General features: G+C 53.5%; 63 protein-coding genes and 1 pseudogene (2 of these 64 only partly in view). 25 read left to right on the top strand and 39 right to left on the bottom strand.

Features of this window, described 5'->3' with window-relative positions; genetic code table 11:
* From J9260_RS05910 to mscL, 5 genes are all read right to left on the bottom strand, one after another.
* Positions 1 to 163 carry the 5' portion of a helix-turn-helix domain-containing protein gene (locus tag J9260_RS05910; RefSeq protein WP_210220097.1) on the bottom strand. Its footprint begins 173 nt before the window's first position, so only the first 163 of its 336 coding nucleotides appear in the window; its start codon is at positions 161 to 163; the stop codon falls past the left edge of the window.
* 119 nt (positions 164 to 282) lie between these two features.
* Positions 283 to 867, bottom strand: coding sequence for a hypothetical protein (locus J9260_RS05905; RefSeq protein ID WP_210220096.1), 585 nt, complete (start codon positions 865 to 867; stop codon positions 283 to 285).
* Positions 868 to 1015: 148 nt separating this feature from the next.
* Positions 1016 to 2269 (bottom strand): ATP-binding protein, encoded by a 1254-nt coding sequence (locus tag J9260_RS05900; protein WP_210220095.1) that lies wholly within the window; start codon positions 2267 to 2269, stop codon positions 1016 to 1018.
* Positions 2270 to 2363: 94 nt separating this feature from the next.
* Positions 2364 to 3542 carry a tyrosine-type recombinase/integrase gene (locus J9260_RS05895; protein ID WP_210220094.1) on the bottom strand — a complete coding sequence of 393 codons (1179 nt, stop codon included), beginning with the start codon at positions 3540 to 3542 and terminating at the stop codon, positions 2364 to 2366.
* A gap of 541 nt (positions 3543 to 4083) precedes the next feature.
* Positions 4084 to 4497, bottom strand: coding sequence for a large-conductance mechanosensitive channel protein MscL (mscL, locus tag J9260_RS05890; RefSeq protein WP_210220093.1), 414 nt, complete (start codon positions 4495 to 4497; stop codon positions 4084 to 4086).
* A 264-nt stretch (positions 4498 to 4761) separates the two neighbouring features.
* Here mscL and J9260_RS05885 point away from each other — a divergent pair, with 264 nt between their 5' ends.
* Entirely contained in the window at positions 4762 to 5193 is a 432-nt protein-coding gene (locus J9260_RS05885) for a hemerythrin domain-containing protein (RefSeq protein ID WP_210220092.1), read from the top strand.
* Between the two features lie 3 nt (positions 5194 to 5196).
* Here J9260_RS05885 and J9260_RS05880 read toward each other — a convergent pair whose 3' ends face one another.
* The 6 genes from J9260_RS05880 to J9260_RS05855 are packed head-to-tail and all read right to left on the bottom strand — an operon-like array spanning position 5197 to position 11715.
* Positions 5197 to 6504 carry a DUF58 domain-containing protein gene (locus J9260_RS05880; protein WP_210220091.1) on the bottom strand — a complete coding sequence of 436 codons (1308 nt, stop codon included), beginning with the start codon at positions 6502 to 6504 and terminating at the stop codon, positions 5197 to 5199.
* Positions 6501 to 7475: an AAA family ATPase gene (locus J9260_RS05875; protein ID WP_210220090.1), complete on the bottom strand. Its 975-nt coding sequence runs from the start codon at positions 7473 to 7475 to the stop codon at positions 6501 to 6503. Before J9260_RS05875 ends, J9260_RS05880 begins: the two co-directional genes overlap by 4 nt.
* Complete coding sequence (locus J9260_RS05870; protein WP_210220089.1) at positions 7472 to 8503, bottom strand: DUF4350 domain-containing protein; 1032 nt, start codon at positions 8501 to 8503, stop codon at positions 7472 to 7474. The genes J9260_RS05875 and J9260_RS05870 overlap by 4 nt, the downstream gene beginning before the upstream one ends.
* Positions 8500 to 10023 carry a hypothetical protein gene (locus J9260_RS05865; protein WP_210220088.1) on the bottom strand — a complete coding sequence of 508 codons (1524 nt, stop codon included), beginning with the start codon at positions 10021 to 10023 and terminating at the stop codon, positions 8500 to 8502. The genes J9260_RS05870 and J9260_RS05865 overlap by 4 nt, the downstream gene beginning before the upstream one ends.
* Positions 10013 to 11008 carry a stage II sporulation protein M gene (locus J9260_RS05860; protein WP_210220087.1) on the bottom strand — a complete coding sequence of 332 codons (996 nt, stop codon included), beginning with the start codon at positions 11006 to 11008 and terminating at the stop codon, positions 10013 to 10015. Before J9260_RS05860 ends, J9260_RS05865 begins: the two co-directional genes overlap by 11 nt.
* A complete protein-coding gene (locus tag J9260_RS05855; protein ID WP_246499659.1) occupies positions 11005 to 11715 on the bottom strand; it encodes an RDD family protein in 711 nt (236 codons plus the stop codon). Before J9260_RS05855 ends, J9260_RS05860 begins: the two co-directional genes overlap by 4 nt.
* Before the next feature lie 63 nt (positions 11716 to 11778).
* Between J9260_RS05855 and cydD the strand changes: the two genes are divergently transcribed.
* The 8 genes from cydD (at position 11779) to arfB (ending at position 20456) form a co-directional block, all read left to right on the top strand.
* Positions 11779 to 13572, top strand: coding sequence for a thiol reductant ABC exporter subunit CydD (cydD, locus tag J9260_RS05850; RefSeq protein WP_210220086.1), 1794 nt, complete (start codon positions 11779 to 11781; stop codon positions 13570 to 13572).
* The gene (gene cydC / locus J9260_RS05845) at positions 13569 to 15218 is read left to right on the top strand and encodes a thiol reductant ABC exporter subunit CydC (RefSeq protein WP_210220085.1); all 1650 of its coding nucleotides are present in this window, start codon (positions 13569 to 13571) and stop codon (positions 15216 to 15218) included. Before cydD ends, cydC begins: the two co-directional genes overlap by 4 nt.
* 50 nt (positions 15219 to 15268) lie before the next feature.
* On the top strand, positions 15269 to 16129 hold the full coding sequence (locus tag J9260_RS05840) for a D-hexose-6-phosphate mutarotase (protein WP_210220084.1): 861 nt from the start codon (positions 15269 to 15271) through the stop codon (positions 16127 to 16129).
* Positions 16130 to 16138: 9 nt separating this feature from the next.
* Positions 16139 to 17812 carry a thiamine pyrophosphate-binding protein gene (locus J9260_RS05835; RefSeq protein WP_210220083.1) on the top strand — a complete coding sequence of 558 codons (1674 nt, stop codon included), beginning with the start codon at positions 16139 to 16141 and terminating at the stop codon, positions 17810 to 17812.
* Positions 17813 to 17819: 7 nt separating this feature from the next.
* Complete coding sequence (locus J9260_RS05830; RefSeq protein WP_210220082.1) at positions 17820 to 19316, top strand: hypothetical protein; 1497 nt, start codon at positions 17820 to 17822, stop codon at positions 19314 to 19316.
* Between the two features lie 65 nt (positions 19317 to 19381).
* A complete protein-coding gene (locus J9260_RS05825; protein ID WP_210220081.1) occupies positions 19382 to 19639 on the top strand; it encodes an AbrB/MazE/SpoVT family DNA-binding domain-containing protein in 258 nt (85 codons plus the stop codon).
* Positions 19636 to 20031, top strand: coding sequence for a type II toxin-antitoxin system VapC family toxin (locus J9260_RS05820; RefSeq protein WP_210220080.1), 396 nt, complete (start codon positions 19636 to 19638; stop codon positions 20029 to 20031). Before J9260_RS05825 ends, J9260_RS05820 begins: the two co-directional genes overlap by 4 nt.
* Positions 20032 to 20063: 32 nt before the next feature.
* The gene (arfB, locus tag J9260_RS05815) at positions 20064 to 20456 is read left to right on the top strand and encodes an alternative ribosome rescue aminoacyl-tRNA hydrolase ArfB (RefSeq protein ID WP_246499657.1); all 393 of its coding nucleotides are present in this window, start codon (positions 20064 to 20066) and stop codon (positions 20454 to 20456) included.
* Here the strand turns inward: arfB and J9260_RS05810 are convergent.
* Positions 20453 to 21178 (bottom strand): hypothetical protein, encoded by a 726-nt coding sequence (locus J9260_RS05810; RefSeq protein WP_210220078.1) that lies wholly within the window; start codon positions 21176 to 21178, stop codon positions 20453 to 20455. The two genes, arfB and J9260_RS05810, sit on opposite strands and share 4 nt — an antisense overlap.
* A 231-nt stretch (positions 21179 to 21409) precedes the next feature.
* On the opposite strand from J9260_RS05810, the gene nifW reads away from it, so the two are divergent.
* The 6 genes from nifW to J9260_RS05780 all read left to right on the top strand — a co-directional run bounded on the left by nifW (position 21410) and on the right by J9260_RS05780 (position 25732).
* A complete protein-coding gene (nifW, locus tag J9260_RS05805) occupies positions 21410 to 21733 on the top strand; it encodes a nitrogenase-stabilizing/protective protein NifW (protein WP_210220077.1) in 324 nt (107 codons plus the stop codon).
* 4 nt (positions 21734 to 21737) lie between these two features.
* Positions 21738 to 22178 (top strand): nitrogen fixation protein NifZ, encoded by a 441-nt coding sequence (locus tag J9260_RS05800; protein ID WP_210220076.1) that lies wholly within the window; start codon positions 21738 to 21740, stop codon positions 22176 to 22178.
* The gene (nifM, locus tag J9260_RS05795; RefSeq protein ID WP_210220075.1) at positions 22171 to 23052 is read left to right on the top strand and encodes a nitrogen fixation protein NifM; all 882 of its coding nucleotides are present in this window, start codon (positions 22171 to 22173) and stop codon (positions 23050 to 23052) included. Before J9260_RS05800 ends, nifM begins: the two co-directional genes overlap by 8 nt.
* Positions 23049 to 24374 carry an ATP-dependent Clp protease ATP-binding subunit ClpX gene (gene clpX / locus J9260_RS05790; protein ID WP_210220074.1) on the top strand — a complete coding sequence of 442 codons (1326 nt, stop codon included), beginning with the start codon at positions 23049 to 23051 and terminating at the stop codon, positions 24372 to 24374. Before nifM ends, clpX begins: the two co-directional genes overlap by 4 nt.
* A 41-nt stretch (positions 24375 to 24415) precedes the next feature.
* Entirely contained in the window at positions 24416 to 25441 is a 1026-nt protein-coding gene (locus tag J9260_RS05785) for an ELM1/GtrOC1 family putative glycosyltransferase (RefSeq protein WP_210220073.1), read from the top strand.
* A gap of 78 nt (positions 25442 to 25519) precedes the next feature.
* On the top strand, positions 25520 to 25732 hold the full coding sequence (locus tag J9260_RS05780; RefSeq protein ID WP_210220072.1) for a hypothetical protein: 213 nt from the start codon (positions 25520 to 25522) through the stop codon (positions 25730 to 25732).
* Here J9260_RS05780 and istB read toward each other — a convergent pair.
* Together istB and istA are read right to left on the bottom strand one after the other, a co-directional pair.
* A complete protein-coding gene (gene istB / locus J9260_RS05775; RefSeq protein ID WP_210218027.1) occupies positions 25729 to 26481 on the bottom strand; it encodes an IS21-like element helper ATPase IstB in 753 nt (250 codons plus the stop codon). The genes J9260_RS05780 and istB overlap by 4 nt on opposite strands.
* Positions 26474 to 27991, bottom strand: coding sequence for an IS21 family transposase (istA, locus tag J9260_RS05770; RefSeq protein WP_210218028.1), 1518 nt, complete (start codon positions 27989 to 27991; stop codon positions 26474 to 26476). Before istA ends, istB begins: the two co-directional genes overlap by 8 nt.
* A gap of 92 nt (positions 27992 to 28083) precedes the next feature.
* Between istA and J9260_RS05765 the strand changes: the two are divergent.
* Positions 28084 to 28992, top strand: a pseudogene (locus J9260_RS05765) (IS5 family transposase); the annotation flags it as partial.
* A gap of 133 nt (positions 28993 to 29125) precedes the next feature.
* On the opposite strand, the gene J9260_RS05760 reads toward J9260_RS05765, so the two are convergent.
* The 11 genes from J9260_RS05760 to rsxA form a co-directional block, all read right to left on the bottom strand.
* Entirely contained in the window at positions 29126 to 29515 is a 390-nt protein-coding gene (locus J9260_RS05760; RefSeq protein ID WP_246499655.1) for a hypothetical protein, read from the bottom strand.
* Positions 29516 to 29570: 55 nt separating this feature from the next.
* Positions 29571 to 30182 (bottom strand): hypothetical protein, encoded by a 612-nt coding sequence (locus J9260_RS05755; protein WP_210220070.1) that lies wholly within the window; start codon positions 30180 to 30182, stop codon positions 29571 to 29573.
* A 144-nt stretch (positions 30183 to 30326) separates the two neighbouring features.
* Positions 30327 to 30707, bottom strand: coding sequence for a hypothetical protein (locus tag J9260_RS05750; RefSeq protein WP_210220069.1), 381 nt, complete (start codon positions 30705 to 30707; stop codon positions 30327 to 30329).
* 2 nt (positions 30708 to 30709) lie between these two features.
* The gene (locus tag J9260_RS05745; RefSeq protein WP_210220068.1) at positions 30710 to 31039 is read right to left on the bottom strand and encodes a (2Fe-2S) ferredoxin domain-containing protein; all 330 of its coding nucleotides are present in this window, start codon (positions 31037 to 31039) and stop codon (positions 30710 to 30712) included.
* Positions 31040 to 31057: 18 nt separating this feature from the next.
* Complete coding sequence (locus tag J9260_RS05740) at positions 31058 to 31333, bottom strand: RnfH family protein (protein WP_210220067.1); 276 nt, start codon at positions 31331 to 31333, stop codon at positions 31058 to 31060.
* Positions 31330 to 31968 carry an electron transport complex subunit E gene (locus tag J9260_RS05735; protein ID WP_210220066.1) on the bottom strand — a complete coding sequence of 213 codons (639 nt, stop codon included), beginning with the start codon at positions 31966 to 31968 and terminating at the stop codon, positions 31330 to 31332. Before J9260_RS05735 ends, J9260_RS05740 begins: the two co-directional genes overlap by 4 nt.
* A complete protein-coding gene (rsxG, locus tag J9260_RS05730; RefSeq protein WP_210220065.1) occupies positions 31965 to 32591 on the bottom strand; it encodes an electron transport complex subunit RsxG in 627 nt (208 codons plus the stop codon). Before rsxG ends, J9260_RS05735 begins: the two co-directional genes overlap by 4 nt.
* Positions 32588 to 33592, bottom strand: a complete 1005-nt coding sequence (locus tag J9260_RS05725) for an RnfABCDGE type electron transport complex subunit D (RefSeq protein WP_210220064.1) — start codon at positions 33590 to 33592, stop codon at positions 32588 to 32590. The genes rsxG and J9260_RS05725 overlap by 4 nt, the downstream gene beginning before the upstream one ends.
* Positions 33589 to 35106, bottom strand: coding sequence for an electron transport complex subunit RsxC (rsxC, locus tag J9260_RS05720; protein WP_210220063.1), 1518 nt, complete (start codon positions 35104 to 35106; stop codon positions 33589 to 33591). Before rsxC ends, J9260_RS05725 begins: the two co-directional genes overlap by 4 nt.
* Positions 35103 to 35639 carry an electron transport complex subunit RsxB gene (rsxB, locus tag J9260_RS05715; RefSeq protein WP_093070923.1) on the bottom strand — a complete coding sequence of 179 codons (537 nt, stop codon included), beginning with the start codon at positions 35637 to 35639 and terminating at the stop codon, positions 35103 to 35105. Before rsxB ends, rsxC begins: the two co-directional genes overlap by 4 nt.
* An 18-nt stretch (positions 35640 to 35657) precedes the next feature.
* Complete coding sequence (rsxA, locus tag J9260_RS05710; RefSeq protein WP_210220062.1) at positions 35658 to 36233, bottom strand: electron transport complex subunit RsxA; 576 nt, start codon at positions 36231 to 36233, stop codon at positions 35658 to 35660.
* On the opposite strand from rsxA, the gene J9260_RS18795 reads away from it, so the two are divergent.
* The 5 genes from J9260_RS18795 (at position 36220) to hrpB (ending at position 43171) form a co-directional block, all read left to right on the top strand.
* Positions 36220 to 36345 (top strand): hypothetical protein, encoded by a 126-nt coding sequence (locus tag J9260_RS18795; protein ID WP_281419456.1) that lies wholly within the window; start codon positions 36220 to 36222, stop codon positions 36343 to 36345. The genes rsxA and J9260_RS18795 overlap by 14 nt on opposite strands.
* Before the next feature lie 108 nt (positions 36346 to 36453).
* The gene (gene nifL, locus J9260_RS05705; RefSeq protein ID WP_210220061.1) at positions 36454 to 38115 is read left to right on the top strand and encodes a nitrogen fixation negative regulator NifL; all 1662 of its coding nucleotides are present in this window, start codon (positions 36454 to 36456) and stop codon (positions 38113 to 38115) included.
* Positions 38112 to 39713, top strand: coding sequence for a nif-specific transcriptional activator NifA (gene nifA, locus J9260_RS05700; RefSeq protein ID WP_210220060.1), 1602 nt, complete (start codon positions 38112 to 38114; stop codon positions 39711 to 39713). Before nifL ends, nifA begins: the two co-directional genes overlap by 4 nt.
* Positions 39714 to 39756: 43 nt before the next feature.
* Positions 39757 to 40632 (top strand): SIR2 family protein, encoded by an 876-nt coding sequence (locus J9260_RS05695; RefSeq protein WP_210220059.1) that lies wholly within the window; start codon positions 39757 to 39759, stop codon positions 40630 to 40632.
* Entirely contained in the window at positions 40616 to 43171 is a 2556-nt protein-coding gene (hrpB, locus tag J9260_RS05690; protein WP_210220058.1) for an ATP-dependent helicase HrpB, read from the top strand. Before J9260_RS05695 ends, hrpB begins: the two co-directional genes overlap by 17 nt.
* Here hrpB and J9260_RS05685 read toward each other — a convergent pair.
* The gene (locus J9260_RS05685) at positions 43155 to 44726 is read right to left on the bottom strand and encodes an ATP-binding cassette domain-containing protein (protein ID WP_210220057.1); all 1572 of its coding nucleotides are present in this window, start codon (positions 44724 to 44726) and stop codon (positions 43155 to 43157) included. The two genes, hrpB and J9260_RS05685, sit on opposite strands and share 17 nt — an antisense overlap.
* A gap of 124 nt (positions 44727 to 44850) precedes the next feature.
* Between J9260_RS05685 and J9260_RS05680 the strand changes: the two genes are divergently transcribed.
* Positions 44851 to 45084: an addiction module protein gene (locus J9260_RS05680; RefSeq protein ID WP_210220056.1), complete on the top strand. Its 234-nt coding sequence runs from the start codon at positions 44851 to 44853 to the stop codon at positions 45082 to 45084.
* The gene (locus tag J9260_RS05675; RefSeq protein WP_210220055.1) at positions 45081 to 45371 is read left to right on the top strand and encodes a type II toxin-antitoxin system RelE/ParE family toxin; all 291 of its coding nucleotides are present in this window, start codon (positions 45081 to 45083) and stop codon (positions 45369 to 45371) included. The genes J9260_RS05680 and J9260_RS05675 overlap by 4 nt, the downstream gene beginning before the upstream one ends.
* A gap of 25 nt (positions 45372 to 45396) precedes the next feature.
* On the opposite strand, the gene J9260_RS05670 is transcribed toward J9260_RS05675, so the two are convergent.
* From J9260_RS05670 to J9260_RS05640, 7 genes are all read right to left on the bottom strand, one after another.
* Positions 45397 to 45651, bottom strand: coding sequence for a nitrogen fixation protein NifZ (locus tag J9260_RS05670; RefSeq protein WP_210220054.1), 255 nt, complete (start codon positions 45649 to 45651; stop codon positions 45397 to 45399).
* Between the two features lie 72 nt (positions 45652 to 45723).
* Complete coding sequence (gene nifS, locus J9260_RS05665) at positions 45724 to 46941, bottom strand: cysteine desulfurase NifS (RefSeq protein WP_210220053.1); 1218 nt, start codon at positions 46939 to 46941, stop codon at positions 45724 to 45726.
* 11 nt (positions 46942 to 46952) lie between these two features.
* Positions 46953 to 47855: a Fe-S cluster assembly protein NifU gene (gene nifU / locus J9260_RS05660; RefSeq protein WP_210220052.1), complete on the bottom strand. Its 903-nt coding sequence runs from the start codon at positions 47853 to 47855 to the stop codon at positions 46953 to 46955.
* 33 nt (positions 47856 to 47888) lie between these two features.
* The gene (locus tag J9260_RS05655) at positions 47889 to 48212 is read right to left on the bottom strand and encodes a HesB/IscA family protein (protein WP_093070997.1); all 324 of its coding nucleotides are present in this window, start codon (positions 48210 to 48212) and stop codon (positions 47889 to 47891) included.
* Between the two features lie 143 nt (positions 48213 to 48355).
* Positions 48356 to 48856, bottom strand: a complete 501-nt coding sequence (locus J9260_RS05650; RefSeq protein ID WP_210220051.1) for an Rrf2 family transcriptional regulator — start codon at positions 48854 to 48856, stop codon at positions 48356 to 48358.
* Positions 48853 to 49734: an ADP-ribosyl-[dinitrogen reductase] hydrolase gene (gene draG / locus J9260_RS05645; RefSeq protein ID WP_210220050.1), complete on the bottom strand. Its 882-nt coding sequence runs from the start codon at positions 49732 to 49734 to the stop codon at positions 48853 to 48855. Before draG ends, J9260_RS05650 begins: the two co-directional genes overlap by 4 nt.
* The gene (locus tag J9260_RS05640; protein WP_210220049.1) at positions 49719 to 50288 is read right to left on the bottom strand and encodes a nitrogen fixation protein NifQ; all 570 of its coding nucleotides are present in this window, start codon (positions 50286 to 50288) and stop codon (positions 49719 to 49721) included. Before J9260_RS05640 ends, draG begins: the two co-directional genes overlap by 16 nt.
* Before the next feature lie 241 nt (positions 50289 to 50529).
* On the opposite strand from J9260_RS05640, the gene J9260_RS05635 reads away from it, so the two are divergent.
* Complete coding sequence (locus tag J9260_RS05635) at positions 50530 to 51108, top strand: transposase (protein WP_210220048.1); 579 nt, start codon at positions 50530 to 50532, stop codon at positions 51106 to 51108.
* Positions 51109 to 51195: 87 nt separating this feature from the next.
* On the opposite strand, the gene J9260_RS05630 is transcribed toward J9260_RS05635, so the two are convergent.
* The 6 genes from J9260_RS05630 to nifB form a co-directional block, all read right to left on the bottom strand.
* Positions 51196 to 51543, bottom strand: coding sequence for a 2Fe-2S iron-sulfur cluster-binding protein (locus J9260_RS05630; protein ID WP_093067966.1), 348 nt, complete (start codon positions 51541 to 51543; stop codon positions 51196 to 51198).
* 15 nt (positions 51544 to 51558) lie between these two features.
* Complete coding sequence (locus J9260_RS05625; RefSeq protein ID WP_202715900.1) at positions 51559 to 51843, bottom strand: 2Fe-2S iron-sulfur cluster-binding protein; 285 nt, start codon at positions 51841 to 51843, stop codon at positions 51559 to 51561.
* A gap of 49 nt (positions 51844 to 51892) precedes the next feature.
* Complete coding sequence (locus tag J9260_RS05620; RefSeq protein ID WP_210220047.1) at positions 51893 to 53185, bottom strand: FprA family A-type flavoprotein; 1293 nt, start codon at positions 53183 to 53185, stop codon at positions 51893 to 51895.
* Positions 53178 to 53333 carry a hypothetical protein gene (locus J9260_RS05615; RefSeq protein ID WP_210220046.1) on the bottom strand — a complete coding sequence of 52 codons (156 nt, stop codon included), beginning with the start codon at positions 53331 to 53333 and terminating at the stop codon, positions 53178 to 53180. Before J9260_RS05615 ends, J9260_RS05620 begins: the two co-directional genes overlap by 8 nt.
* Before the next feature lie 168 nt (positions 53334 to 53501).
* Positions 53502 to 53780 (bottom strand): 4Fe-4S dicluster domain-containing protein, encoded by a 279-nt coding sequence (locus tag J9260_RS05610; RefSeq protein ID WP_210220045.1) that lies wholly within the window; start codon positions 53778 to 53780, stop codon positions 53502 to 53504.
* An 11-nt stretch (positions 53781 to 53791) separates the two neighbouring features.
* Positions 53792 to 55297: a nitrogenase cofactor biosynthesis protein NifB gene (nifB, locus tag J9260_RS05605; protein ID WP_210220044.1), complete on the bottom strand. Its 1506-nt coding sequence runs from the start codon at positions 55295 to 55297 to the stop codon at positions 53792 to 53794.
* Positions 55298 to 55557: 260 nt separating this feature from the next.
* Between nifB and J9260_RS05600 the strand changes: the two genes are divergently transcribed.
* Positions 55558 to 55801, top strand: the 5' end (the start) of a protein-coding gene (locus J9260_RS05600) for an AAA family ATPase (protein WP_210220043.1). It continues 698 nt past the right edge of the window; the window shows 244 of its 942 coding nt (coding positions 1-244); it begins with the start codon at positions 55558 to 55560; its stop codon lies off the right edge, out of view.

Raw genomic sequence — 55801 nt, 5'->3', positions numbered from 1 at the left:
AATAACTCGCTGCTGTTCGGGTAGAGAGTCTATTCTCTAATGCAAAATTGACAACTACTCCAGTAGTAGCGCGTTCAGCCATCTGTGCGTTAATTTTGGCTTGTAGACGTTGTTGATTCGCTTTTACACGTTGTTTCGTTTTCACTGTCGAATGTAAATGCATAGAAAGTCACCCTTAAGTTGTTGCGTTAAGACAAGTTAAAGTGCTTTTTATTGAGTTTTTGCGCTTTTGGGTATGTCTGAAAAGTTAATCAAAATAGCAATTTGTAACAAACACCATATCTACCTATTTACCTGCAACAAACGATAAATTACTGATTTAGCAATTAATTGGCAAGCCAAAGGGCGCGTTCTCGTCACCAAGCGATAACGTCGATCAATATCTTCATCACACCAAAAAATATCACCCAAGTAAGTGGCCTCGAAGGTAACACCTGTCAATCGCGACCATAAAGCCAAATCAATCCAATCAAGCACCCGCAACTGATGCAACTTACCGAGACTATCCATCAGGTTAAGCAATTTAAATTTGGAGGGAGGTGTACTGATACGTTGGCAGATGTTCGTCGCTAATGACGAGTCGGATTGCTGCCGAGCCTCGGCTAGTGCTTCGGAAAACTGCTTGAACAAGAGGTTATCAGGCTGATCAATTTCAACAGGGATTGAGACAGTACGTGGCTGTACTTTTGGTGAGCAACCATGAATCACCGCTTCCAGATGCTCTTCTGTTAACAGTCCCTGTGCCTGCATGATCACTAACTGACTGCGATAGGATAGCGCATCAATCCACTGAGAAACTTGCCATTGCCAATTATCCCGGTGGCATTCCGCAGGATACCAAGTGGGTAACGCATTCTTTCTAGCCATTGTGTACACCGTTAACTGCTTAAAAAGTAGGTATAGAGTGCAGGAATGTAAAAAAATTCAACGAATAAGTTGAAAAATTATCAATTTTAAACGGCGTAAATCGCTTTGCAGTCAAGTGCGATAGTTTTGAGGGCAACACCCCTGCCCTTTAATCCCCATGCGGTGACGGTGCTGCAAACAGCGTTAACAACAGTTCCGCATCGTCAATCATTCGGTAAACCGGGCGTTTACCTGCTAATTGCTCACTTTCTGAGAGGATGATAGGAACGCCTTCGCCACGCTTGTCCATGATAAAATTGCGTTGTGAACCCATCGCATCCACGTTCATTGGGCATTTCGCCAGCAATGAACACAGCAGTTCATTCCGTGCCGATTGCCGTTCAGGTAGGCTGTCCACTGTCATGGTGTTGGGGATCGCGCCCGGTGAAAACAGTTCGAGACGATCGGCAAACAAGTGTAGGCGAATTTTTGAGCCGTAGATGGAGTAATCGCGATGTGCTACCGCATTCACCACGGCTTCAAAGACGGCACTGAGGGAGAATTGTGGGGTTTCAATGCGGTTGGGTTTTTTCACCGCGTACACCCGCATATTGCGCTCGACAAATTTGCAGGCATCGCGGATTTGTTCATCCAGCGGGCCATGAATATCCTTGGCATCCAGTTGGTAGGCGGCATTGCGTTCCGTGCCACGGTAGACCACGGCTTGAATGTAGGCGTTGGTAATGAATTCTGCGGGGCGTTCTGTCGCCATCAGCACACCACTGACGGTAGGATGCCAATTGCCATCTTCATCGCAGGTGATCAGTTTCAGTTTGGACAGGAATTCACGGTCATCTTTGGGAGAAAGTGAGGAACGGAAACGCTGCCATAGTGGTGTTTTCAGGTCGTCCAAGGTGGCTTGTGGAACAGCTTGCTCATCATAACGGATAATCCTTGCTTGACTGCGCTGCTGGAATAAACGTGCGAGAGCATCTGGGGTCATTTGCCGTTTGGAGCTGCCGATGCGGTAGAGGTAGCCACCGGGGCTTTGATGTACAAATAAGCTGCGAGGAATGTCAATCCGTACTATCGCGGTTTCATTACCATCAGGGGTTGGGGCAAACAGCTTACGTATCCGGCAAAGTAACGGTGGGGTAATCTGGTCATTGGCAATGTCTCGCAACCATGTTTCTACAGCGTCCACTTTGTCTGATGGGATGCCGATAATCGCCTTGGATTTGTCATCCACCCCCAACACGATGACACCTGTATTGCTGTTTGCCATCGCTGCCATTTCATCGGCCATGCCATTGCGATGGGGTGCGCTGATCTGTCCACCCTTGAATTCAACCCGTTTCAATTCAAGCACAGAATCTTCGCCAAGAGCGATTTGCTTGAACAGGTTGTTGGTTAAATCTGGCATGGCGGCATCCTTTAGGGCTGACTGGAACGTCAGGTACGAGGATAGCACAACCGTGTTTTCCCCGCCGCTCCAGTCAAGACAGCCGAGCACCATCCTAACTCGGCTTGGCGTTTCTATTTTTATTAGCCGCTGTTTTCATCGCACTGACCGCTGTTTCCATCGCCTGCCGTACTGGGTCGCTATCCAAACGGGCATACACTTGAGTACTTTGCGGGCTTTGGTGATTCAACGTTTTACCGATGATGACCAGACTTGCTCCCGTGCGGGCTTGCCAACTGCCGAGACTGCGGCGTAGGTCGTGCATCCGCAAATCTTCCAAGCCAACGGTTTTGCGCACTGTGTCCCAACTACTTTTGGGTTCAACCAGATGTCCGGTTTTATTCAGGCTGGAGGGGAAAACCCAATCACTGGTCGTTAAGGAACGCCGTCCTTTCAGTAGTAGCACGGCTGGTTCAATAAGTGGAACTATCTGTGACGTACCATTTTTAGTCATCGGTATCCGCCATTCATAACGCTCAAACTGAATGTCTTCCCAACGCATCGACAGCACGTTGTTTTTGCGTGCTCCGGTGTACAGGCACATCAGGAAAAAATCCCGTGTAGAGGGTTCGGCTAGGCCATCGAGTGCATCAAAGAATTTCTGCATTTCATGTGGCTGAAGAAATCTCTCCCTTGAGGTTACACGGAACTTCTTCACGCCAACACAGGGATTGACCGCATCAAAAAACTCCCACTCGATAGCTTTATTGAAAAGAACCCGCAAGACCGCCAATGCATGGTTAGCCGCATAAACACCTCGTTCTTTGCCTGTCTTGGCGTGCCAAGTGAGGATGTCATTGCGACGTATTTCGGAAAGTTGCCGACGTTTCCAATGGGACAGATGATAATGGAAGCGTTTTTCATCATCCGTCCAAGTGCGCTTATGGACTTTGGCATGGCGTTCAAGATAGATCTCAAATAACTCGCCCAAGGTCAGTTCTGCTCTTTCTTCCTGCCGTATGGAAGTGGGACTTAACCCTTGAGCCACTTGCATGTTTACACCTACCGCAAGTTCGCGGGCTTGTTGTACAGTGATGGTTCCGAAAGCATCCAATTTTACCCGCTCTGGACGACCACGTACCTTACGGTAGACATAGAAGACCTTTCTACCACTGGGATACACCCTAATACACAATCCAGTTAATTGCGTGTCGTAATATGTTGCAACTTTTTCATCCGTTGGAATAGGCAGGGCTGCCACTGTCCGCTGACCAAATAATAATTTCCGTTCCATATTCATCAAAACTTCTCTGTGCTACCAATGTGCTACCGCGTAGCGTCATTCAATGTTATTCAATGACAACAAGAAGAAGAAAAAGTTAATGAAAGCTATCGGATTAAGTGCATGACTTTTCGAGGAAAAACCATTTTTTCCTGAAAAAACATAGAGATGAAAAATTGGTATGAGTAAATCTCATAATCCTTTGGTTCACAGTTCGAGTCTGTGTGGGCCCACCATTTTTTGTCAGAATGAATCCGTTAAAATCAAGAGCTTAGCTTGATTTTAACGGACTGTCAAAAATCATCGTTATCGTTGTTAATTTATCAGTGCTACGCTGGTGCTACACCAAAGCACGGTCAAGAGCAATAGCCCTACCCTTCATGGATGATGGTCAAGTTGGGAGTGATCTACCCCGCGAATAGTGGACAGTGTTAAAAGCACGAATCACAATTGTACGCTTGGTGCAAAGACAGTGAACACGCCAAAACGGTGAGTGACCGTGAAGTGACAGCCCCTCTACCGCTTGGCGGGAGAGGGAGCCAGAGCAGGAATTTTATTTAGTTTTCAATAAATCACGAATCTCAGTTAACAGCACTGTTTCACTAGATGGTGCTGCCGGAGCTTCAGGCGCGGCTTCTTCCTTACGCTTGAGTTTGTTCATGGCTTTAATCGCGATGAAAATCGCAAACGCCACGATCACAAAGTCAAAAATCGTTTGAATGAACGCGCCATAAGCCAGTACCAAATCAGGAATCGGTGGCACAGCAACCGGATCACCCGCTTTTAATACCACGCCCATTTTACTGAAATCCACCCCGCCCATCAGCAAGCCCAGTAATGGCATGACCACGCCATCGACAAAAGCCGAAACGATCTTGCCAAAGGCCGCGCCGATAATCACACCGACAGCGAGGTCTACCACATTGCCTTTCATGGCAAATTCTTTGAATTCACTGATTAAGCTCATTTAACGCTCCATTTATGTTTGTAAAGTTGAGAGATGCATATCCATATCGCTCAATGAATTTAGCGTAGTTGTGGCGATTTGTCGGATTATTGTAGCTTGAGACGCTATTTTTGCCGATAAACGTCAGCTTCTGCGGGGATTCGCGATCAGACTGAGCTTGGTTTGATATTTGTCATGCCGATTTTTGAGCGAAATCGTTAACGTAGCCCGCATACCTTTAGGGTATTCAAAACCGATACAAAAACTGATGAAAGGCGACACCACATGGTTTCATTTACCGAACTTAACCAGCAAAACGACACCATTACTGAACTGTCCAATGTGCTGTGTTTATTGATTAGCGAGCGTGCCGTTTGGGATACGCGCGTGGTCACTAACTTATTTTTTACCTACGTGGATCGGGTAAAAGAGCATCTGGATCTGGAAGAGCGCGAATTATACCAGTCCATGTTGTTGCACAGTGACCAGCGTGTGCGCCAGACAGCGAACAAATTTTTGTCAGGTTCTGGCGAAATCAAGCGCGTATTCGGGCAATACCTGAAGCAATGGAGCCGCAGCCACGAATTGCGCATCAACGATTACGAACGATTCACCAAAGATACCCGTGAAATGATTCAACTGGTGCTGAACCGGATTGAGGATGAAGTCGAGCATTTGTACCCCACTGTGCGTGAAGTCCAAGCCGCGATGAAATAAATCCTACAACACCGCGCTACGTTTAATGTCGAGGTAATGGTTAATCAGCCCGACTGACATAGCGTTCGGGGTTACGTCTAAACAGCGAATACCAGCGGCGCGGATACGTTCCAGCGTCGCTTCGCGAGTGCGTAAATAGTGCTGAGTCGCCGCTTTATGCAGCGCGTCTTCGGTAGTATCCACAGGTGCGTCCAACGCGCTATCCAATGCCTGTTCGCGCATACTTGCCAGCAACACCAAATGGCGGGTACGCAATAAATGCAACGCGGGCAACAAATCGTCGGTGTCTTCATCGCGTAAATTCGTCAGCAAAATCACCAGTGCGCGTTTCTTTTGACGCACCAGTAATTCGGTCGCAGCTTGCGCATAATCCGGTGCTTGCGCCGTCGGTTGCAAATCATACAAGGCATTCAGCATATGCTGCACATTGTGTTGCCCTTTGTGCGCAGGCAGCCAGCGATTCGCCCCGGCAAAACTTCCCAAACCCACCGCATCACCTTGACGTAATGCCACATAAGTCAGCAGCAAAATCGCGTTCAAGGTGTGATCAAAGTGCGATAACGCATCGTCTTTTGCCATCATCCGATGCCCGCAATCCAGCATGAAAATGACTTCCTGATCGCGTTCATCTTGGTATTCGCGGGAAATGGCTTTGTGCATTCGCGCACTGGCTTTCCAGTCAATTTGGCGCAAACTGTCACCCGCACGGTATTCGCGCAGTTGGTGAAAATCCTGCCCTTCGCCGCGCCGCCGTTTTTTCATAATCCCCATGTGACTGAGGTGGTTGTCGGTAGCCAGCAGCGCGTATTGCGCCACCGCCGCAAAGTTGGGGTAAACCTTGACCTCGGATTGCACCGGCAAAGTGACATCGTGCCACCACAGTTGCCAAGGTGATAACACGCGCAATTGCAGGCCGGGAAAGTGCAGTTTGCCGCGTTCGTTAGCGGTCACATTATAAAGCGGTTCCGCAAACGTATCCGCCGCCACAGACAGACGAAACGGGAAACCTTCGACGCTGGTTTCGCGCGGAAAGTGATCATACAGCCACAACGTCAGCGAGCGCGTGCTGCGGTTGTGTAAGTGCAAACGGATACTGCGTTTCACCCCCAACGGCAGCGAATGCGGCACAAAGCGTTGCGCTTCTGGCACGGGTTCAGTGACCACCCGCAGCATATCAATAAAAGCCAGCAACAAACTTACCCCGACACTGGCATACCAACCCGCTACCCAAGCGGGATTGATCGTGGCAAGCAATGCGACGACTGCATTACCGCCTAACACATAAAATAAGCGACGCGCTGGCAAAATCATCGGCGTGGTGCTTCAGTTTTTTCCAAAATGGCGGTGAGCAAATGGTCGGCGGTGTAGCCTTCCAGCTCCATTTCGGGGGCAAGCGATACCCGGTGACGCAATACCGGTAAACACACCTGTTTAATATCGTCCGGGTCAACAAAGTCGCGTCCGGCAAGTAAGGCATTCGCCCGTGCCGCTCTGATCAACGCAATACTGCCGCGCGGCCCTGCCCCAAAGCGTAAACCTTGCCAGTGGCGGGTAGCACGGGTAATCCGCACCGCGTAATCCAGCACAGTTACGTCCACCGCCAGCGTCGCGGTAACGGCTTGCATCGCTAATACTTGCGCAGGTGAGGCAACGGTTTGCAGATTATTGAGGTTGAAACGGTCGCCGATTTGGTGATCTGTTACCACCGTGACCATTTCAGCTTCTTCCTCCAGCGTGGGGTATTCAATAAAAATTTTCAGCAGGAAACGGTCAAGTTGCGCTTCGGGTAAGGGGTACGTGCCTTCTTGTTCCAGCGGGTTTTGTGTTGCCAGCGTCATAAATGGCAACGGCACGGGGTACGGATTGCCTTCAATGGTCACTTGCTGTTCTTGCATCACTTCCAGCAATGCCGACTGGGTTTTCGCTGGGGCGCGGTTGATTTCATCCGCCAGCAAGAGGTTGGTGAAAACCGGGCCTTTGCGCACGTTGAAGGTTTGGTGTTGCATATCAAACAACACGTGTCCGCTAATGTCGGCTGGCATTAAATCTGGGGTGAACTGGATGCGGGCAAATTGACCGGAAATGGTTTGCGCCAACGCACGTACCAACAGGGTTTTTCCAAGACCGGGAACACCTTCGATCAGAACGTGCCCGCCCGCGAGTAACGCAATCAGGGTTTCGACGACCACGCGCTTTTGCCCAATCAAGGCTTTGCTGATTTCGCGGCGGATGGTTTCAGCGAGTGCGCTGGCTTGGTCAAGCGTCAGGGTATTGTCGTTCATGGTGTGTCCTTGGGCTTGGGAGAAAGTTGTTCGACAGCATCGGTAAATGCCGGGTATTGGGTGTCGCCTTGCTGGTGACGTTTCCACATAAAACGTCCGCTGGCATGAATGTGTTCCAAAATGCGTCGCCGTTCTGGGGTTGGCGCGGCTTGTAACGGGCCAAAGCGCGGGCTTAACGCGAGAATTCCCAATGGAATCGCTAACGCCAGCGTCAATAGCAACGGCCATGCACGTTCCCACAGCAGTTTCCACAATGGCGGTAAATCGTCTTGATGTATCAGCCACACATTTTGCGGTTGCGGGTGCAAGCCGTGCAGTAAATGCCAGAAAAACTCAGCATGGTCGTAATCATCAATCGCAGCGTTTTCAATAAAATCGAGATTGGCGGCAAGCGTAATTAAACCCGAACCGCGTTTGATTTCCAGCAGCCAAGCATTATTTTGGTAGGCTTGCTGACTTTGCACAGCGGCGGTGGTTTCCAGCGCGTAAAAGAATTCCGGGTCAACTTCCAAAGTTTTCGGGTAGCCGGGGCGTTCTAACTGTAAGGGTAAATCGTCCTCTTCAGGGATAATATTTTCCCCAAGGGTAACGCCTAATGCGGTTTGCAACGGGTCAAATTTGCTCTGGGAAGCAGTGGGTTTGGCTTCGTCCTCATCCTCGTCTTCATCATCATTGTAAAGCGTTGCATCATTGTCAGGGGTGCGGGCGCGGGTGATTAAATGCCCGCCACGCTCTACCCACGCCAACAGCTCCTCAATTTTTTGGGTGGAAAGCGTGTAACGCTGGGTGTCAATAATCAGCACCGTGTCAGTACCAGGCAGCGTGCTTAAGCGTTCCTGACGTTGCGCGGGGATGCCCATGCTTTTGAGAAACAAGCGTGCGGCGTACAGGTTATTGGTTTTAGCTTCACCTTTGAAACCAACGTGTTCCTCGGTTTCCTTGAGTTCAAAGGTATTTAAAAAGCTTAGGGTTGCGCCGACCAGCACTAAAATCGCGAGTAAGCCGAAACCGATACGTTGCGCTTTCATGCGACTACCTCCGCTGTGGGTTCGGCACTGAAAGTCGTCCAGCCGCTAAACAGTGGTAAAACCTTACTATCGGCTGGAATCCGGTGCGCGTAAGCCACTTCCTGCCATGCACTGGTCACTGCACTTAACCAAGCAAGGCGTTGTGCATTTAAAGCAGGTCGGGCGAGATTGAGAATATCGCCTTCAGTGTGGCTATCGTGTATGGCTACATCATCGTGCCGGGTTAAGCGCATTAACGCGCCGCGATACAGCAACCCAAGGGCAGCGCGGTGTTGCCCATCTTCCCACAAGCGTTGGCTGGCAGCGGCAATGTCATCCGGTAATGATTCCGGGCGAATATCCATCCCAAACAAAATATCCGGCGGCGCGGTGGTGTGTGTTTTGGTGCGTAACGGTTTCAGTAACGCCAGCAATTGACGGCGGTAAGCAATTCCCAACACCACCAGAATCACCACCGCAATCCACAGCACTGCTTTCATTACCGTGGCAATAATCGCCTGTAAGGATTTTGACCACTCGGCAATGTCGGGTTCTTCATCGTCAGTTTCGCGGGCTGTCCATTGCTTGACTTTGCGTACTTGGGAAAACGCTTCTTGCTGCATAATCGCTTCGATTTGAGCGCGTGCCGCATCGCCTTGCAAACGGGTTGTTGCGACGGTTTCGGTGTCAGCTTCGGGTGTTGCCCACACTGGCATGGGGGTTACTGTTGCCAACCCGCAAACAAGGGCGAGTAGCAAGCCTAAAGCGGAAGGAGCAAGTTGGCGTAAACGCTCGCCGAGTTTACGGAATGCCAGCTCAATATCCCATGCTTCCAATTGGGTGCGGCGATTTAAATACAGACTAAAACTGGCGGCAACATACAGCGGTTCAATCAGCCAAACGCTTACGCTGTACGCGACGAAATAAATCAGTGCACCCCAATACAACACCTCATCATCAAATGCATTGGTGAATATTCCGGTTAGGTATTCCCACGCATAATCATTCGGGTCAAGCCACACCACCAGCGCGTATAAGCTTGTCATTACCACGTATTCCAAATGCACACACGCGATAGTTAACCATACCGCGTGTCCGTGGGTTTGTTGGTGTAATAAATGCTGGCGTTGTTTGCGGGGTTCACCGCGCAATTGTTCCAGTTGCCAAATCGGTAAATTAAAGCCCCGCGAAAACGAAAATCGCCGCCAAGTTAAAGCACTCAGCAAACCGCTATTACGCAATAACGCCGGTAGCGCGGTCATGACTTGCGCCGCCGATACGGGTTGATTAAACAGTTGACGACTTAATATCAGCAGCAATATCCGATCAAATACCGGTTTAAACCACCACAATAACATCGGCGCGTAAATCAGGTAATCCACGGGCATTAATAACCACACCACCAGCGCGAAACCGACCAGCAATAATGTCCAAATCGGGTAAATCAACCGCCAGTTGTGCTGTACCATTGCCAGCCCTAAATCGGTGGCTTCCCACGTAGAACGCAGGCGAATCTGGGTGGTAATGTCGTTAAGCTGCACGCGCACGCCCTCGCCCAACTAACGCGAAATAGCCGATGACCAGCACCCACAATACCACGCCTATGGTGTATTTCACTGTCACCGGAATCCACACTTGCGATGACCAAAACGCTTCCACAAAAGCAGCCATAATGAATAAAGTCGCCGCGCCGTACACGATTTGAATTGCAATCTGGCTATTATCACGCAATGCCAGCAAGCGCGATTTACGCCCCGGCATGATTAACGCCTGCGCCAGTTGGAATCCTGCCACGCCTGATAACACAATCGCGGTTAATTCAAACGCACTGTGTCCCGCCACGAATCCCCAAAAGGTTTCGATGTAACCTAACTGGGTCAAATGCCCCGCTACCGCACCGATGGTTAAGCCATTAAACAACAAGAAAAACAAACTGCCCAACCCAAATAACATTCCCCCCGCAAACACCTGAAACCCAATCCCGGTATTATTACGGATATAAAACCCGAACATAAACACATCGCTATCCGCCTCGCGTTCACGCCCGAAACGGGTGGTGCGTGCCGGGTCGTACATCGTTTCCATATTCGCGACCTGTTCCCCACTAATCACGCTGTAAATCAGCTCTGGCTCTACTTGAATCGCAACCAACATCGCAAAAAAGCTGCCGAAAAACAGCAATCCCGACAACAATAAACTGCGATAACAGCTACGCACCAATTGCGGCAAATCCCGCAAATAAAACGTCGCCATCCGGTGTAAAAAATGCAAACGTGCGCCGTATAACTGGTTATGCCCCCGGATCACCAAATCATTGAGCTGCCCAATCAATAAGGGGCTGTACATCCGCGATTGCGCCAACGCGAGGTGGTGGCAAATCTGGCGATAAGTGCGCGGAAAATCCAACGCCGGTTCGCTTAACGCCTGTTTTATCCGCTGCTTTTTACTGAATTGCTGGTAATCCAACCACGCGCTAAAGGCCGTCCACAGCGGCTGGTAATGCGCAATAAACTGATCTTGTTTCACGCTTTACTCCCTCCACCTAACCACACGGCGATACCTTGTAACCATTGGGTCGCATTTTGGTGTGGCGGCACTAATGCCCCAGTCATGCGTGCTAATTCCTCTAACCGCGCGGGTGCAAGTGTTGCGCTGCGTTGCGCAAATAGCAAAATCGCCTGTTGTTCCGCCAAGGTCAGGCGCACATCCGGGCGTATGCTTGCCGCATCCAGCGGTATTTCCGGTACGTGAGGCGCGTGACAATGCAGCACCACGGTATTCGCGGCTAAATCCCCCAAGCGTTGGAACCGCCGGTTGAGCATCATGCTGATTAACCCAAATCCGTATAAAAAAGGCAGGAAATCCACCACCCGCAACAGATTGCGCACTAATGAACCAGCGGGCGTAATCGGGCTGGCATCGGTGTGCGTCACGTAAAGATTCAGTACTTTTTTCCCCGGTGTTTGCCCGCGATGGCGCAGCTCAAAATACACCGGATAAAACCATTCCAGCAGAAAAATCAGGATCATCGCTATGCCCAGCCCCAATTTACCAAGGCTGGCTAATAACAACAGCAATGCCAAACTAATGCCGCTACGTAACAGCAGATCAAGCAACCACGCCAGTAAACGCGGTATCGGGCTTGCCGGAGAAAGCGTGAGTGCAATGCCTTCTGGGGTATTGACGGTGTAGGTAGTATCCAGACGCATCCGCGATGGGGTATCCTTTTCCAAAGTGTTCGCTTATTTTTATTCAGCAGAATGCAATTCAACACGTCGGATGTCAACCGGAAAGCGATGAGCCAACAACCCAAACCCCATAAACCCTCTCCTGAAATCCTCGCCGCGCTGAAAGGCTGGAAAACCCATTCCGGTTTCTGGCTGAAAGCCGCTGTTGCGATTGGTCTTACTTCCGGTTTGTTGCTGATCGTGCAGGCATGGTTGCTGGCAAACGTGGTAAATGCCGTGGTGTTTGCTGAAGCTGCTTTGGTGGATGTCATGCCCAGTTTGTGGGGCTTGCTGGCATTATTTCTGCTGCGGGCAGGCTTGGCGTGGGCATCCGAACAAGCCGCGTTTCATGCTGCTGTGCAGGTCAAACTCGCCATCCGCACCCAGCTTTACCAAAAAGTGCAGCAACTCGGCCCCGCATGGCTGACGGGTGAGCGCAGTGGCGATTTGCTCAATACCCTCAGCGATGGCGTGGAGGCACTCGAAGCCTATTACGCCCGCTACATTCCCGCGATGTCGCTGATGGCACTCGTGCCGCTGGCGATATTGGTGTTCGTGCTTGCCAATGATTGGCTCTCGGCGGTGGTAATGCTGGTGACAGCCCCGCTGATTCCGGTGTTCATGATTCTGATCGGCAAAGGCACGGAAAAGCGCAACCAGCAGCAATGGCAACAACTGGCGCGGATGAGTGCGCATTTTCTCGACGTAATTCAAGGTTTAACTACCCTGAAACTGTTCAATGCCAGCCGCCGCGAAGCGCAAGTGGTGGCGCAAATTTCTGACCAATACCGTCAAAGCACTATGTCGGTATTGCGGGTCGCGTTTCTGTCCTCGTTTGTGCTGGAATTTTTTGGCACGGTTAGCATTGCCATTATTGCGGTGTTGATCGGCTTCCGCCTGTTCTGGGGCGAAATGGATTTTCTGTACGGCTTCTTTGTACTGCTGCTTGCACCCGAATTTTACCTGCCGCTGCGCAATATGGGGACGCAGTATCATGCGCGGATGGCAGCGATTGGGGCGGCGGAGAAGATGGTGGGGATGCTAGAAGAGAAAATCCCCCTCAATCCCCCTTTTTCAAAGGGGGAGGCTGGATGTGCTACTTTCCTGATTCCCCCCTTTGAAAAAGGGGGGCTAGGGGGGATTTCTCTTCAAAACCTTTCCTTCACCTACCCCGACGCTAGAACCGCCCTAAGCAATCTCTCGCTGGAAATCCACCCCAACGAAACCCTAGCCATCGTCGGCGCAAGCGGTGCTGGCAAAACCACGTTAATCAACCTGCTAATGGGTTTCCTGCAACCCCAAAGCGGGCAAATCCTCATCGGCACTACGCCGCTAACCGATATTGCTCCCGATGTATGGCGCAAGCAACTGGCATGGCTGCCGCAAAAGCCGCAACTGTTCCCCGGCACGGTTGCCGACAATATCCGCCTCGGCAACCCCACTGCAACGCTGGAACAAGTGCAAGCCGCTGCCGAACAAGCCTATGCTGCTGAATTCATCGTCAAATTGCCGCAAGGTTACGACACATTGATTGGCGAAGCGGGACAGGGGCTTTCCGGTGGACAAGTACAACGCATCGCACTGGCACGGGCATTCCTCAAGGACGCGCCGCTGGTGATCCTCGACGAAGCTACCGCCAACCTTGATCGTGCCAGCGAAACCTTGGTGCAAGCCGGAGTCGAGAGTTTGGCGCGAGGGCGCACGCTGGTAATGATTGCGCACCGTTTGCGCACCGTGCAAACCGCCGACCGAATTGTGGTGCTGGATCAGGGACAGGTGAGCGTGATCGGAACGCACGCCGAATTGCTGGTCAGTTCCCCGCTCTACCAGCAAATGCAAGCCGCTTATGGGGGTGAGGCATGAACGATTTACTGCGATTATTGCGCCTGTTCAAGCCGTATTGGAACTGGGCTGCGTTGGGCATGGGCTTGTCATTTATCACCTTGCTGGCGAATGTGGGGCTGATGGCGGTGTCGGGCTGGTTCATTACCGCGATGGCAATGGCAGGTGTCGCGGGTGTGTCGATGAACTATTTCACTCCGGCGGCGTTGATTCGGCTGGCAGCGATTGTGCGCACATCGGGGCGTTATGGCGAACGTTTGGTCACACACGAAGCCACGTTCCGCATGTTGGCGGAATTACGGGTGTGGTTTTACGAGCGCATCGAGCCGCTGGCTCCGGCGGTGTTGGAGCAGTACCGCAGTGGCGATGTATTGAGCCGCATCCGTGCCGACATTGATACGCTGAATAATGTGTACTTGCGCCTGTTAGTGCCGGTGGTGGTGGCGGCGTTGGCGACGCTGGTCTTCGTGGTGGCGTTGCTGTTTTATCACCCATTGTTGGCGTTGCTGGAGTTGAGCTTGTTGTTGGTGGCGGGCGTGTTGATCCCGTGGTTGATGAACCGTTTGGGGCATGAAGCAGGGCAACAATCGGTGGAAACGGCCGCGCAATTGCGCTCGGCTTTGGTTAACGATTTGCAGGGCATGGGTGAATTGCTGGTGTATGGCGCGGCGGATGCTCATGCCGCGCACGTTCAGCAGTTGTCGCAAACCTTGGCGGCGCAACAGCAAACCTTGAGCCGCTTGAATGGTGTGGCGCAAGGCGCGTTGGGGTTGTGTGCGAATCTGGCAATGTGGGGCATGTTGGTGCTGGCAATTCCGTTGGTGCGTGATCATGCGATAGCGCCGCCGGAATTGGCGATGTTGGCACTGTTTGCGCTGGCAAGTTTTGAAGCGGTATTGCCCTTGCCGTTGGCATTCCAGTCCTTGGGGGAAACCTTGGCGGCGGCGCGGCGTATTTTCAGTCTTGCGGATCAAGCTGCGGCGGTGACAGAACCAGCGAATCCGCTGCCTGTGCCTGAACGTTTAGATTTTGCGTTGCGGGACGTGGGGTTTCGTTATCAGTTGCAGGGTGATGCGGTGTTGGATGGTTTGACGTTGGATTTCCCGCAAGGCCACAAGCTCGCCATCGTCGGCGTAACGGGGGCGGGCAAAAGCACCTTGACCAGTTTGCTGCTACGTTTCCGTGAGCCGAGCAGTGGTGAATTGCTATTAGGTGGGCAAACTATCGCCCAATACAGCGGCGAAGCTTTGCGTCAGCACATCGCGGTCGTGCCGCAGCAAACGCATTTGTTTAACACTACCTTGCGCGAAAACTTGTTGCTGGCAAAGCGTGATGCGACGGATGCGGAACTGGAAGCGGTGTGTCGTACTGCGCTGATTCACGATTTTATTACGCAACAGCCGGAAGGGTATGCAACGTGGGTGGGCGAAACCGGCGTGCGTTTGTCCGGCGGGCAAGCCAAGCGCGTGGCGATTGCGCGTGCCTTGCTGAAACCGGCGTGGCTATTGATTCTCGATGAACCTACCGAAGGCTTAGACCCAGAAACCGCGACACAGGTGATGGCGAATATTCTCATGCATGTGGCGCGTAACGGGCAAAGCCTGTTGCTGATTACGCACCGTGCGCATGGGTTAGAGGCGATGGATCAGGTACTGCATCTGCCTTGATGGATGCGGTATGATGGCGGCGATTTTTAACCATAAACAGGAAATGCACCATGACAATCACTCGTGTAGCAGGCAACGGTGGCTTGCCGATGATCAACGTTAGCAACGACCATGCCGATGCCGTAATTTCGGTTTACGCAGGACAAGTCTTGTCCTTCACTCCCAAAGGCGCGGCGGATGTGCTGTTTGTCAGCGACAAAGCCTATTACGCCGAAGGCAAGGCGATCAAAGGCGGCGTGCCGATTTGCTGGCCTTGGTTCGGCGCAGATCCCGAAGGCAAAGGCCGCCCCGCTCACGGTTTCATGCGTAACCGCATGTGGAGCGACTGGGAAACCCGCGAAAATGCGGATGGCTCAACCACCGTGATTTTGGGCGTGGAATCTTCCCCCGAAACTTTGGCAATTTGGCCTCATGCGTTCCGTTTGGCGATGGAAGTTACCGTCGGCAAAACCTTGCAACTGGCATTGGTGACACGCAATACCGGCGATGCAGCATTCACGATTACCCAAGCGATGCACACCTATTTTGCAGTGGGTGATATTGCGCAAACGACCGTGACCGGGTTGGAAGGTACGCAATACCTCGACAAAGCCGCAGACGGCAACGGTGCTACCAAGCAGCAAGGCGGTGCAATCAGTATTGCGAGCGAAGTTGACCGCGTTTACCTCGGCGTTCCGGCGGAACTGGCGATTGTCGATGGCGCGTTGAACCGCACGATCCGCATTACTTCCAGCGGCAATAAAACGGCGGTGGTGTGGAATCCGTGGGCAAAAATCGCGGCGGGCATGGCTGATTTGCAGGACGACGACTACACCCGTTTCGTATGCGTCGAAACGACGAATGCGGCGGATGATGTGGTTAGCATTCCGGCAGGTGCGGAATTCCGTTTGGTAGCAGAATACGGGGTATAAGCGTCGCTCATGCAAATACAAGTCAGCCAACTCATCGTCAAATTCCTGCAACAGCTAGGTGTCGATACGATTTTCGGGATGCCGGGGGCGCATATTTTGCCGGTGTATGATGATTTGTATGACTCCAGCATCCAGACGGTGTTGGTCAAGCATGAGCAGGGGGCGGCATTCATGGCGGGTGGCTATGCCCGCGTGAGTGGGCGTATCGGGGCTTGCATTACTACCGCAGGCCCCGGTGCGAGTAATTTGATTACTGGCATTGCCAACGCCTACGCCGACAAGCTGCCGATGATTGTGATTACCGGCGAAGCCCCGACCCACATTTTTGGGCGCGGCGGTTTGCAGGAAAGTTCAGGCGAAGGTGGCAGCATTGACCAAACCGCACTGTTTTCGGGCGTGACCCGTTACCACAAGCTGATCGAACGCACCGATTACCTCACCAATGTGCTGAATCAGGCCGCTCGCCAACTGGTTTCCGACGTGCCGGGGCCTGTGGTATTGAGCATTCCGGTCAATGTGCAAAAGGAACTGGTCGATGTCGCGATTCTGGACAAATTGCCTACGCTGAAACCGTTACCCAAGCTGCAAATTGCCCCGCAACTGTTGGAACAATGCGCCGAAATGATCCGCCAAGCGCAACGTCCGGTGATTCTTGCGGGTTACGGTTGCCTGCAATCGGCGCAAGCGCGTGCCGAATTGCGTCGGTTCAGTGACCACCTCAATATTCCGGTTGCCACCAGTTTGAAGGGCAAGGGTGCTATTGACGAACGTTCCGAACTGTCTTTAGGCAGTCTGGGGGTCACCTCCAGCGGTCACGCCATGCACTATTTCATGGAAGAAGCCGACCTGATTATTTTGCTGGGGGCGGGCTTTAACGAGCGCACCAGCTATGTGTGGAAACAGGGCGTATTAAACCCCAGCAAAATCATTCAGGTTGACCGCAATGTGGCGCAATTGGAAAAGGTATTCAAAGCCGATTTAGCCATCCAATCTGACCTTGGTGATTTCCTCAAATCCATGAATGCCTGTTGTGTTCCGCAAGGGCTTGAGCCGAAACCGCGCCCTGATATTGCTGCTTTCAAACGCCATATTGATCAGCAAAACATTGTGCATGACATGGTGATTTTCGGGGATAAATTCGCGCTGGTGAAAACCCTGTTTGCGCGTCTGGAACAGCATTTTGACGAAGGCATTGTATTGGTCGATGACAATATTATTTTCGCGCAAAACCTTTATCGGGTGAAAGCGGATGATTTGTTTGTGCCGAATACCGGGGTATCGTCATTAGGTCACGCGATTCCTGCGGCGATTGGCGCACGCTTTGCGTTGAAAAAGCCAATGTTTGCGATTCTTGGCGATGGCGGTTTTCAAATGTGCTGCATGGAAATCATGACGGCAGTGAATTACCAGATTCCGCTGACGATTATTATGTTCAATAACCAGACTTTGGGTTTAATCCGTAAAAACCAGCACCAGCAATATGAACAGCGTTTTCTCGATTGCGATTTTCAAAACCCGGATTACGCGCTGCTGGCAAAATCGTTTGGGATTAACCATTTTAAAATTGCCAGCGATGCCGATTGCCAGCGGGTGTTTGAATTAGCTGATTTTCACCAAGGCATTAATTTGATTGAACTGATGGTGGATCAGGATGCTTACCCCAATTATTCTTCGCGCCGTTGAGATAACCATGCCTGCACACTATCACTTTATCCTCAGCATTCCAGTAGCTGACCGCCCCGCGCATTTACGCAACTGTCTGGAAAGCATTCACCAGCAACTCACCCGTTACGGCTATGACGGCGGTATTACCATTGTGGTTGCCGAAGACAGCCGCGAACCGCAACACATCGCCGCGCATCAGGCGTTGGTGGCGGAATATGGCGCGAAAGGGCTGGACGTGATCCATTTCGACCTGCCCGAACAATATCAGGTGTTGCAAAGTATCCCTGTCGCGCAACGCCAGTTCTTAGGGAATTTGCTGACTACACAACCCACTGAACGTTTTTACCGTAAAGGACAAGCCGCCAACCGCAATCTCAGTTACCTGAAAATGCTGCAACTGACGCGGAATAAAGACCGCACCTTGTATTATCTGGTGGACAGTGACCAGTTGTTTTTGCCGGAACTGGATTATTTCCATCACATTAATCAGATTTTCCAAACCAATGACATCGCCATGTTGACGGGGAAGCTGGTGGGTGATCCGCCGGTATCGCCCTCGGTGATGGCAGCGAATTTTCTGGATGATGTGAGTGCGTTTTTGCACGAAATTGCCGACTATGATCTCAATGGCGCGTGCCAGTTTCATCGGGATACGCCTGTGCCGCATGATGCTGCTTATCATGATTTGGCAAAATTATTTGGGTTTGATCAGCAGACTAGCCATTTTGATTACCCTTGCCCATTATCGGGGGTACATGATAATCAGGCGTGCCTGGAAACCTTTGCGGCACGGTTACAGGCGTTTTTCTTTGGCGAACATTTGACACGCAAGACGGTGTATCAACCGGGTGCTGACCCGTTGGCACTGACCCCGGCACGCACCATTTATCCCGGTAATTACATCGTCAATTTCGAGGGTTTGAAATACATTATTCCGTTTGGGCATTTGCGGCTGCGGATGTCGGGGCCGACGGCGGGACGGTTGATTCAAGCGGAAATTGGCGAACGGTTTGCGGCGGCGAATTTGCCGATGTTGCACAAGCGTACCACGGATGCCGATGACGGTTTTCGCCCCGGTGTGGAGCAACAACACGATGCTGCGATTGATATTTCGGATGAGTTTGAACGCCAGTTTTTTGGCGATTTAATGCTGTTTTCGGTGGTGGCATGGCTCAAACAGCACGATTTGGCGCAATTAGCCAATGCCGCTGCGGTGCAACAGGTGATGGATACGGTGGAGGCGGAATTGCTGACATTGTATGAAGCTAAACATGCGGCAGTGAATGCGCAGGTGCAAGCCTTGGAACAGTGGGTTCAACAGCCGCAGCACGGCTGGCAAGGTACGCCCGCGTTGACGCAGGTGTTGCAGTTTTTGGGGAATATTCGCCGGAACTTCAGTGAGCAGTCGCTGGCTTGGCAGCAAATCCAATCGGCTGAGCATCGGGCAAAGCGTAAGCAGCAGATGCTGGCAGCGTTGATGGGGTATCGCGGGGAGCGCGAAGTGTGGGATCAGTTGTTTTGACAAGTCTATTGCGCGGTATTACTCTTGGTATGAATTAGTACTTAAGGTAATACCAAGGAGCTAACATGAACGCTTTTGTATCGACAGTGACGCAAAAGGGACAGGTCACTATTCCCAAAAGTGTGCGGGATAATCTGCATTTAGTCACGGGAGATAAGATTGAGTTTGTCCTGAATGATCGGGGTGAGGTAGTTATTAAGCCCGTTACCCGCAAAGTGGCAGAGGTTGCCGGGTTGTTGAGCAAGTACAAAAAATCCCAGCCGGTAAGCATCGAAGCAATGGATCAGGCTGTTGCCCAATACATCAGGAATGAGGCGGTATGAGGGCTGTTGATACCAATGTGCTGGTGCGCTTTTTGGTGCAGGATGACGAAAAGCAGGCGCAAATCGCCACCCAATTATTGGCGGATGCCGAAGCTGACAAGCAACCTTTATTTATCAGCAATGTGGTCGTGTTGGAAATGATGTGGGTACTGAAAAGTGTCTATGAAGTGCCGCGTGATGAAATCCTAGACTCCCTAAGCGAATTGCTGTCTATGGTTGCGTTGGAGTTTCAGGACTCATTGAGCGTCCGCGATTTCGTTAGCAGCGCACAACACAACACCTATGATTTGGCGGATCTGCTGATTTGCCACGTAGCGCGGGGCAAAGGCTGCGATACCACGCTGACGTTTGACAAAAAAGCTGCCAAAGCACCGCATTTCACCAAACTCTAATGTCAAATTGATCACCCGTTAGGATGCGCAACATGATCATCCCTCCCGAAGAACTCGATTTCCAACCCATCCGCGCTCAAGGCTCTGGCGGGCAAAACGTCAATAAAGTCTCGACGGCGATTCACTTGCGTTTTGACATCCGCACTTCTTCATTGCCGGATAGTTGGAAAGAAAAGCTGTTGAGCTACGCGGATCAGCGCATTTCCGGCGATGGCGTGGTGGTCATCAAGGCGCAAACCCACAACAGTCAGGAAAAAAATCGTGCGGATGCACTCGAACGCTTGCAACAATTAATCGTGGACGCGACCAAAGTGCAAAAGAAGCGCAAAGCCACGCGCCCGACGTTTAGCTCGCGGCTCAAGCGGCTCGACAGCAAGAAAAAGCACAGCGACATTAAATCAGGGCGTAAAAAAGTCGATTATTAGCAATGCTGTTTGGCGTAGTGCAGCAAGAGGGTGCGGCTGCGTTGATAAGCCTGTTCTGCCTGTTGCAATAACGTCGCATCCAGTTCCACATCATCCACCGCTTCTTGAAAATCCGGTAATATTTTGCCGGTGTGAATGAGCGGTGAAGTATCCCCCGCACCGGCTATGCCTGTTTTGGCAAAGCTACCGTATTCACGCGATAACGGTTCAGCTACTCCTATCCATTGCTGTAACTGGCTTAATAAGCGGTCGGTGTCAGTACAGACTTTTTCGGTATCAAAATAGTAATAACGTTGTGGGTGTTGTTGGGCGAAATCGGCAAGGGTTTGCAGCCGTTCCAAGTAATAGTTGGTTGCCCCAGTGGGTTGCGCATACAAATCATCGCTGGATTTTTGCCGAAATAACTTAATGATACTTTTAATGGTTGGCTCAGGTTGGCGCAACGCAATAAAAATGACAGCATATTGCAACGCGGGCAGGCTTAAATTTAGCCGATAATCGTTGTGCAGCAGTTTATCAAACTGATAATGACTGTCGGGTTTTAAACTATCGTGTTGGCTGTAATCCGCAATTTGCTGGGCTAAATCCGCGTCGCTGAGGTAGCTTTGGTGCATTTCGTAATAGCCATTGATACGCGGGTGTGAGCCGATAATATGCCCCAAGGTACTGCTGTAGGCTCGCATGTGGCTGAGTAGAAAAATTCGGGAATAGCGGTCTGTCATAGTTTAAGGTTTCGCGGAATTGATGGGGGAATCAGTATGAGTTTGCCTGATTTTTATTGCCAATGTAAGTTACTTTCCTCTGTTCCGTTTACCACAACGCATCACGCCAACTCTCTGTGCCAAACCCTACAAAGGGTTCAAAAATACAATCTAACCCACTGAATAAAAAACAATTCCACAACATGGCACGCCCTTTGCTTGATCTTCCTCATTTGGCACAAGGAGCACGACATGACCGATACCGACCTCACCCTCGACCTCGAAGAACTGGTCAGCGCGGAAGACTTCCTCAACTACTTCGACATCGCGTTTGACCAGACTGTGGTGCATGTCAACCGCCTGCACATCCTGCAACGCTTCCACAACTACCTGACGAAAGAGCCAGTCGCCAGCGACGACGATGCCTTGCGCGAGCAATACACCCGCCTGCTCTCCAAGGCGTATACCGACTTCGTGGACTCCGATGCCAAGACCGAAAAAGTGCTGAAAGTCTACCGCATGAACGAGCCACAAACCGCTTTCGTCACGCTGGAAAGCCTGTTCGGGAAGGGGTAACGCCATGCCCCAATACGAATACGGCGCGAAAGTGCGCGTGATCCGCAATGTGCGTGACGATGGCACGTTTTACGGCGCAACCATCGGCAATATGCTGGTAAAGCGCGGCAGTGTCGGCTACGTGCGCGATGTCGGCACGTTCCTGCAAGACCAGATCATCTACTCGGTACATTTCCTCGACGAACAAAAAACAGTCGGTTGCCGCGAAGAAGAACTGATCGGCGGTGATGACCCGTGGGAACCCAGCCTCTACCAATTCCGCGACAAAGTGACCACCAAAGTCACCCTCTCCATTGAAGGTGAAGTCATCGCCAACCCCGGCGATGTCGGCGAAATCCTCAAAGTGATCAGCGGCTTACCCACAGGCTTCGCCTACCATGTGCGCTTCCCCGGACGCACGTTGCAAGTCCCCGAAAAGCTGCTGGAGGAAGTCCCCGATGCCTAACCTAAGTTTCGCCATCATGGGCAAGCCGCCCGCCTACCGCTACCACCTGCTGCGTAACGCGCTGGAAGCTTTTCAGAAAAATTTGCCGCATCTGGATGAAAAGGAATTCAACCGCGTCTGCCAACGCGCTGACCGCAGTTTTCACCTCGAATCACTCGCCCTGCAAAGCCCCGAAGCCAGCCAAATCATCATCCAGCCCGAACGGGTCGATATGGCACTGCAAGAAATCGCCGACCGCTACCCCAACGACGAAGACTTCACCCTCGACCTCAGCCAGAACGGTCTGACCCCCGACACCCTGCGCCAAGCCCTGCAACGCGAACTGTTGTTCGACGGCATCCTGCAAAAAATCGCTGCCCGCAGCATCACCATCGGCGACATCGACGTGCAGCTTTACTACGAGATGAACCGCGAACGTTTCATGCAGCCAGAAACGCGGCTGGTGCGGCAAATCCTCATCACCGTCAACAACGATTACGCCGAAAACCAGTACGACACCGTGCTGCAACGCATCCGCAGTATCGCCGCCCAAGCCACGGGCAATGCCAAACAATTCGGCAAACTGGCACGCCAATATTCCGAATGCCCCACCGCGATGGAAGGCGGCAAACTTGGCAACCTGCCCTACGGCAAACTCTACCCGCAACTCGATGCCGCGCTGTTCGCCCTCAGTGCGGGGCAAGTCAGCGCCCCCATCGAAACCGAACTCGGTTTCCACCTATTGCTGTGCGAACACATTTACCCCGCACAACAAGTGTCACTGACCAAGGCCAAAGCGCAAATCCGTACCCAGTTGCAAGAACGCGCCCAACGCAACTGCCAGAAAGAATGGTTAAAGCAATTGCAAGCCACCACCCCAGAGGTATCCCCATGAGCGATAAAACAGCCGCCTGTTCCTTCTGCGGACAAGAGCAAACCGCGCACATCCCGCTGATTGCCGGAATGAACGGACACATTTGCGAAGCCTGCGTGCGCCTTGCCCACCAAGTCATCAGCACCTGGAGCCGCAAGCGCAGCATGAGCGAACCGCTCAAAACGCCACCGAAACCGCTGCAAATCAAGGCGATCCTTGACGGCTACGTGATCGGGCAAGACACCGCCAAAGAAACCTTGGCCGTCGCGGTCTACAACCATTTCAAACGCCTCAATCTGGAAACCGACAAGCCGCGCATTTGCACCCGCACCGACAAATCGGTGGTCGAACTCGACAAATCCAATATCCTGCTACTGGGGCCTTCCGGCACAGGCAAAACCCTGCTGGCAAGCACCTTGGCGCGGATCGTGGGCGTACCGTTCGTCATCGCCGATGCCACCACCCTGACGCAAGCGGGTTACGTCGGTGAAGACGTGGAAAGCATCATTGCCCGCCTGCTCGACAGCGCCGACGGCAACAAGGAACTGGCGGAATGGGGTATCGTTTACATCGACGAAATCGACAAACTTGCCCGCAGCGGTGAAAACTCGCACGGAACCCGCGATGTCGGCGGCGAAGGCGTGCAACAAGCCCTGCTCAAGCTGGTAGAAGGCACGACCGTCAAAGTCCCCGCCAAAGGCCGCAAAGACCAAGCCCCGGTAATGCTCGACACCCGCAATATCCTGTTCATCGTCGGCGGCGCATTCTCCGGTCTGGAAAAGCTGCTGGAAAAACGCCTGAAACCGGGCGCAAAAGGCATCGGTTTCCACGCCGCACACGGCAATCCGACCGATGGTAGAGACGCAAAATTTTGCGTCTCTATGGTATTGGGCGAAGTGCAACCGGAAGACTTGCGCCATTTCGGGCTGATCCCCGAATTCATCGGACGTTTCCCGGTCATCACTGCGCTGCACGAACTCGACGAAGACGCGCTGGTACGCATCCTCACCGAACCACAAAACGCCCTGATTAAGCAATACCAACAACTGTTCGCGCTGGATAATGCGGAGTTGGAGTTCACCAACGATGCACTGCGGGCGATTGCACAAAAGGCGATTGCCCACGGCACGGGTGCACGCGGTTTACGTGGCGTGCTGGAAACCTTGTTGCGCAAGTTGATGTTTACCTTGCCATCGGAAGAAAATGTGGCGCGGTGTGTGGTGACAGAAGACGTAGTGAAGGGCGAAATTGAGGTTGTGCTGGAATACCGTTTACCCGACACCTCAGACAGCGTGGCGGAAGAATCAGAATCTGGATTAATACCTCAAACCACTGTGGGTTAATGTATACTTTCTAATCCATTTTCACCCGCAGAAACGCCCGTATGACTGCCATCACTGCCGAAACCCTCCCGCCGCCGCTGGTCTGGATCACCAAAACCACGCGGGCGGGAGATACCAACGCACGCATCGGCATCGCCGAACACCTGAGCGATACTTGGTCAGAATTGGAGATGCCCAGTGAATTTTGTACACCGGAACAAGTGAAAGCGCGATTATTGCGAGCAAACCTTATCAGGCCGGATGCGTTGAAATGGCCTGATGTATTAATCGGGCCGTGCTTTCATATTCCATATATGCAGGTTATTAAAACGTTATCCGGTGGTAAAACCGTCGTGGTTGCTTTACGTCCGCCGGTACGCGGCTTACAGATTAAAGCCCAACAAACGGATATTGATAATACCGATATTATCGTCAGCTACCCATATCACAATAACGACAACATCCCTAATCTTTTATTGTGTGAAACCGTCGCCAACCGCATAAGGGATAAACAATTGCGTCAAGCAAAATCGCGCTGGGCTAAAGACTTTGCGCCATTCATTAATAAAGGCACTGTTATCGGCTTACTGATGGGCGGCGATGTCGGGGATAAACGCCGGATTTTTTCACCCGCCATTGCGAAAAATCTGGGTAAAACTATCAACGAAATCGCCACACGCATGAAATCCACGTTAATCATCAGTGTATCTGCGAGGACATCACAAGAAAGTCAGGATGCGCTATGTTCACAAATCAGCGTTCCTTATTATTTGTATGACCCAAAACAAACGACTGGAGATAATCCTTATTTCGGCATTTTAGGAAGTGTGGATTATCTCGTGGTGACAGCGGATTCTATATCCATGTGCAGTGAAGCTGCGAGTAGCGGCAAACCCGTTTATATTTTCCATGATCCCGATATTGTGGAAGCTACCCATAATCAAGTTGTCTCTTTTCTAATAAAAAAAGGTCACGCCAGATTATTGAATAAGACTACCGATTTGGAAAATTTTTCCTATACACCAAGCAATAGCGCACAAATCATTGCCAGCAATGTTCAACGTATTCTGAATAGCCGGAAAAATTAAGGGAACCTCTAAAAACCCACTGATACCCGTACAAATGTGAGAAAATGCTCACCTGAGCCAACGACCCCGTTACTAGCCATGCCCAAGAAAAGTGCCATCAAAACCAGTCTGTTTGCCGCCGAAGAGCGTGAACAGAAACTCGACCGCAAGGGCGACTTGCTGTCCACGCTGAACCAGCACGTCAACTTTGTCGCCTTGGCAGCAGAAATCGACCACTATGCCGCGTCAATTACTTTGTCCGGTCGGCGACAACTATCTTGTCCGGTTAGTTGTCGTGTGAAAGTGGGTTAGTTTTGCCTCCTGTTCATGGCAGATTGTCGGCGGTAACTCTCCCCTTGGCATTCCAAAATGGTGGCATGGTGGACGAGCCGATCAATGGCGGCGACGGTCATCATGTTGTCCTCAAATATTTGCCCCCATTCGCTGAAGGGATGGTTGGAGGTGATGATGAGTGAGCCAGTTTCATAGCGGTGGGCAATCAGTTCAAACAGCACTTGGGTTTCTTGGTTGCTCTTTTTGACATAGCCGATGTCATCCAGCAGCAACACTTCGTAACGGTCAAGGCGCAGCAACATCTCTGCCAGCAACAGTTTTTCCTTAGCCTGCTGCAATTGCTGGACGAGAGCGGTGGCACTGAAGAATTTGGCGCGGAAGCCCTTTTCCAGCAAGCCTGCGGCGATGCCGCACGCCAGATGGGTTTTGCCGATGCCACTGGGGCCGAACAGCAGCAGGTTATGCGCCTGTTTGACCCATTGGGGTTGCTCGACCAATGCCTTGACTTGGTTGGCCTTGATGCCGTGGACTGCGCTAAAGTCAAAGTGTGACAGGCGTTTGCCTGCGGGTAACTGGGCTTCGTGCAAGTAACGTTTCAGGCGTTGTTGGTAGCGTTCATTGACTTCTTCCTCACACAATGCGGCAAGGTATTGTTGTGGCAACCATTGCCCGTCCAACGCCTGTTGCGCGAGTGCTTCCCAACACTTGCCGATGGTGGACAAGCGCAGTTCCTTCAACAAGATGGGCAGTGCTTCCAAGCTAGCCATGGGCAACCCCTGTAACACCCAAGAGGGCATCGTAAGCTGCCAATGGCACAGTATGCGACTGGATCAGCGGGACACCGCTGGGGGTTTCCGGGGCGAACCGCTCACGGCACTGCGCAATGCTGGGCAACGCGGAGCTGTGCAGGTGTTGCATGACAAACTGCCCGATGGCCAACTCTTGACCTGACTGGGCAGCCAAATACAGCAGCTTGACTAGGTAACGGCTGGCCTCTGTGGGTGGCAAAGTGGCATCCACCTGCGCCCAGATGGCCTTGTAGTCGGCGTTAGGCAATAGGTCATCGCGGATTTGTGAACAGCGGAACGCTTGAGGCTTACGCACCAACGAATCAATCACATGGCGGTAATTGACGCAACGCCCATTGCCGCCTTTGGGTGCATACAAGCGCGGCAGTGTCAGCAAATGGACGGTGCTGTGGTACAACTCCAGCCGTTCGTCATAGGCCAGCAACAACAATGGCGTACCCACCCACTGGGAAGGGACGGTGTAAGTGATGCGTTTGAAGCGGATGGTACTGCTGCTGGAAACCATAACCGGGTGTTCTGCATAGTCATTGGTGCGTTGCCGGGGTAACGGGCGCAAATGCGGCTTCTCCTCCTCAAAGCGTGTCCGACACGCCTTGTTGATGACCAACACCACCTGATCCACAAACGCTTGGTAATCCGCCAGTGCGTCAAAATCGGCGGAACCCCGCAACAGTAATGCTTGTGCCACCCGGCGTTTAAAATGCCCGTGGGCAGCTTCCACTGCCCCGTTTTCATGGGCAACGCCCTTGTTGTTGCGGCTGGCCTTGACGTGGTAATGGCGGCACAACGCCGCGTAACGTCGGGTCAGGGTCTGTTCTTCAACCAAATTGTTGTAGGCCGCACTCAGGCTGTCGGTACGGTGCTCGCGGGGTGTGCCGCCGCTGCGCCACCATGCATCCTGCAAGCCGGTCGCCAATGCCTCATAGCTCTCGCCACCACAAATGACCTTCACGTGGCACCAGCCGCTGTAGACCAGCCGGTAATGGTAAAAGCGGTGGGCAAACGCTTCCCCCTTGAGCGTGATCCCGTTGGGCTTGAGTTGGGTAAAGTCAGAAATACCTTGCTGCCCCGGTTCATGGTGCTGCAAAAACATCACCTCCAGCGGTTTGCCGTGTTGCAGCTTCCACGCCTTGATGCGGCGTTGTAAGGTGCGTTCCACCTTGCTGTCATACTGGTCGGGGTAACGCTGGCACACGTATTCCCACAAGGTCTTGGGCAACAGTTCAGGGTTGTCTTGCAGTAAGGGAACCAGCTCACTTTCCCAAACACCCGCCAGTGGGTCAGTACGGGTACGCCAGCTTCGTGGGGCTGGCTGTCCGCCGGGTGGGACATGGCTGGGTTGTTCAAGACGGCGGCCTGTCCGTTCGGAAAGGCCAGCCTTAACGGCGGCACTCACTTGCGTGAGTCCTGCTTCTCGGAGTTTCATATAGAGCCTGTATTGTTGAGTATTGGTCGGGAATCCAGGCATCGGTTTCTCCTTAGAGAAATACGCCTGAGTCTACCAACTCAACCGGCCACCGTAATTGTCGCCGACCGGACAAGATAATTGTCGCGGAATACGACCACATCGCCCCACGCCCAAGTGACAAGCGAGGAGGTCGTCCGCCCTATCCTACGGAACTGATGGTACGGATCTTGGTATTGCAACACCTGTACAACCTGTCGGACGAGGCATTGGAATACCAATTACTTGACCGACTGTCGTTCCAACGCTTCTGTGGCCTGCGGCACTCCAGCACGATCCCGGATGCCAACACTTTGTGGGTATTCCGTGAACGGATCAGCGCGGCAGGTGGTGCGGATGCGCTGTTTGATGCCGTCCAACGGCAGTTACAACAGCACGGTTTTATTGCCCGTGGTGGTCAAATCGTCGATGCCACACTAGTGGAAGCCCCTAAACAACATTTCCACAAAGAAGAAAAAGCGCTGTTGGAACAAGCGGCAACACCCGCTGACTGGACACCTGCCCAACGTCGCCAAAAGGATACGGAAGCAAGCTGGACGAAGAAACACGGCAAAAGCTACCACGGCTACAAACTCAGTATCAGTGCCGATCGGAAATACAAACTCATCCGCAAACGCCACATCAGCACTGCCAAAGAACATGACACCAACCATTTTGAAGCGGTGCTTGACCGAGCCAACACCAGCCGTAACGTATGGGCGGACAAAGGTTATGAAGACCAATCCCGTGAACAACGCCTCAACCAAGGTAGCTGGCGGTTACACATCCAGCACAAAGCCAAAAAAGGCAAGCCGCAATCCGACTGCCAGAAGCGCCGCAACACCCGCATCGCTAGACACCGCGCACGGGTTGAGCATGTGTTTGGGTCAATCTGTGCGATGGGTGGCAAAGCCATCCGCAGCATTGGGTTGGCACGGGCAGTATTCGGCCTCAGCATCAAGGCAACCGTGTATAACCTGCGTCGGCTTTGTTCGCTCAAAGAGGGTGGAGTTGTGCCCATTTGACGGGAAAATCCCTGAAAAAGCCGCAAAAATGCGGGAAAACAACCTGAAAATTGAGATGGATTGGTATTTTTCTAACAAAACGCCGATAGGCCAACGCTAACCACTGCAATATGCCGGGTTTTTAGAGGTTCCCTTAAATAAACGGGCTGAATCCGCGTACTTTTCCCGGCGCGTGAGCCACCACCCCAGAAATCAGGATAATCACCACAAATAGTTCCGCCCTCCACAGCGGTAACAAACTGGCAAGCAACAATAAAAACAGCTTGAAGATGACAACCATCCCTTTCAGTTGCAGCAACCAGCGTCCGTTTTCCCACACATACAACAGCACCAACAGGCTGCCAGTGGTGATGGCGAGTTGCCAAAACGGTTGGTATTGCGCCTTGGGCAAGTCAAACAGGAAGCCGCCGCTGATACCGGCGATGCCGACCAAATGCAGGCTGCGCATGAGGATGTTTACCCAGCGGTAGCCGGGGTAAGAGCGCGGTTTGGAAGGAAACAGGAGGTGTTGCCAGTGTGTCATGAGCGATTTATAGCAGATTATGGGGTGCATTCAAACGTGGTTAAATGCTCATGCATTATCTAACAGATTGTTTATTCATGATATTTTCAATAATTCGTTGACTATTTTCCAATGCCCAATACCAATCAGTATAAACCGGAGGATTTCCACTGAGCCATTCAGCAAAATATGTTACATCTCTCAAACGTTCCAAATCTGCGGCTTCAGTTTCAGTAAGTCGGTTATTACTTTGAACTAACGAAATGAGGTCTCTTAATGAAGGAGAGTCACCTAAATGATGCTTTTTGAGAGCAATGGCACTCAATCCTTTCCTCATCAGCATCCTTGCAAGGACGAGAGTAGCCCATTCATTCGCTGCAACTGAGTCAAAAATAGACTGTAATTCTTTTTTGTTCAGATAGTTACCGTGCATGGCTTTGCTTATGGATGCAGTTACCGTAGCTTTCTCAAACTCGAAACCATCCTTTCCCAATTTGATACGCTGTACATCATTTCGCATCATAATACTTTTTAGATCATTCCATATGACGATCAAGAATGGGCTGAAAACAAGTACAAATGCCTCCCACGACAAAGGACTCTTACCTGACGAAATGCTGATATATAAATGACCAAAAAGTAGTGAAACTATGATCAACAAGAAGATCAAAATTCTATAGTCACGCATGATGTGAATCTGCCCAGTAGATTAAATTAGACGAGTTTTTAGTCTAGCAGTCAGTATATGGTTTTGCCTAATCGACGATGACTCTTCACCAATCAAAAACAACCCTCAATCGCTGTGATGCAATCGACATGGATCGGCAACAAGCTACTCCCCCAACGCAGGTAACAAACGAGGGTCGCCCTTGATGTCATCACCCTTGCCCCACACGGTCACCGCCTCCACAAACCACTTACTTTTGGTCGGATGCGGCTGCAACACGTCGTATTCGGCGAAGAACGTCCCATCCGCATGGAACAGCAACGAACCTGTTTTGTAGCCGCTGGTGGGATGCATCCATACCCCCAGCAGCGAATCCAGCCCCGAAAAGGTGTCGCGTTGCAGGCTGTATTGCACATGGCTACCCAGCGTCACATCGGCACGTTCCGGCGGAAAACCCAGCTTGAGGATTTGCCGATTGAGTTCCTGACAGATCACATCAGCTTGCGCCACATTCTGGAGGATTTTCTCTGCCAAATGATCGTTCATGGTTAGCCCCAATGCTCAGCAGGCATCAATAAACTTTCCACCGGCTTGCCACCCACCAGATGTTGGTCGATGACCGCAGGAATATCTGCCTGCGTAATGCCGCGATACATCACCCCTTCCGGGTACACCAGCACGCTAACTCCCTGATTGCATGGCCCCATGCAGCCAGTAGAGGTAACTTGCACCTTGTTGTACAACCCCCGCTGATCCAGTTCCATACTGAACGCAGCAAATACCAAGAACGCATCCCGATCAGCTCCGCACGAACCGCGTGGATGCCCGTGCGGACGTTGCTGGGTACAAATGAAAACGTGTTTCTCTGGCTTCGCCATTACCTACTCCTTGTTGCACTATTCGTCATCATTATTGCGGTCACGCCGCTCCACCGTCTCCGGGTCAGCCGTAATCGGGCGGTAAATCTCCACCCGGTCACCATCCTCCACCTTGGTATCCAGCTTGCTGATCTTGCCGAAAATGCCCACCGCCTGATTCTCCAGATCAATATCGGGGAACTGCTTGAGCAAACCCGAAAACTCAAGTGCTTCCTTGATGGTGCTACCATCCGGCACTTCCAGCTTCAACCACGTCTGCTTGAACTTGTCAGCGTAAGCAATTCCCACGTTCATGCTTTTCTCCCATCCCACACCCGTTTCCCCGCCAGCAGGAAACCCAGTGCCATAAACCCACCCGGCGGCAAAATCATCAACAAAAAGCCCTTGTAATCGGGAATAATGGTCAGTTCCATAAAGGAAAACGCCTTGCCCAACAACAGCGACGCACTGGCAAACAACGTGCCACTCCCCAGCACTTCGCGCACCCCGCCGAGAATCACTAACGCCAGCGTGAAACCCAGCCCCATCATCAACCCGTCCACCATTGACGGCACCAGCGAATTCTTGGACGCATACGATTCCGCCCGCCCTAAAATTACACAGTTGACCACGATCAGCGCAATGAACAAACCCAGCACTTTGTACAGCTCATGCACCCACGCATTCAGTGCCATGTCCACCAGCGTCACCAGTGTCGCAATCAGCACAATGTAAACCGGAATCCGCACCGCTGGACTGACAATATTGCGCACCGATGACACCAGCAGATTGGAAACCACCAGCACCGCTGTAGTCGCCAGTCCCATGCCCAGCCCATTGGTCGCGGTGCTGGTCACAGCCAGCGTTGGACACAGTGCCAAGCCTTGCGCAAACACCACATTGTTGTCCCACAACCCGTCGCGGGTGAGGCGTTTATAGTCGGTACTCATGGTTTCACCTCCAGCATGTCCGCCTTGTGGGCTTCAAAGAATTGCAATGCTTCGTGCAGGCTTTTCACCACCGCACGCGGGGTAATGGTTGCGCCGCTGAACTGGTCAAATTGCCCGCCGTCTTTTTTCACCTTCCACTGGTCTTCGGGCGGGTTGCTCAGCGACAAACCGGTGAACTTGGTGATCCAGTCATCCTTGGCGGCTTCGATCTTGTCGCCCAGCCCCGGTGTTTCCTTGTGGGACAACACCCGCGTGCCGAGGATTTTGCCTTGCGGGTCAAGCGCGATAATGGTGCGGATTTCGCCCGCGTAACCGAAGCCGACGGTTTCCCACACCAGCGCGGTGACGTTGCCCGCTTTTGTGCCTTGATAAACTTTGATCTCTTTGCCGTCTGCCCCGGTCAGCAGCAGCGGCTTTGCCACCATATTGTTATCGTGCAAATCATCCGGCACGACTTGCGCCAGCGATTGTTGCAGGTCTTCCATCTTGCGCTGCGCAATCGGTTCGCGGGTGGCGTTATCCACCCCCAAGAGCAGCGCGGCGGCAATCGCGGCGCACGCTCCTAACAGAATCGCCTGATAGGGAATCCGTTCCAGCAACGGGATTTTGGTGTCGTTGGTCATGGTTTGTTCTCCCCGCTGGCATAGTTGAGCGGTTCGCCCTTGCGGTCACGCCCGTAAATGCGCGGGCGGAAATAGTGGTCAATCAGCGGGGTCAGCGCATTCATCAGCATGACGGCGAACGCCATGCCTTCGGGGTAGCCCGCCCATGTACGAATCACGTACACCAGCAGCCCACAGCCCGCCCCAAAAATCAGTTGTCCGGTAGCTGACACAGGGGATGTGACCAAATCGGTAGCAATGAAAAACGCACCCAGCAAAGTCGCCCCCGCCAGCAAATGCACTTCCGCACCGGGGTAAACGTCGGGGTTGATGGCGTGCATGATCCCCGCCAATAGCAACAATGTACCAAGCAGCGACACAGGAATATGCCAAGTAATAATGCGTTTCCACAGCAGGAACAAGCCGCCCAGCAGCAGCAATACTGCCGACGTTTCGCCCATGCTACCGCCCATCATTCCCAGCCCCATGTCGCTGACACTCGGCAAACTGTCGGCAAAGCTCGACAAGGTATGCCCCTGCCCGGTTTCAGTACGGATATGCCCCAAAGGCGTTGCGCCACTCACCCCATCAACCGTCACCCACGTGGTCATTTCCAGCGGGAACGAAATCAGCAACGCCACCCGCGCCACCATTGCCGGGTTGAACAGGTTTTGCCCGATGCCGCCAAACACTTGCTTGCCAATGATGATGGCGAGAAATGCACCCAACAACCCAATCCACCAAGGTGCAGTCGGTGGCAAACTTAACGCCAGTAACCAGCCGGTGAGGATCGCCGAACCGTCGCTGAGGTATTTGCCTACGGGTTTGCCCATGATTTTCAGTGCCATCGCTTCCGCCAGCACGCAGCCGAGGATGGTAATCAGGAACAAGCTGATGGCAGGCAAACCAAACAGGTACAAGCCGAAAATGGTCGCGGGGGCAAGTGCCAACATCACCAGCAACATGGTGTTCTGGACGCTTTTGCCGGAATGGGTGTGCGGGCTGGAAATCAACAGGCTCATGCGCTAGCCTCCTGTGCGGTTTTGGCAGCGGCAGCCGCTGCGGCAGCTTTTTTGGCGGCGGCTTCGCGCTTGCGGCGTTCCATCATTTCTTTCTTCGCCCGTTCTTGCGCTGCCATGCGTTCGTTGCGCTGTTCAATCAGGCGTTTGGTTTCGTCCTGCTTGTGCTTGGCGCGTTGACGGCTGGCAAGTTCACCCTTGGCGTAGTTGAAATATTGCACCAGCGGAATGTGCGCAGGGCAAACGTAGGAACACGAGCCACAGGCGATGCAATCCATCAGCCCCAGTTTGGTGACGGCATCGAGGTTGCCTGCGCGGGCATTGGCTGCCATTTCCAGCGGCAACAGCCCGCACGGGCAGGCTTGCACGCAACTGGCGCAGCGAATGCAGGGCGATTCCTGATTTTCAGAAACTTCCTTGGCGGTAAGGGCGAGGATACCGTTGCAACCTTTCACCAGCGGCACACGGGTATCGGGCAGCAGGTTGCCCATCATCGGCCCGCCACTGATCAGGCGGGTCGGTTCGACGTTGAAACCTTCGCAATGGTCGATCACGTCCTGCACTTTCGTGCCCAGCAATACGCGCAGATTGCGCGGCTGGCGCACTGCCCCGCCGGAAACGGTGACGACTCGGGAGACGAGCGGTTTGCCTTCGCGCAAAGCATCGCGGACTGCCAGCGCGGTTGCCGGGTTATGCACCACAATGCCGATGTCGGCGGTCAAGCCACGCGCTGGTGTTTCCAGCCCGGTGAGGGTTTGTACCAGATGTTTTTCCGACCCCATCGGGTAGCGCATCGGTAAGCCGACCACCTGGATGTTGGGGAAGGCGGTAGCGGCTTCGCGCATCGCGGCTTGTGCTTGTGGTTTGTTGTTTTCGATGCCGATGATGATGTTTTCTACCCCCAGCGCGTAAGCCATAATGCGGATGCCGTCGATCACGTTGGCGGAATATTCGCGCATGATGCGGTCATCGCAGGTCAGGTAGGGTTCGCATTCCGCGCCGTTGATGACCAGCGTGTGCAACTGGTAACGGTTGCGCAGGTTGAGTTTGACGGCGGAGGGGAAGGTTGCGCCGCCCATGCCGACAATTCCGGCAGCAGCGACGCGGGTGGCGATTTCGGCGGGATCGAGGGTGAACGGGTCAGCGGGTGGGGGAAGTTCGATCCACTCATCCTTGCCATCCGGTTGCAGGGTGATGGTGTGTACCGACAAGCCGGAGGCGTGGTGCGCGGGGTAATGCCCGACCCCGACGACGCGCCCGGAGGTGGGGGCATGGATGGGCGCGGAAATCATTCCCTGACTGTTAGCGAGTAACTGCCCCTTGAGGACATGATCGCCGCGCTTGACTGCCGGTTTTGCCGCCGCGCCGATGTGCTGCTGCAAGGGAATGTGCAACAGGCTGGGTATCGGCAGGTCTTCGATGGCTTTGTCCGCGCTCAGGGTCTTGCAATCGTGCGGGTGTACGCCGCCACGGATGCGGAACAGCTTGCTGATTTTTTGGGTTGCAAAGAAAGTCATGCTGCAACTCCTGTCATCATCGGACTCGGCCAATACCACGTCTGCACCGTATGCGTCAGCGGGCGCATTTCAATACATTCCGTCGGGCAAACCTCAAAGCATTTCTCACAGCCGGTGCAAGCATCCGCAAACACCGCATGAATCTGCTTGGAACTGCCCAAAATCGCATCCGTCGGGCAACGCTTAAAGCACTTGGTGCAACCGATGCACAAGTTTTCATGCACATACGCAATCATCGGCCCCTTATCCGCCACGCCGGAAAGGTCAACACTCACCCCCAGTTTCGCCGCCAGCGTTTCCGCCAACGCCTTACCACCGGGCGGGCAAGCGGTCACGGGGGCTGCACCATTCGCAATCGCCTCCGCCGCCGGGCTGCAACCAGGAAAGCCGCACTGCCCACACTGCGAACCGGGCAACAGTGATTCAATTTCTTCCTGTAACGGGTTGCCTTCCACCTTGAAATACTGACCTGCCAGCCCTAACAGCCCGCCCAGCAACAACCCCAAGGTCATCAAAATCAGAATCGCAGTCATGCTCTACTCCCTTTCCTATTAGCTCGCCAGCCCCGCAAAGCCCATAAAGGCCAGCGACAACAACCCGGCAACAATGAACGCAATCGGCAACCCGCCAAACGCCGCTGGCACTTGTGCCAACGCCAACCGTTCCCGCAAACCCGCAAAAATCACCAGCACCAAGGTAAACCCCACCGCCGACCCAAAGCCATACAGCAAGGTTTGCAGAAAACTGTGCTGTTCTTGCACATTCAGCAGCGCCACGCCCAGTACCGCGCAATTGGTGGTAATCAGCGGCAAGAAAATCCCCAACACCTGATACAACGCAGGCGACACTTTCTTAATCACCATCTCGGTAAACTGCACCGTCGCCGCAATCACCAGAATGAACGACAGGATGCGCAGGAAACCCAGATCAAACGGCTGCAACACCCAATGCTCCAGCATCCAGCCCGCCACCGAAGCCAGCGTCAGTACGAAGGTGGTAGCCATGCCCATGCCAATCGCCGAATCAATCTGCTTGGAAACGCCCATGAACGGGCAAAGCCCTAGGAACTTGACCAACACCACGTTGTTCACCAGTACCGTACCGAGCAAGATCATGAAATATTCCATTGCGCATTCCCTGAGAATCATCTGTGGCAAAGGCAATGCAGGGAGCGTGCCAGCCTCTGCAAGCCTTGCGGGGCGTGGGTTTTGGGTGGATTTTGCGGCGTGTGGTTTGTGACAAAGGTGGGGAATTGTCGGGTTTGCGACAACCATTCGCCTCCGCACCCACCACCGTAGAGACGCAAAATCTTGCGTCTCTACACACGCGCATCTACACAATCTACACATGTACCACACCACCCAGCGTATTACCCCATTCCCGCCAACACGCTGGCACGCCTATTGCACCGCAATAAACACAGCAACCGTGGAAACCGTTATGCACAAGCCAAGCACCTCATTCGCCGAACACTACGCCGACCTCTCGCACATTGCCGGATTCGAGCATGTGACCCCCGGCCTGTCGCTGCAAGCCATCCTCGAAACCGTGGAGCAAGCCCCTGTTGCCATTTCCATCACCGATACCCGCGCCAATATCCTCTACGTCAACAGCGCGTTTGAGGAATTAACCGGCTATTCCCGCGACGAGATTTGCGGACAAAACGAATCGGTACTGTCCTGCAAAACCACCCCGCTGGAACTTTACCGCACCCTGTGGCGCACCATCCAAAGCGGCAAAGAATGGCGCGGCACACTCATCAACCGCAACAAAGCGGGCCAACGCTACCTCGCCGAAGTCACCGTTGCCCCCGTGTTGGATGCCCAGCGTAATATCACCAACTTCCTCGGAATGCACCGCGACATATCGGTCATTCACAATCTGGAACAGCAACTCAAACACCAAAAAATCCTTTCCGACACCATTTTCGACCTCGCCCCGGCCATCGTGGTATTGCTCGACAGCAACCGCAATATCCTGATGGATAACAAAGCCTACAAACGCCTCAAAGTCGAATTCGGTACAATCGAACCCGTCCATCTATTCCTCGATGCGCTCAAGGATCGGCTGCCCACACTAGAGGGTGAAACCTTCGACAATTTCCACGACGTGCAAGTCCGTTTCGACGCGCCCAATGGCAACGAATGCTGGTTCACCCTCTCCGGCATCCACGTCGAAGAACTCGACGATGCTGCCAAAAATTATTTCGCCCTAACCAACAGTGGCGGACATTATTTGTTGCTAGTTGCCACCGACATCACCACCCGCAAAGCCGAGCTGGAACGTGCCCGCATCCAACACCTCAAAGTGCAAATGGCGGAACAAGAACTCACCAGCAGCATCCGCGAAACCTTGGCAGGTGCGATTTTCCAACTGGAAACTCCGCTCAACGTGATCCAAGCCGCCCTGGTCATGCCGCCCTCTTCCACCGAAGCCCTGTACCCCGTGTTGCAGCAAGTGCTGGAATCGTCTTACCGCGCCATCAATGCCATGCGCATGGCAATCCCCAGAGCCGAACACGGCACGTATTCCTTGGTCAACATTAATCAGGTACTCAAAGACTTGCTGATTATTGCGACTGACCGGATGCTTTCCGAAGGCGTGGTCGTCGATTGGCGACCTGAACCTGTCCTGCCTGCGCTCATGGGTAATGAAGCCTCATTGCGGCGTATGTTCAATTACCTGCTCGACAATGCCTTGCTCGCCCTGCACGAAGCCGGGCGCGTCTACCGCGAATTGCGTATTCACACCCGTTTGCACGACGACAGCATTAGCGTGGAAATCACCGACAACGGCATTGGCATTCCGCCCGCGCAACGCTTAAAAGTGTTTGAACCCTTCCACAGCGGCTGGAAACGCGGCAACGGCAATGTCGGCATGGGCTTGTGCATGGCGCAAGAAATCGTCAACAACCACGACGGCAGTATCAGCATCGACCCCGATTACCCCAACGGTTGCCGTATCCGCGTCAACCTACCCCTAAAAGCCAGCAACGGGGGGATGGAATGAGCCACGACAATGCGCAATTGCAACAAACCCTCAACTTGCTGGAAGACGAACTTGCCTGTATTTACGCCGTCAGCAAGGTGTTAAGCCGTTCCCTCAACCTCAAGGAAACCTTGCGCGAAGTGTTGCGCGTACTGCACGAAGAAGGCCAGCTCGAACACGGCATGGTCAGCCTACTCGACGGTGACAGCGGTGATTTGCTGCTGCTGGAATTGCACCGTGCCGACAAACTTACCGTGGAAAATGTGCGCTACCGTGCGGGCGAAGGCATCATGGGGCTGGCGATTGAAATGGATAAGCCGCTGATTATCCGCAAGTTAGCCGACGAACCGCGTTTCCTCGACAAACTCGGCGTATACAATCCGGTGTTGCCGCTTATTGCCGTACCGATCCGCGCCCGTGGCGATGAAATCGTCGGCGTATTAGCTGCACAACCCCCCGCTGAATTGCACTTACTGGGCGAACGCCGCCGCTTCCTTGAAATGATCGGCAACCTAATCGGGCAAAATGTAGTCCTTGCCAACGAAGTCGCCAGCGACAAACAGGAACTGCAAAAAGAACGCGACTCGTTGCGCCGCAAGGTCAAAGGCGAATCCGGTTTCGCCAACCTGATTGGGCATACCCGCGTCATGCAGGTGGTGTTCGACCAAGCGCGGCAAGTTGCCAAGTGGAACACCACCGTACTCATTCGCGGTGAATCCGGGACGGGTAAAGAGCTGATTGCCAACGCCATTCACTACCATTCGCCGCGTGCCAACAATGCTTTCATCAAACTCAACTGCGCCGCTTTGCCGGACAATTTGTTGGAATCCGAACTGTTCGGGCACGAAAAAGGTGCGTTTACTGGTGCGGTCAGTCAGCGTAAGGGGCGTTTTGAGCAAGCCGATGGCGGCACGCTGTTTCTGGATGAAATCGGCGAAATCACCCCCGCGTTCCAAGCCAAATTACTACGGGTCTTGCAGGAAGGCGAATTCGAGCGCGTCGGCGGTACGCGCACTCTCAAGGTCGATGTACGCGTGATTGCCGCCACCAACCGCAATCTGGAACAGGAAGTGCGGGCAGGCGAATTCCGCGAAGACTTGTATTACCGCCTCAATGTGATGCCCATCATCATGCCGCCGTTACGCGAACGGCTGGAAGACATCCCTGACCTTGCCCGCTTTCTGGTCAATAAAATCAGCAACAAGCAAGGGCGACCGCTGGATATTGGGGACGGCGCGATTCGTGCGCTCATGCACCACGGCTGGCCGGGCAATGTGCGCGAGTTGGAAAATTGCATGGAACGTGCCGCGATCCTCAGCGCCGATGGGCATATTGACCAGCAGGTCATTCGTTTGACGGGGCTGGATAGCCAGTTTCCGGCTGATGATGGCTGTGGTGGTGGTAGAGACGCAAAATTTTGCGTCTCTACGGGAGGTGCAGGTAGCGGCAAACCGAAGGCGGATTTGAATGACCCGGATCTGGACGAACGTGAGCGCGTGATTGCCGCACTGGAAGAAGCGGGTTGGGTGCAAGCCAAGGCGGCGCGGTTGCTGAATATGACCCCACGGCAAATTGCCTACCGCATCCAGATACTGAATATTCAGGTGCGGCAAATCTGATACGTAAACCTTAATCCATTGACAAATATCACGAGGAATCACCATGTCAGAAATGACGCTTCAAACCCTGCTCGCCGGGGTCGCCAACAATACCATCGTCCCCTACCTCGGTGCAGGTGCGCTGCAAGGTTCGGTCGATAAACTGAGCGGCGTTGCCATCCCAGCCGACAGCGACAGCCTGATTCTCGCTATGAACGGCGGCAAGCCAATGTCAGCCCGTTTGATGTGGGAATTCCCGCGTGCGGCGATGGATGTGGAGCTGAAACGCGGGCGCAAGGCCGTCCATAATTTCCTCGAAGACACCTACGGCAAGCGCAAGTGGACACGCGCCCCATTGCACGATTGGCTTGCCAGCATCGAGCCGCATTACGTGATCGACACCAACCGCGACACCCAGTTGCAGGATACTTACGCCGACCAGCCGCATACGCTGATTCGGGGTACGGCGCGGATTGTGGGGACGAATTACCGTTTCGTGCTGAATGAGTACGTGGGCAGCGGTGGCTACCGCGAAATTACGCAGGAAGAGGTCAATCCTGAACTGCCGATTCTGTTCAAGCCGATGGGTAGCCCGCGCCCGGATGCGAATTACATTGCTTCCGACGCAGACTATGTGGACTACATCACCGAGCTGATGGGCGGGTTTGCGATTCCTGATTTCCTCAAGGAATACCGCAAAGGTAAGCAATACCTGTTCATCGGGATGCGCTTACAACGCGATACCGACCGTATGGTGATGTCGGACATTACCTACGCCTCGACTGAACCCAAAGGTTGGGCATTGATTCCGCAACCGACTGACAAGGAAGTGCGTTTCTGTGCGCGTATGGGGATTGAGATTATTGCGGCGGATGTGGCGGACTTGCTGGCAGCGGCGGGTGTCACTGGCTATCATGCCCAGCATGAAAACGCTATGTAACGAACCGCTCCTCCCCATTGATGCCGTCCTTGACGACCTCAAGCAAGCCCTGCGTGAACACCACGAAGTCGTGCTGGAAGCCCCACCGGGCGCGGGCAAAACCACCCGCGTGCCATTGGCCTTGTTGGATGAGCCGTGGCTTTTTGACAAAAAAATCCTCATGCTCGAATCGCGCCGTATTGCCGCCAAAAATGCCGCGCACCGCATGGCAAGCCTGCTAAACGAAAGCGCAGGCCAAACCGTCGGCTATCGGATGCGCCTCGACCATAAAATCAGTCACCAGACACGCATTGAAGTTATTACCGAAGGCATCCTCACTCGGCAATTACAGCAAGACCCGTCGCTGGACGGCGTTGGCTTGGTCATTTTCGACGAATTCCACGAACGCAATCTCGATTCCGACCTCGCCCTCAGCCTGTGTTTGAAAGGGCGCGAGCTGTTCCGCGACGACAGCAATCCGCTGAAACTGCTGGTCATGTCCGCCACCTTGGATAGCGTTGCGATTGCCAATTTACTGGATGATGCTCCAGTAGTACGCAGCGCAGGTCGTACTTACCCAGTAAACATCCGCTACGGGCAAGCTGCCAAACCCAACGAACGCATTGCCGAACGCATGGTCGCCACCCTGCGGCAAGCCTTGAGCGACAACCCTGACAGCAGCATCCTCGCTTTTCTGCCCGGTCAAGGCGAAATTCACCGCACCACCGAAGCACTCGGTGAATGGCTGGTGGAACGCCGCATCCGTGGCGTGCATTTGCGCCCCATGTACGGCAACCTCACGCTGGACGAACAGCAACAAGCCATTGCCCCGCTTGCCAACCCGGACCAACGCAAGGTGGTGCTGGCAACCAATATCGCCGAAACCAGCCTGACCATCGAAGGCGTGGATGTGGTGGTCGATTCCGGTCTGGTGCGCGAAGCCCGTTTCGACCCCGGAACCGGCATGACCGGCTTACACACCACACGCATTTCTCGCGCCTCCAGCACCCAACGTGCCGGACGTGCAGGTCGTCTTGCCCCCGGCATGTGCTATCGACTGTGGACGGAAAGCCAGCAAGAACAACTCGCTGCACACAATACCCCCGAAATCTTACGCGCCGACCTCGCCCCACTCGCCTTGCAACTGCTGCAATGGGGTGTGGATGACCCGGCGGAACTGCGCTGGCTGGATGTGCCGCCTTCCGGCCTTTGGCAACAAGCACTGGACTTGCTGGAAACGCTCGGCGCGATTGAACGCAAGGGCAAAACCACGCTACTGACGGCGCACGGGCAAGTGATGTGCAATCTGCCGGTGCATCCGCGCCTCGCCCACCTGCTGATTTGTGGCGCACAAGCCGGACACCTGAACGCCGCTGCCAACCTTGCCAGCCTGCTTTCCGAGCGCAATCCGTTCAGCCAAGACAATCCAGACATTAGCCAATCGCTGGAAATACTGACAGGCACAAGCCGTTGTCCATACCCGCAACAGGGCTGGTTACAGCGTACCCGCCAACTGGCAAACCAATTTATGGAACAAATCCGCAGCCAGAAACTGCCAGAAAGTGGTGTGAGCTTTTTGCTCCCCGCCACGCAAATCAATGGCTATTTGCTGGCCTGTGCCTACCCCGATCGTATTGCACGGCGGCGGCATTCCGGCGGCTACCAACTTGCCAACGGGCGCAGTGCGGATTTGCCCGATAAACACGCGCTCGGCAATCAGGCATGGCTGGCGATTGCGGAGGTCAGCAGCATGGTGGGCAAAAGCAGCGACACCATCCGCTCCGCTGCCGCACTGGATGATAAGCTGTTTGCCAGCGCATTAGCCGATCAGGTGCGCGGGCAAACCGTGGTGGAATGGGATAACAAAGCGGGGCGTTTCATCGCCGAAGCACAGCACAAAATCGGCGCGTTGGTGTTACAACGCAAAGCCCTGCAAACCGTACCGAGTGAAGCCAAAAGCACCGCCCTGATCAGTTTCATCCGCAAGCAAGGGCTGGATGTATTGCCGTGGCAGGCGGAACAGGAACAATGGTGCGCAAGAATCAATCTTTTGCGAGGTGTCGAAGCGGAACGAGCATGGCCTGATGTCAGCCGCGCCCACTTGCTGGCAACACTGGAAGAGTGGCTTGCCCCGTATCTAAATGCAGTTAATGTGCTGGGTGATTTCAAAAAGCTCGATTTGACCACTATTCTCAGCAGTCTATTGCCGTGGGACATGCAACAACGTCTCGAACAGCTTGCCCCTAAATCGCTTGAAGTGCCTTCCGGGCATTCCATCGCCATCGACTACAGCCAATCGTCGCCAGTGTTGGCGGTGAAATTGCAGGAAATGTTTGGTTGCCAACAAACGCCGACCATTGCCAATGGCAGGGTGGCATTGCTGGTGCATTTGCTATCTCCGGCGGGCAGGCCGTTGCAGATTACGCAGGATTTGGCGGGGTTTTGGCGCACGTCCTACCATGAGGTGAAAAAGGACATGAAGGGGCGTTACCCCAAGCATCCGTGGCCGGATGATCCGTTGCAGGCAATTGCTACGCGCAAGGTCAAGCGGTTAATGTGAGGCTTGCCGAAATATTCAGGGCGGCAATAAACGCCGGATCGTGCGACACCACCAGCAATGCACCGGGATAGTCTGCCAAGGTTTGTTCCAGCAATAAGCGCGAGTCCAGATCCAGATGGTTGTCGGGTTCATCCAGCAACAACAAGGTCGGGGCATTCTCACCCACTAGCACAGCCAGTAAAGCTACTTTCAGGCGTTCACCGCCGCTCAGTTCCTTCAGCGGTTGCAATGCCTTATCGCCGCGCATTCGTAACCCCGCCAATTCGGTACGTAGTAGGGTTTCACTGATGTCAGGGTGCAGGCGTTGCAGGTTGGTCAGCGCGGATGCGTTTTCATCTAGCAGGCTGAAGTGCTGATCCAGATACACGCAACGTCCATGCACCTCGCAAACACCTGAAATGGGTTGTTCCAGACCTGCAATGACGCGCAGCAGGGTGGATTTGCCAGAGCCATTCCTGCCCTGGATGTGCCAGCGTTCGCCCTGCTGTACGGTGAGGGTCAGCGGCGCATGGTGTACGTAAGGCAACACCAGTTCGGAAAGGTGCAGGCACAGGCTGTGATGCGCGGCTTCGGGGGCAGAGCGTAAGGTTTGCGGTTTGATGATTTCCAGCCGGGTTTGGGTAGCGCCCAATTCGGTTGCCAGTTGTTCGGCGCGTTGCTGGTGTTGTTGCTTGAGTTTGGAAAGTGTGTTTTCTGAGCGATCCTGTTGCGCATCCATCAGCAGTTTGCTTTGTGAGCCGGAATGGCGTTGGCGTTCGCCCTGTTTGCGGCGATGGGCGGATTTTTCCAACGCCGCTTGTTGTTCCAGTTTTTGTTGCTGGCGGTTGCGTTTGAGTGTTGCCAGTTGCTGTTCGGTGGCGGCAACTTGGGCATCGCGGATGGTGTGGTAGATGGCGTAATTGCCGCCGTATTCGTTCAAGCCATGCTGATCCAGCTCCAGAATCCGTTCCACCTGTTGCAGCAATTCGCGGTCGTGGGTGGCAACCAATGCGCCCGCCGGGTGTTGGGTCAGCTTTGCCAATAGCCATTGCCGACCTGCGGTATCCAGATGGTTGCTGGGTTCGTCCAGCAGCAGGTAGTGATCAAGTTGCAAGAACGCACGGCACAGTGCCAGCCGGGTTTGTTCGCCGCCGCTGAGATGTTGGACGGGCGTAGACAGGGGCAAATCCAGACCCGCTTCATGCAGTTCCTGTTCCCACAAGGCGGGCAGATGCCAACGATCTTCAACCTGCGCAAAATCGTCCGCGCTGGCTTCACCGGACTGGATGCGCTCGAAACTGTCATACAACGCGCCAACGCCGAGGGCATCCGCCAGATTCAAACCTTGCAGGCGTTGCAGTTGCCGCACCCAATAGAACGGCACAAGCCAGCGAATGCTGCCGCTAGTGGGTGGGAAATCTTGTGCGAGCAGGGCAAGCAAGACCGATTTGCCTTGCCCATTGCGTCCGACCAATCCGGTCAAGCCGTCGGTCAGGGTGGAGGAAAGCCCGGAAAATACCGTTTTGGTATCAAACTGTTGGGTTAACTGGGAAAACTGGCAGACTACATGTGTCATAAGGAACTCCAAAACACGGAAAATATGTAGCGGCAAACTTTTCCGTTCAAGCAGCTATTTTGCATCAGTGTTGTGCTTTGGAGTAAGCTACAACCATCATTTTTGGATAATTCTGGAAAGCAACATGATTGCATGGTCACTGGATACATTACCACTAGAGCGCATGACACTGGCGGATAAATTGGCACTGATTGAACGGGTATGGGAAAGTCTGACGCAGAAGAACGCTGATTTTGCATCCCCGACATGGCATGGTGAATTATTACGATCCAGATTGGCTGCTGCGGAAAATGGCGCGGTGGCTTTCCGCCCATTGGATGAAGTCAAACAACGTCTGCGCCGCCCGACTGCTCCATGAGAATTGAACTACATCCCGATGCCGAAGCCGATTTGGTTGACGGCTTTGCTTTTTATGATGCCCAACAAGCCGGATTGGGTGACTACTTCGTTGATTCCTTGCTGGCTGATCTTGAATCCCTCCAGATTTACGCAGGCATCCACCCCATCCATTTTGGTTTCAACCGGCTGTTAGCCAAGCGTTTTCCGTTTGCGGTGTACTATCGTGTGGAGAATGATGTTGTCAGGGTTTATGCAGTACTGGATTGTCGGCGTGATCCAGCAGTAACACACGAGCGGTTGGGATGAAGGTGTTGGAATTGGAAGAGGCGTATCAAGATGCTTCAGTCGCCAACTCCTCCGCCCAACACCCCAACGAAAGCCCCAACGTCCCACTCTCATCCTCAAACTGCACCAGATAAAACGTATCCTCCGGGTATTCCTCATAATGCCCGGTATTGATCAGCACGCCGCGAGTACCCGCTTTGACGACCAGCGCACCTTCGGCGTAGCCCGGAATTTCGCCATCACTGAACAAGTCGGCAGCCGCAAACACCATGTCACCGGGTTGAATTTGAGCAATATCCATGTCATCTCCGATACAAAACAATCTCTTACACCCCCTCTACCTCTGGGAGAGGGGGCTAGGGGGTGAGGGTCTTTAGGCATACGCCGGAGCAAACGCCTTTTCCGGTTCTTCCACTGGCACATTATTGGCAGCATCCCAATACGGCGACAGCTTGCGCAATTGCGCAATAATCGGCGGAACAGCGGCGATGACTTTCTCGATCTCGGGCATATTGTTGTAGCGCGACAGCGAGAAGCGGATCGTGCCATGTGCAGCCGTATAAGGAATGCCCATTGCCCGCATCACATGCGACGGTTCAAGTGAGCCAGACGTACATGCCGAACCGCTGGAAGCCGCGATGCCTTGCTTGTTGAGCATCAGCAAAATCGCTTCGCCTTCGATGTATTCAAACGCGATATTGAGCGTATTCGGCAAACAATTGTCCGGGTCGCCGGTCACGAAACAGTTGGGGATGGCAGCCAGCAAACCTTCCTTGAGGCGGTCACGCATGGCACGCACGCAAATGTTTTCATGCTCCATGTGTTCCATCGCCATTTCCGCCGCTTTGCCGAGTGCGACGATGGAAGCCGCATTTTCCGTGCCCGCACGCCGTCCACGTTCCTGATGCCCACCGCGCAACAGTGGACGGAAGCGTGTACCCCGGCGCAAATACAGCACACCAATGCCTTTGGGCGCGTGCAATTTGTGCCCAGACACTGACAGCATGTCGATCTTGGTGTCTTTCAAACTCATCGGAATTTTGCCGACCGCCTGCACCGCATCGGTGTGGAACATGATGCCCGCCGCGTTCGCCATTTCAGCCATTTCCACCACCGGGAAATACGTGCCGCTTTCGTTGTTCGCCCACATCGCGGACACAATCGCCACGTTGTCGGTCAGCAGCTTGGCGTATTCATCCAGATCCAACCGTCCTTTGCCGTCCACCTTAAGGTAATGCACGGTGTAGCCGTCTTTTTCCAGATTTTCGCACAGGGTCAGGATCGCAGGATGCTCAACCACGGTGGTGATGATTTCCTTGCGTTCCGGCTGCGCTTTGAGGGCGGAGAGGATCGCGGTGGAATCGGATTCGGTGCCGCACGAGGTGAAAACGATCTCGGAATCGTGTTCCGCACCCAGCAGCTTTTGCACCTGCTTGCGAGCAGCTTTAATCGCCAGCCCGACCTTGTTGCCAAACTGGTGGATGGAAGACGGGTTGCCGAACTGCTCGGTGAAATACGGCAGCATGGCTTGCACCACTTCCGGCGACACCATCGTAGTCGCATTGTTATCGAGATAAATACCTTCACTCATCACACAACTCCTTAAAACTTGCCCATTTCAGTCGCAGGCAATACGCGGATGAATTCACCCAAATCTTCCATGACGCGCTGTTGCACGCCGCCCAAAGTAGCCGCAGCCATCTGGCAACCGGAACACGCGCCGCTCAGGTTGACGAAGGCGATTTTCTTGTCGAAATCGACTTCCACCAGTTCGATGTCGCCTCGGTCGGCTTGCAGTTGCGGGCGGATCGCTTCCAGCGTGTGTTCGATGCGGCGCATCCGTTGCAGGTTGGTCAATGGTTTTTTAGCCGATTCAGTGGGTGGTGTTGGGGGTAGAGACGCAAGATTTTGCGTCTCTACGGCGGCGGCAAATTCGGGTTCGGCTAAAACCTTGTTGAGGATTTCTTCGATGCCTTCAAAACACGCGGAACAACCGCCACCGGCTTTGGTGTAGAAGGTGACTTCTTCCACCGTGCTGAGGTTGTTTGCACGAATGGTTTCTTCGATCAACACCGCATCCACCGCGAAGCATTTGCAGATTAACGCGCCTTCTTCGTGGTCGTCTTTCCACTCTTCGCCACGGTAATTAGCAACGGCGGCTTGCAAGGCTTCGCGCCCCATCACCGAGCAGTGCATCTTTTCCGGCGGCAAACCGTCGAGGTAGTCGGCGATGTCTTGGTTGGAAATTTTCAGCGCATCATCCACCGTCATGCCCTTGACCATTTCGGTCAGCGCAGAGCTGGAGGCAACCGCCGAACCACAGCCAAACGTCTGAAAACCCGCATCTTCGATAATGTCGGTTTCGGGGTTGACCTTGAGGGTCAAGCGCAGCGCGTCGCCGCAACTGAGTGAACCCACATCGCCAGTGGCATTGGCTTGTGCGACTGCACCAGCGTTACGCGGGTTGAAAAAATGGTCTTGTACCTTTTCTGAATAATCCCACATGGCTTGGGTCTCCTGTTGGCGTTGCGTCGTGAATCAGGCAGCGAATGATTTGCCGCAACCGCAGCTATTGGTGGCGTTGGGGTTTTCAAACTTGAAACCGCTGCCGTCGATACCGTCGATGAAATCCACGGTTAAGCCTTCCAGTTTCGGCGCACTTTCGGGGTCAACGAAGACGGTCAGTGCTGGAAATGGGACTTCCAGATCGCCGTCGGCTTTGGCTTCGACCAGACTCATGGAATATTGCAAGCCGGAACAGCCGCCGCCGGAAACGCCAATGCGCAAGCCAGCGATGGATTTGTCTGCGCCTTCAATGAAACGTCCGAGGGCTTTCTGGGCGTTGTCGGTCAGTATGATCATGCGTTATCTCCCGTTGTAAAGTGCTTTACGGGAATACTGCAAAGCCTGTGCCAAGTTGTTTTATTGTTGATTGTTAAGGATTTTTTGTATTGTTCGAGTGGTTTTGTAGGATTTGGCACAGGTCAGTTGCGCTGAGCTTGTCGTTAAGCAGACATACTGTTGTTGTAGACCGTGTGTGGCGGAAACATGGTGGCGATGTAATTGCTGACGGAATCTTCACGCTGTTTCCACACGCTGCTGGGTTTGGTGCTGGCAAAATCGGCAAGGGTGAGTTCGCCGAGAAAGTCGCGGATACGGCGGCTGAGTTCCACCCACCCTTGGGCAGCTTCCAGTCCGCGTGTATCGACGGTTGCGAGCACGCTTTCCAGCGTGTCCTCATCTGTCAGCGCGTGGGTGGCGTGGAGGATGTCGGCAATGCTGATTTGCGTGGCAGGGCGTGCCAGCCGATAGCCGCCGCCTACGCCGCGCAAGCCTTCTACCAGCCCGTGTTTGCGCAGGCCACTGAAGATGTGTTCCAGATACGAGGTGGAAATGCCCAGCGATTCGGAGAGTTCGGTGAGGCTGATGGGAGCGGCGTAGCGGTCAGTGGCAGCCAGTGACAGCATCGCGGTGATGGAGTGTTCGTCTTTGCGGGAAAGTCTCATGGGTTGTGTCCTTGTTGTGCCAGTTGGTAAAGGGCGCGAGCTTGTTGGGTGCATTGGGCGCGGATGTTGGGGTCGAGCCGTTCCAGCCAGCGGGTGGGGATATTGTCTATGCCGTACAGTGCGCCTGCCACCATGCCGAGGATTGCGCCGGTGGTGTCGGCATCGCCACCCCGGTTGACCACATCGACCAGTGCGGCTTCAAAGGTGTCGGTGCTGAACAGGGACTGGAACACGGCTTGCAGGGTATCAACGATGTAGCCGCTGGGGTTGTCGCGGCGGCGTTGGCGGTATTCAAATACGGGGTAACGTTGCACCAGTTCGTGCGCCAGCAATTCCAGTTCGACGCGGGGTTCACCGAGAATGGCGGCTTGCACCATCTGGATAATGCATTCTGTGCCCGCATCCGATACCGGGTTGTTGTGGGTGGTATGGGCTTGCAGGCGAGAGGCGGTTTGCACGTCAGTCCATGACGAATACAGGGTGACGAGGGCAACGGGCAGGCAGCGCATACACGCGCCATTGCCTGCGTCGTGCTCGCTTGCTGGCATGGTGGTTTGTCCAGTGCGGCGGAATTGCACGATGCCACGGCGCACGGTGTTGCCGATGTCTTTGGGTTTGCTGCGCATCCATTCGCTGAAGGCTTCCGCCACGCTGGTGGGGTCGACTTTGCCCGCAGCAAGGATGGCGTTGCCCAAAGCAAGGCTCATTTCGGTGTCGTCGGTAATGTCGCCCGCTTTGAGTTTCAGCCAACCGCCGCCAATCATGTGTTGGTGTGTGCCGTATTCGTGGCGGATTTCAGCCGGGGTCATGAATTCCACGGTTGCACCCAAGGCATCACCGATGGCAAGGCCGAGGTAGGCGGCTATTCCCCGAAACATGCGGCGTAATCCACACAGACTTCACAGGAAGGAGCGCGGCACACGTAGATGCCTTCGCCGACGCACATTTGCTTGTAGAGGAATTTTTTCCACTTCATGTCTTTGTCATTCCGTTCTGCGAGGGGACGGAAATTATCGTGCATGAGGGCAGATAAGTCTTTGCGCGACCACAATCCGAGGTCTTGCCAGAGGTGATCGTTGCCGGTGCAGCCAGCGCAAACGATTTCGGTCATCCAGCCCGCCATCGGTGAGGGTTGGCTGAGGTTTTGTTGTAACAAGATGCGCAAGTCATCGAGTTCCGGCAGACGTGAAAAGTCCAGCGATGCGACGTGGGCAGGTAGCGGTAATTGCGGCAAGGTCGGGAAATGGTATTCCATCATCGTGCGGAAAATGTCTAGTGGCAAACCGAGATGCAGCGGCATTGCACCTTGTCCGCACAATGCGGAGGCGTACATGGTTGCCAACAGGTGCTCGTTGGTTTCGCCACGGCGGTGCTGCATCAGGTGGGTGTAGTGGGTTTGTAAGAGATTGGGTGGTTTTGGCATGGCGGTCATCGCTATATCCTATCAATACGGTTTTTCCTAAATATGCAATAAACAAGCCAGTCGCCATGATTTTCATAAATCTTTGTAATGATTGTTTATTTTGTTAAATTCCCCAACGAACAATGTCGCACTTCTCACAACGTAGGGGCAACCGGCTGGTTGCCCTCTTCTCTGCAACATGGTGATTCAAACCTAAAGAGGGCGACCAGCCGGTCGCCCCTACGTTGGTTTTTTGGGGAGGTTCGGTAGAATGGTCGAATCTACCATTTATAAAAACAAGCCAATGTTACGTTACGATCCGACTATCCATCATCGACGTTCTATTCGTCTGAAAGGTTATGATTATTCACAACAGGGAGCTTATTTTCTCACACTCTGCGTTCAGCACAGGGAATGCTTATTTGGTGAAATTAGCGATGGAGTCATGCGTTTAAACGAGTTTGGCGAAATTGTTCTGACGGAATGGCAAGCGTCTGCCCATATTCGTACAGAAATAGAATTGGGCGAATTCGTGGTAATGCCCAATCACTTCCACGCTATCGTCTTCATCAACGTTGGGGCAACCGGCTCGTCGCCAATCCCCATCCTTAACACCAATATCTCTGTAAAAGGTCCCAAGTCCGCATCAATCGGTGCATTAATGTCTGGTTTTAAATCTAGTGTCACCAAGCAGATCAATGTGCTTCGCGCTACTCCTAGAGTACCCGTGTGGCAACGTAATTACTGGGAACATATTATTCGTGACGAACGTTCCATGCTGGAATTCAGCACTTATATTGAGAATAACCCGTTTCGATGGAAAGAGGATTCGTTGTTTGCGGTGCGATAGCGGAAATTGAGAGAGGATTGGAGGGGAGAGGGCAAGGAAGAAGAGGGCGACCGGCTGGTCGCCCTCCCCCCAGTCCCAACGTCAGTATCAATACTCGACCAAAACATCCTCATCACGCGGGATGAACTGGCAAGCCAGCCGCCATTTGCTCGGCAAATCATTAACGATCATGTCTTCCATCTCGCTCTTGGTGATTTTGCCGAGTTCCAGCAAGACGGTTTTTTCCTTTTCTTCCAGGTGATAGCCCATTGGCGCTTTGTCGCCCAGTTGCGTGACCTTGACCACGCAAGTGCCGCATTCGCCATCACCACAGGAAAACTGGATCGGAATCTTGTTGGTTTTGGCAATTTTCAGCACGGTTTCGGTGAAACTGCCTGCCACCGCATACACGGTTTTGTCCTTGTATTCGGGGCTGGAAAAAGTAATTAATGCCATGTTGTTCTCCTTGAATCAGGCGGGTTTAACTTTGCAGTCGCCGAGGATTTGCGCCTGACAAGCCAGACGGTTGTGACGACCAGCCATGTTTTCGCGCAGGACTTTTTCTTCCAGCACGGAAGGTTCGGTCAGGTTGTTCCAGCCTTCGGTGACTTCCATCATGCAAGTGCCGCAATCGCCTTCGCGGCAACCGTAGATAACGCCCGCACCGATCTTTTCAGAGATTTCGATAATGCGGGTTCCGGCGGGGACATTGACCGTTTGGTGAATGTCTTCAAAGGTGATTTTTGCCTTTGCCATGCTAATTTCCTTGAATCGTTAGTTAAAAAATTGTCTGGCGGCGCAGTTGTCAGGTGAGGTCACTGAATTCAATGACCCCGCGCTGCACTTCCTTGCCGACCAGAATGTTGGCTATTTCTCTACCCAACCCTGTGCATTCATCCAATTCTTCTTGTGTTGGAATCAATTTGACGCGCAACCCTTCGCGTGGGACGCGCATTTTCAAGCCACGCATCCGGTCTTCGACCATGCGCACGGCTTCGCCGCTCCAGCCATACGAGCCGAACGCTGCGCCGATCTTGCCCTTGAGATTCACCACCGCCAGTGACGAGAGCAGATCCCATACCGGCTTGACCGCATCGCCGTTGATGGTGGGGGAACCAAACAGCAGCGCGTCGGCGTCTTCAATCAAGTCAACGAAAGGTGCGACTTCGCCGCCTTCGAGGTCATACAGCGACACGCGCACGCCTTCGACTGTATCCGCGCCGCTGTAAATCGCTTCTGCCATGCGTGCCGTATTACCGTAGGAACTCATGTAGAAAATGATCAACGACTTGTTGGTGTCGCCGATTTCGCGACTAAGGGTGGAGGTGGAAAGCTCGCGGTAATGCGCCACGTAACGGCGTGGGCGTTCGCGCAAAATGGGGCCATGTGTTGGCGCGACTATTTTCATTTTCAGCGGCTCGATCAGCGCCAGCGCTTCCATGACCCACTGTTTGAACGGGCGCATGATGTGCGCGTAGTAGTAATCGAACGAAAAGCGGAAATCGCCCACCCGGTCGTTAAACAGGCGTACATCGCAGTAATGGCAGCCGAATACATCGCCAGAAAACAGCACCTGCTCCTCTTCCAGATAGGTGCATTGCGTATCCGGCCAGTGGAGGAATGGCGTGTGCAGGAAGCGCAAATGGCGGTCGCCAAGGCTTACCCGGTCATTGGTGGTGACGGTGGTGTATTCAAACGGCTCTTCGCGGTTGGGGCGCAATAACGCTTTTAGCATGGAGGTTGCCCGTGTGGAAATGTACAGTCGTGCTTGCGGGGCGCGGCGCATCAGTTCCGGCAACGCGCCGCTGTGGTCGGGTTCGAGGTGATTGAGCACGATCACCTTGATTTCGTCGTAACGCGCTACCGATTCCAGGCGGTGGAAAAATTCGTCCTCAAAGCCTTCTTTCACCGTGTCGATGATGGCGACACCTTCACTGCCGCGCACCAGATACGAGTTGTACGTCGTACCATTGGCGGTTTTGAGGATAATGTCGAAGGTGCGCAAGGTTGGGTCGAGTGCGCCGATCCAGTGGACACCGGGGGCGAATTCGACCGCTTCTTTCCATGTCGAGACGTTGAGTGGCGGGGTGTCAGCCATGACGGTTGCCTGCAAGACTCATGCTCAACAGCGCGGAATGGCGTTTGAGCAGGCAGTTGGGCAGGTTCGGGTAGGCGCGTTTTAGTGCCGGGTCGATCTGTCCGTGACGGCGGAAGGTCTGCAAGAATTTTAGTAAACGTGATGGCATGGCTGTGTCCTCGTGTGTTGAAAGGTTTTCCTCCGAACCGTTCCCCCCCTCCCTAACCCTCCCCCCGCAAGGGGTGGAGGGGATAAGAAAGAGGTACTTCTTCTCTCTCTTGCTCCCTTCCCCCCTTGCGGGGGAAGGGCTGGGGATGGGGGGATTCTTTCTTCTTTCCTATCTAGCTTGAATCTCCGCCTTAACCCGCTCCCACCGTTCCGGCGGAATCCCGGTTAGCGATCCCGGCGGATTCAGGGCTGCACCCTGACTGTCCACGATCACTTGTTCGACTGGGCAGATGCTGGCGCATTGTTTGTCGGCGTAGTCGCCGTCGCATTCGGTACATTTCTTGGCGTCGATCAGGAAATGCGGGATTGCGGCGTAAATGGCTTTGCTGGGGCAGAGCGGTTCGCACGCCCAGCAGTTCACGCAGCCGTCAACGATTTGTAATGCCATGATGCAGCTCCTTACGCGGTGGCGCGTTGCTTGGTTTCCGGTTTCTTGTCGAGCAAGCCTTTTTCGCCCATTTCCTTGTAGACGGCAGCAACCGCGTCTTCGATGGCTTCCAGTGCGTGTTCACCGTTGGGCATGATTCCGGCTTCTTCCAGCATTCCCCACGGCTCGTAGCCGATCTTGGAACACAGCACCACTTCGCAGCCTTTCAGGGCGTTGATGGTTTTTTGCAGCACACTTTCGCCGTCGCCGCAGGTGTCATCGCCGCTGCAATACAGGTCAGTTTTGCGGTGGCTGATGAAGCGCACGTCGTGGGCGTTGGCTTCGTAGATCAGGAATTCACGTGCATGACCGAAGTGCTGGTTGATGATGCCGCCGCCAGAGGTGGCGATTGCCATCAGTACCGGGCGGGATTCCTTTTTCGGAATGCTTAAGCTGGACAGCGAGATGAAGGTTTCATTTTTCTTCTGCTGTTTGGCGGCGAGGGTGGCTTCGATGGCGGCGTGGACTTCGGCGCGTTTGACCATCGCGGCGGCGTAGTCGACATCCACGGCTTCGATCTTGTCCATCGTGAATTCGTCACCACGGTCTTCGCCCAGCATCCCGACCGCATCGGCGCGGCATTGGCGGCAGTGGCGCATCATGTTCATGTCGCCGGAACAGGCATCTTGCAGTTCTTGCAATTCGTCGTGGGTCGGGCCGCGTTGCCCCATTACGCCGTAGAACGTGCCGTGTTCGGCTTCGGCAATCAGTGGCATGACGTTGTGCAGGAATGCGCCTTTGGCTTTGACCGCCTTGCTGACTTCTTCCAGATGCTTGTCGTTAACACCGGGGATCATCACCGAGTTGACCTTGACCAAAATGCCGCGATCGACCAGCATTTGCAGCCCTTTTTGCTGCTGCTTGATGAGGATTTCTGCACCTTTACGCCCGTAAACACGGCGGTTTTTCCAGAAAATCCACGGGTAAATCTGTGCGCCGATGTCGGGGTCAACGCAGTTGATGGTCATGGTTACGTGGTCGATATTGTGCTGGCAGAGTTCGTCGACCAGTTCCGGCAATGCCAGACCGTTGGTAGAGACGCAGAGTTTGATGTCCGGTGCTTTTTCGGTCAGTTGGCGGAAGGTGTCGAAGGTGCGTTCCGGGTTGGCGAGCGGGTCGCCGGGGCCTGCGATGCCCAGCACGGTCATTTGCGGGATATTCGCCGCCACGGTCATGACCTTTTTCACCGCCTGATCGGGGGTGAGCAGTTCGGAAACTACGCCGGGGCGCGATTCGTTGGAACAGTCGTATTTGCGGTTGCAATAGTGGCACTGGATGTTGCAGGCCGGGGCAACCGCAACGTGCATCCGGGCGTAATGGTGGTGTGCCTCTTCGGAGTAGCACGGGTGGTTATGCACCTTGGCGCGGATGTGTTCCGGCAGGTGGTTCAATTGGTCGTCGTTGCTCCCGCAACCGCTGGAGGCGCAGCCTCCGGCAGAGATTTCGGTTTGGCTTTGCCCTAAAACAGTCAGTTCCATGCGTATTCTCCGTGACGAAATGGGTTTCGTGAGGGTGTTTGCATGGGTAGTTCAATTTGCGTGCCAAGTGGTGGTTATTGGTAATTTTTCTTTTATTTACAGATGGTTGGGGTTTTGTTGTTGGGTGTGCGACAAAGGGGTTTGAGGGGGAATGTCGGGAATGTGATGTAGGGAAAGCGACAGATATTTATAGGGAATGATTCCTAAAAAAATTATTTTGTGGTAATTTCAATCATCACAAAATTGTTCGGATATATGAAATGCTTAGATCACTAAGATTAAGAAACTTAAGAAGTTTTGCTAATTTTGACTCTGCTCCTTTCGTTGACCTAAAGCCATTAACTGTTTTGGTCGGGAAAAATAGCAGTGGTAAAAGTTCATTTCTTAGATCATTACCCTTATTAAGGCAGTCTGTCGAAACAAAAACAACAGGCCCAGTTCTTTGGTATGGCTCACATGTTGACTTTGGAGCATATTCAGAGGCAAAGAATAAAAATAGCACAG

Origin of the sequence: Thiothrix unzii (assembly GCF_017901175.1) — a bacterium.
Taxonomy (GTDB): Bacteria; Pseudomonadota; Gammaproteobacteria; order Thiotrichales; family Thiotrichaceae; genus Thiothrix; species Thiothrix unzii.
The sequence above is the reverse complement of the archived record's forward strand: the minus strand, read 5'-3'. Positions and strand labels throughout refer to the sequence as shown.

Coding starts and splice junctions, on each gene's coding strand:
- J9260_RS05905 (WP_210220096.1), bottom strand. CDS start 867: ATGGCTAGAAAGAATGCGTTACCCACTTGGTATCCTGCGGAATGCCAC.
- J9260_RS05900 (WP_210220095.1), bottom strand. CDS start 2,269: ATGCCAGATTTAACCAACAACCTGTTCAAGCAAATCGCTCTTGGCGAA.
- J9260_RS05895 (WP_210220094.1), bottom strand. CDS start 3,542: ATGGAACGGAAATTATTATTTGGTCAGCGGACAGTGGCAGCCCTGCCT.
- mscL (WP_210220093.1), bottom strand. CDS start 4,497: ATGAGCTTAATCAGTGAATTCAAAGAATTTGCCATGAAAGGCAATGTG.
- J9260_RS05885 (WP_210220092.1), top strand. CDS start 4,762: ATGGTTTCATTTACCGAACTTAACCAGCAAAACGACACCATTACTGAA.
- J9260_RS05880 (WP_210220091.1), bottom strand. CDS start 6,504: ATGATTTTGCCAGCGCGTCGCTTATTTTATGTGTTAGGCGGTAATGCA.
- J9260_RS05875 (WP_210220090.1), bottom strand. CDS start 7,475: ATGAACGACAATACCCTGACGCTTGACCAAGCCAGCGCACTCGCTGAA.
- J9260_RS05870 (WP_210220089.1), bottom strand. CDS start 8,503: ATGAAAGCGCAACGTATCGGTTTCGGCTTACTCGCGATTTTAGTGCTG.
- cydD (WP_210220086.1), top strand. CDS start 11,779: ATGAGCCAACAACCCAAACCCCATAAACCCTCTCCTGAAATCCTCGCC.
- cydC (WP_210220085.1), top strand. CDS start 13,569: ATGAACGATTTACTGCGATTATTGCGCCTGTTCAAGCCGTATTGGAAC.
- J9260_RS05840 (WP_210220084.1), top strand. CDS start 15,269: ATGACAATCACTCGTGTAGCAGGCAACGGTGGCTTGCCGATGATCAAC.
- J9260_RS05835 (WP_210220083.1), top strand. CDS start 16,139: ATGCAAATACAAGTCAGCCAACTCATCGTCAAATTCCTGCAACAGCTA.
- J9260_RS05830 (WP_210220082.1), top strand. CDS start 17,820: ATGCCTGCACACTATCACTTTATCCTCAGCATTCCAGTAGCTGACCGC.
- J9260_RS05825 (WP_210220081.1), top strand. CDS start 19,382: ATGAACGCTTTTGTATCGACAGTGACGCAAAAGGGACAGGTCACTATT.
- J9260_RS05820 (WP_210220080.1), top strand. CDS start 19,636: ATGAGGGCTGTTGATACCAATGTGCTGGTGCGCTTTTTGGTGCAGGAT.
- arfB (WP_246499657.1), top strand. CDS start 20,064: ATGATCATCCCTCCCGAAGAACTCGATTTCCAACCCATCCGCGCTCAA.
- J9260_RS05810 (WP_210220078.1), bottom strand. CDS start 21,178: ATGACAGACCGCTATTCCCGAATTTTTCTACTCAGCCACATGCGAGCC.
- nifW (WP_210220077.1), top strand. CDS start 21,410: ATGACCGATACCGACCTCACCCTCGACCTCGAAGAACTGGTCAGCGCG.
- J9260_RS05800 (WP_210220076.1), top strand. CDS start 21,738: ATGCCCCAATACGAATACGGCGCGAAAGTGCGCGTGATCCGCAATGTG.
- nifM (WP_210220075.1), top strand. CDS start 22,171: ATGCCTAACCTAAGTTTCGCCATCATGGGCAAGCCGCCCGCCTACCGC.
- clpX (WP_210220074.1), top strand. CDS start 23,049: ATGAGCGATAAAACAGCCGCCTGTTCCTTCTGCGGACAAGAGCAAACC.
- J9260_RS05785 (WP_210220073.1), top strand. CDS start 24,416: ATGACTGCCATCACTGCCGAAACCCTCCCGCCGCCGCTGGTCTGGATC.
- J9260_RS05780 (WP_210220072.1), top strand. CDS start 25,520: ATGCCCAAGAAAAGTGCCATCAAAACCAGTCTGTTTGCCGCCGAAGAG.
- istB (WP_210218027.1), bottom strand. CDS start 26,481: ATGGCTAGCTTGGAAGCACTGCCCATCTTGTTGAAGGAACTGCGCTTG.
- istA (WP_210218028.1), bottom strand. CDS start 27,991: ATGCCTGGATTCCCGACCAATACTCAACAATACAGGCTCTATATGAAA.
- J9260_RS05760 (WP_246499655.1), bottom strand. CDS start 29,515: ATGACACACTGGCAACACCTCCTGTTTCCTTCCAAACCGCGCTCTTAC.
- J9260_RS05755 (WP_210220070.1), bottom strand. CDS start 30,182: ATGCGTGACTATAGAATTTTGATCTTCTTGTTGATCATAGTTTCACTA.
- J9260_RS05750 (WP_210220069.1), bottom strand. CDS start 30,707: ATGAACGATCATTTGGCAGAGAAAATCCTCCAGAATGTGGCGCAAGCT.
- J9260_RS05745 (WP_210220068.1), bottom strand. CDS start 31,039: ATGGCGAAGCCAGAGAAACACGTTTTCATTTGTACCCAGCAACGTCCG.
- J9260_RS05740 (WP_210220067.1), bottom strand. CDS start 31,333: ATGAACGTGGGAATTGCTTACGCTGACAAGTTCAAGCAGACGTGGTTG.
- J9260_RS05735 (WP_210220066.1), bottom strand. CDS start 31,968: ATGAGTACCGACTATAAACGCCTCACCCGCGACGGGTTGTGGGACAAC.
- rsxG (WP_210220065.1), bottom strand. CDS start 32,591: ATGACCAACGACACCAAAATCCCGTTGCTGGAACGGATTCCCTATCAG.
- J9260_RS05725 (WP_210220064.1), bottom strand. CDS start 33,592: ATGAGCCTGTTGATTTCCAGCCCGCACACCCATTCCGGCAAAAGCGTC.
- rsxC (WP_210220063.1), bottom strand. CDS start 35,106: ATGACTTTCTTTGCAACCCAAAAAATCAGCAAGCTGTTCCGCATCCGT.
- rsxB (WP_093070923.1), bottom strand. CDS start 35,639: ATGACTGCGATTCTGATTTTGATGACCTTGGGGTTGTTGCTGGGCGGG.
- J9260_RS18795 (WP_281419456.1), top strand. CDS start 36,220: ATGAAATATTCCATTGCGCATTCCCTGAGAATCATCTGTGGCAAAGGC.
- rsxA (WP_210220062.1), bottom strand. CDS start 36,233: ATGGAATATTTCATGATCTTGCTCGGTACGGTACTGGTGAACAACGTG.
- nifL (WP_210220061.1), top strand. CDS start 36,454: ATGTACCACACCACCCAGCGTATTACCCCATTCCCGCCAACACGCTGG.
- nifA (WP_210220060.1), top strand. CDS start 38,112: ATGAGCCACGACAATGCGCAATTGCAACAAACCCTCAACTTGCTGGAA.
- J9260_RS05695 (WP_210220059.1), top strand. CDS start 39,757: ATGTCAGAAATGACGCTTCAAACCCTGCTCGCCGGGGTCGCCAACAAT.
- hrpB (WP_210220058.1), top strand. CDS start 40,616: ATGAAAACGCTATGTAACGAACCGCTCCTCCCCATTGATGCCGTCCTT.
- J9260_RS05685 (WP_210220057.1), bottom strand. CDS start 44,726: ATGACACATGTAGTCTGCCAGTTTTCCCAGTTAACCCAACAGTTTGAT.
- J9260_RS05680 (WP_210220056.1), top strand. CDS start 44,851: ATGATTGCATGGTCACTGGATACATTACCACTAGAGCGCATGACACTG.
- J9260_RS05675 (WP_210220055.1), top strand. CDS start 45,081: ATGAGAATTGAACTACATCCCGATGCCGAAGCCGATTTGGTTGACGGC.
- J9260_RS05670 (WP_210220054.1), bottom strand. CDS start 45,651: ATGGATATTGCTCAAATTCAACCCGGTGACATGGTGTTTGCGGCTGCC.
- nifS (WP_210220053.1), bottom strand. CDS start 46,941: ATGAGTGAAGGTATTTATCTCGATAACAATGCGACTACGATGGTGTCG.
- nifU (WP_210220052.1), bottom strand. CDS start 47,855: ATGTGGGATTATTCAGAAAAGGTACAAGACCATTTTTTCAACCCGCGT.
- J9260_RS05655 (WP_093070997.1), bottom strand. CDS start 48,212: ATGATCATACTGACCGACAACGCCCAGAAAGCCCTCGGACGTTTCATT.
- J9260_RS05650 (WP_210220051.1), bottom strand. CDS start 48,856: ATGAGACTTTCCCGCAAAGACGAACACTCCATCACCGCGATGCTGTCA.
- draG (WP_210220050.1), bottom strand. CDS start 49,734: ATGTTTCGGGGAATAGCCGCCTACCTCGGCCTTGCCATCGGTGATGCC.
- J9260_RS05640 (WP_210220049.1), bottom strand. CDS start 50,288: ATGACCGCCATGCCAAAACCACCCAATCTCTTACAAACCCACTACACC.
- J9260_RS05635 (WP_210220048.1), top strand. CDS start 50,530: ATGGTCGAATCTACCATTTATAAAAACAAGCCAATGTTACGTTACGAT.
- J9260_RS05630 (WP_093067966.1), bottom strand. CDS start 51,543: ATGGCATTAATTACTTTTTCCAGCCCCGAATACAAGGACAAAACCGTG.
- J9260_RS05625 (WP_202715900.1), bottom strand. CDS start 51,843: ATGGCAAAGGCAAAAATCACCTTTGAAGACATTCACCAAACGGTCAAT.
- J9260_RS05620 (WP_210220047.1), bottom strand. CDS start 53,185: ATGGCTGACACCCCGCCACTCAACGTCTCGACATGGAAAGAAGCGGTC.
- J9260_RS05615 (WP_210220046.1), bottom strand. CDS start 53,333: ATGCCATCACGTTTACTAAAATTCTTGCAGACCTTCCGCCGTCACGGA.
- J9260_RS05610 (WP_210220045.1), bottom strand. CDS start 53,780: ATGGCATTACAAATCGTTGACGGCTGCGTGAACTGCTGGGCGTGCGAA.
- nifB (WP_210220044.1), bottom strand. CDS start 55,297: ATGGAACTGACTGTTTTAGGGCAAAGCCAAACCGAAATCTCTGCCGGA.